The sequence below is a fragment of the Actinoplanes sp. NPDC051405 genome, from assembly GCF_055586185.1.
Window position 1 is genome coordinate 165,935 of the sequence record NZ_JBVJIR010000005.1, and the last position, 43,957, is coordinate 209,891.

Below are 43,957 nucleotides of genomic sequence, written 5' to 3' on the forward strand. Positions count from 1 at the left end.
GGTGCCGGCTCAGGACCGGGCCGGCGTTGGTGCCGCTCAGCACCGGCCCGCGCCACAACTCCAGGGCCGCCCTGAGCTCGGCGGTCGCGCTGAGGGCGTCGCCGCGGGACAGCAGCCGTTGCCCGGAGGTGGTGAGCCGGTCGAACTCGTACAGGTCGAGGACGTCGTCGTCGATCCGGACCACATAGCCGGACTGGCTGGTGCGCAGCCGCGGGCTGTCGTGCGAGCGGCCGCCCAGGGACTTGCGCAGCTGGTAGACGTAGGTCTGCACGATCGTCCGGGCCGAGGCGGGCGCGGTGTCACCCCAGAGCTCGCCGATCAGTGCCTCCGTGGGGATCACCCGGCCCGCTTCGATGAGCAGCAGGGCGAGCAGCTGACCCGGTTTCGGCGCCAGCGGCACCGGATGTCCCTGATCGTCGAGCACCTCGAGCGGGCCGAGCAGGTTGAACCGCACGATGACACCTTCCGTTCGTCGTGGACCTGGCCCGGACGGTTCAGCGGGTGGTCAGTTCCTCCGCGAGGTGGTCACCGCGCGGGACGGTCCCGGCCGGTGCCGCCGCGGCCGGCGGGGCGGGACGGGGCCGGATCAGCAGAGCGCGTTCCAGCCACCGCGGGACCCACCAGGTGTGCCGGCCGGTGATCGAGATCAGCGCCGGCACCAGCAGGGCGCGTAGCAGGGTCGCGTCGAGCAGGATGCCGATGCCCAGGCCGGAAGCCATGATCTTGATGTTCACGTCGGGCAGGATGGCCATCGAGGCGAAGGCCAGGAACAGGATCAGGGCGGCGCTGGTGACCAGCCGGCCGATCCGGCTCAGCCCCTCGACCACGGCCGTGCGCCCGTCGCCGGTCCGGTCGTACTCCTCGCGGATGCGGGTCAGCAGGAAGACTTCGTAGTCCATGGAGAGTCCGAAGAGGAACGCGAAGGTCATCAGCGGTACCCACATGGTGATCGACCCGGTCGCGGGCGAGTCCCAGAGCTGGGAGCCGTAGCCCTCCTGCCAGATGAGCACCAGGGCGCCGTACGCCGCGGCCAGGGACAGCAGGTTCAGCAGGATGGCCTGCAGGGCCAGCAGGACCGACCGGAAGGCGCGGATCAGCACCAGGAAGGTGATCAGGGCGATCACCGCCAGCATGAGCGGGAAGTACCGGTAGAGCGACGAGGTGGCGTCGATCTCCTGGGCGCCGGTGCCGCCGACCTGCGCGGCCGGGAACTCCGCGTCCACCACGCCGCGGACCCGTTCGACGGTCTGCTTGCCGGTGGCCGTACTGGTCTCGGCATCGGGGATGACGGTCACCAGGGCCGAGCCGGGCCGGGTCCAGGCCGGCCCGGTCGGGGCCGTGGCGGTCCGGATGCCGGGCAGGGCGGCGACCCGGTCGGCGATGCGCTGTGCCTCGGCGGGTGAGCCGGTGCGGATCTCGATCGGCGTCAGCGAGCCGTCCGGCAGATCCGCCGACCGCAGCTGGACGAGCCCCTGGTAGGCGGGCCCGGAAGGGGTCAGAGCGTCGGCGGGCGGGCTGCCGATCCGGGTGCCGAAGGCGGCGACGCACAGCGGTACGAGCAGCGCCAGCGCGATGAACGTGGCGAGCCACCGCCGGCGGTAGACGAGCGCGGCCCAGCCGGCCCAGACCCGGCTGCGGGTGTGCCGGGCGGCCCGCCGCGGCCAGTCCAGGCGCTCGCCGACGGTGGCCAGCAGGACCGGCAGCAGCGTCAGGTTGACCAGCGCGCTGACCACCGGGATCAGCAGCCCGCCGTACCCGACGCTGCGCAGGAACGGCACCGGCAGGAAGACGAGCACCAGCAGGCCGAAGCCGACCGCGGTGGCACTGAACAGCACCGCGGAACCGGCGGTCGACATCGCGCGGACGGCGGCCTCCCGGCTGTCCAGGCCGTTGCCGCGTTCCTCCCGCCAGCGGTTCACGATCAGCAGGGCGTAGTCGATCGCCACGCCGAGTCCGATCAGTGCGATCAGGTACTGCACCAGGAAGTTGACCTGGGTGATCCCGGTCAGGCCCCAGACCAGCAGGAATGTGGTGAGGATGGAGACGGCGGCGAGCAGCAGCGGCAGCAGCGCGAGGAAAGAACGGAAGACGAAGATCAGGACCACCAGCGCGCCGATCGCCCCGATCATGGTCTCCACCAGGACGCCGGTGCTGACCTCGGAGTCCGCGGCCTGGGCGCTGAGCGCGTCGATCCCGGTGACCTGCACGGTGGTGCCGGTGGGCAGGCTCGCGGTGAGTGCCCCGGTGACCGTCGGGACCAGGTCCGGCCCCGCGGAACGCTCGCCGTAGAAGGGCTTGAAGACCAGGCCCAGCAGCGTACGGCCGTCCGGGGAGATCAGTCGCCGGTCGTCGGTGACCGGGTACGCCACCGAGCGCAGTTGCCCGCTCGCGTCCAGCTTCGCGTACGCCTGGCGCAGCCCGTCCCGTACGGCGGGAGTGTCGACTGTGGTGCCGGCCGGCAGCGTCACGACGGTCACGAGCGGGCTTCCCGAGCCGCCGTTGCCGTACTCCCGCAGGATCGACACGTTGGCCTCGTAGCCGCGGGCACCGGGGAACGAGAAGTCCCGGGAGAGGCGGTCGGTGGCCTGCCCCGCCGCGAAGATGCCGGCCACCAGCGCGGCCAGCCAGAACAGCAGGACGGGCACCTTGAAGCGCAGCACCCCGTCGGCAAACCTGGACATCACGAACCCCCTCGTCGAGCGGCGCCCGGGCGCTATCGGCAGCTTCACCCGTAACGTGTAAGAAAACTCTGACAGGTGTCAGCAGGGTCTGTCAACGCGTCACGGCCGATGGCCGAAGAGCGACAGATCCGTATAGGACGGCTCTAGTGGTCCTTGAGTGGGCATCGATCGGGCGATGACACGGTCGCTCCGGGTGCCCGCGATTCGCGGCGGGCGCGTGAGCGGGGAGAGAGGGACCATGCACCAGACCCTGATCGTGGCTCGGATGGATCCGGCCGACGCCGACGCGGTGGCCGGGATCTTCGCCGAGTCGGACGCCGGTGAACTGCCCCACCTCATCGGAGTGTCACGCCGCACGCTGTTCCGTTTCCACGGCCTGTACTTCCACCTGGTCGAGGCGGCCGACGACATCGGCGACCGGCTGTACGCGACCCGCGGCCACCCGTTGTACGCCGACGTCAACACCAAGCTGAGCAAGCACATGACGCCCTTCGACCCGGACTGGAAAGAACCGAAGGACGCGATGGCCACGACCTTCTACCAGTGGCAGTCCGGCAGCTGACGTGGCGGTGCTGATCGCGGCGGCGCTGCTGGCCAACGGCCTGGCCGCGGGCGTGCTCATGGGCACCGTGCTCGGTGGGGTGCCACTGCTGCTGAGCCTGCCGCCCGAGCGCTACCTGGAGACACACCGCTTTCTGGCCCACCGGTACGAGCCCTTCCAGCCGCTGTGCATGCTCGCGACCCTGGCGTGCGACGTCGCGCTGGTGGTGGTCGGGCCGGCTGCCGCCCGGCCGCTGTTCGCCGCGTCGGCGCTGCTGATCCTCGCCGTCGTCGCGATCTCGGCCGGGCGCAACGTGCCGATCAAACGATGGGCCATCGCGCTGGACCCGGCGCACCTGCCCGGCGAATGGTCGGACATCGACCCCCGCCGGCGGTGGGCCCGCTGGAACACCATCCGTACCGCCGCCGCCGTGCTGGCGTTCGCGCTCAACGTGCTGGCGGCGACCCTCCTGCGATGAATGAGGTCACCATGCCGGAAGAACCCTTTCGCATTCTCCTGAAAATGCATGTCCGCCCGGGGATGGAAGCCGATTTCGAGAAGGCCTGGCTGGCCGTCGGAAACGTGATAACCGAGCATCCGGCCAACCTCGGCCAATGGCTCATGCGGGCCACCGATGAAAGCTCCGTCTACTACATCATCAGCGACTGGGTGGACGAGCCGCAGTTCCGCCGATTCGAATTGAGTGACGCGCACGTCGCCCACCGCCGGCAGTTGCATCCGTTCCGGTCGGGCGGCTCCATGGCGACCATGCAGGTCCTGCACGGCTTTCCCGGCCGGGCCGGTGCCCGATGAGCACCCGGGTGCGCGCCCTGCTCTTTCTCGCCGCCGGCACCGAGGCCGGCGGCGAGTTGATCACCGACGCGTACCACCGGGTCAGCAGTCAGCTGGCCGGCACCGCCGGCCTGCTGGGTAACGAGCTGCTGCGGTGCCGCGACGAACCGGACCGGCTGGTGGTGCTCAGCGAGTGGGCCAGCCTGGCGGATTTCCAGCGGTGGGAACGCACCGCCGGGCACCGGGCCGCGACAGCGCCGTTGCGGCCATTCCAGGAACACGCGGCGCCGCCGCGGCACGGCTGTTACGAGGTCGTCGCGACACATCACTGATTCGCGTTGCCACGACCGGACCGCCGCTCGATCCGACCATCGCTCGACACAGGGAGAAGAAATGACCAACGTGCAACGGCGCGAGATCCTGCGGGGCGCCTCTCTTTCCTTCGCCGGCCTGGCCGGTGTGCTCGGCGCGGGTGCCGTGGCGGCGACGCCGGCGGCGGCCGCGGACCGCACCCGGGCCGAGCCGGCGCTGTCCCCGCTCGGGGCGTGGAGCGCCGAGGTGACGATCCCCGGTCAGTGGAGCGACGTGTCGCTCTACGCCTTCACGGGCGACGGGATCCTGCTCAACGGCAGCAACGCCGGCGCCGTCGGCATCGGCGCCTGGCGCCGGACCGGCCGGAATCGTTTCCGGTACGGATTCCGCGAATACCTGCTATCGACTAGCGGACAGTTGGAGGGCGAACTCCGGGTCAAACTGGACGCCCGATTTACCGCGGCCGATGCATTTGTGGCCGAGGGCGAGGCCCAGGGATTCGATCTGACCGGGAATCCGACAGTGGTTTTCCATCCGGTCGTCACCGCGCGGCGATACGGTCTGGACTGATCGACGAACCAGCGGCCGTCAATGCCTTCATGAACTCGCGGGTAACCCTGATACTGATCGGTGCGGGTGCACTCTGGTGAGCCGATGACCGGGATCGCCACCGGCTCAGCAATTGTTCAGGTTGGACACCCGTCGCCGAAGTCGGCGGCGGGGTCATGCGAAACCGAAGACGGAAACGGCGGGGGAGAAAGGTTGTGTTTTTCCGGATTTTGGGGCCTATCGAGATCGAATTCGCGAACAGGATAGTCACGCCGAAGGCGCCGAAGCTGCGTCAGGTGGCGGCACTGCTGATCCTGCACGCGAACCGTACCGCCAGCGCCGCACAGCTCATCGAGGAGCTGTGGCAGGAACAACCACCGGCCAGCGCGCTGACCACTCTGCAGACCTACATCTACCAACTGCGCAAGATATTCGGTGCTGTCGTCCCGCCGGCCGACGCCCGGGACCTGCTCATCACCCGGCCGTCCGGATACGCGCTCATGGTCCCACCGAACAATCTGGACCACGCCCAGTTCGAGACCCTGCTCCGGCAGGGGCGCACCGCCCTGGCGGCGGGGGACGCCGACCGGGCCTCCGGTCTGCTGCACGACGCGTTGTTCCTGTGGCGGGGGGCGCCACTGGGAGACGTGCCGATGGGGCCGTCCCTGAGCGCGTACGCGCAGTGGCTCGAGGAGCAGCGGATGGACGCGCTGGAGCTGCGCATCAAGGCGGATCTGGCGGTCGGGATGCATCGGCAGCTCATCGGCGAGCTCAAGTCACTGGTCGCCGCCAACGAACTGCACGAATGGCTGCACGCCGAGCTGATGATCGCCCTGCACCGCTCCGGGCGCCGCGGCGAGGCGATGGGTGTGTACCAGCAGTTGCGCGTCACTCTGCGGGAGAGTCTGGGACTCGAGCCGTCGGCCGGGGTCCGGGACGTCTACCAGCAGGTGCTGACCGACGACTCGGTCTGACCCGTACGTGAGGGTGCGCCCGGCTGTACCGATGGTGCAGCCGGGCGCATCCGTCGTGGTCCGGGATCGTCAGGTGGCGGAGTCGGCGCGCTCGGCGAGGATCTCCGCCACCAGTGCGGTCGTGTGCCGGGCGGCCTGGAAACGCGGATCGCGCAGGACCTGCCGCAGAAAGTTGCCGGTCGTCCGGACGCCCGCGCCGTCCACCCGGAACTCCTCCAGCGCCCGGTCCAGCCGGGCGATCGCCTGCTCCCGGTCCGGCGCCCACACGACCACCTTGGCCAGCAGCGAGTCGTAGTCCGGGGCCACCCGGTAGCCGGGATACGCGTGCGTGTCCACCCGGGTGAACGGGCCGCCGGCCGGGACGAACTCGGTGAGCAGGCCGGCCGTCGGGGCGAAACCACGGTCGGGGTCCTCGGCGTTCAGCCGGGCCTCCAGGGCAACCCCGCGCCGCGGCAGGCTGAGCGCGTCCAGATCCAGTGGGAGTCCCGCGGCCACCCGCAACTGCTCGCGGACGATGTCCAGGCCGGTGATCGCCTCGGTCACCGGGTGCTCGACCTGGATCCGGCAGTTGATCTCCATGAAGGTGAAGCGGCGATCGGCGTCGACCAGGAACTCGAAGGTGCCGGCGCCCCGGAAGCCGGTGGCCCGGGCGCCGCGTACCGCGCTGTCCGCCATCTCCTGCGCCATCCCGTCGGGCAGACCGCCGGCGGGAGCCTCCTCCAGCAGCTTCTGGTGCCGGCGCTGCACCGAGCAGTCCCGGTCGCCCAGGGCCACGGTGTTGCCGTGGTCGTCGCAGAGGACCTGCACCTCGATGTGCCGGGCGCCCTCGATGTAGCGCTCGATGTAGAGGCCGCCGTCACCGAAGATGGCCATCGCCGTGGCCCGGGTGCTCCGGTACGCCGCCAGCAGCTCACCCGGGTGGCGGACCACCGCCATCCCGCGCCCGCCGCCCCCGGCCGATGCCTTGATGATCAGCGGATAGCCCACCTCGTCGGCCAGAGCGCGGACGTCCTGCGCCGTGGGCCGCGAGATCCGGCCGCCGGGCAGGACGGGCAGCCCGGCCTCCTCCATCATCGTGCGGGCCGACGCCTTGTCCGCCATCCGGTGCAGGACCTCCGGTGGCGGACCGATGAACACCAGGCCGTTGCGCCGGCAGATCTCGGCGAAGTCGGCGTCCTCGGAGAGGAACCCGTAGCCCGGGTGGATCGCCTCGGCCCCGGCCTGCAGGGCCGCCTCGATGACGGCCGGCGCGTTCAGGTAGCTGTGCTTGGCCGCCGCTGGTCCGATGTGGATGGCCTGGTCCGCCGCCCGGACCACGGCCGAGTCGCGATCGGCGGTCGAGTAGACGGCGACGGTCTTGATGCCCATCTCCCGGCAGGTCCGGGCGACCCGCAGGGCGATCTCGCCGCGGTTGGCGATGAGTATCTTGCCGAACATCGCTGCGCCTCTCACTCCGGGCCGATCGGGTCGATCAGCACCAGCGGCTGGTCGTACTCGACGCCCTCGCCGTCGCCCGGCAGGATCTCCAGGACCCGGCCGGAGCAGTCCGCCTCGATCGGGTTCATCAGCTTCATCGCCTCCAGGATGCCGACCTGCTGACCGGTCTCCACGAAGTCGCCCACCTCGATGAACGGCTTCGCCCCGGGCTCGCCGGCCCGGAAGAACGTGCCGACCAGGGGCGCCCGCAGCAGGTGCCCGCCGGCTGTCTCGGCGACCGCCGCGACGGGTGTCGCGACCACCGAGGCGGTGGCCGACACGGCCACCGTGCCGGGGCGGGCCCACTGCAGTTCGAGGACCGCTTCGCCGACCTGCGCCCGTACCCGGTCGAGGGGTCCGGGGACGCTCGCGACCAGCCGTTCGACCTGGCGGCACAGCTGGTCCAGGGTCTCGCCGGTGCCGTCTGTCATGCTCCGCCTCCCGAGTTCCGGATCCGGCCGCGTCGCCGGTTCATCCGCTCCGCCGGTGACGCGCCGGTCACCTCGTCGAGCGCCTGGGTCAGGGCCGCGCCCAGCAGCTGGACCGCGGCCACGGGATCGGTGTGCGCCCCGCCCACCGGTTCGGCGACGATGCCGTCGATGACGCCCAGCGCCAGCAGGTCGGGCGCGCGCAGCCGCAGCGCCTCGGCCGCCTGCGGTGTCGCCGCCGGCTCCTTCCAGAGGATCGCCGCGCAGCCCTCCGGGCTGATCACCGAGTACACGGCGTTGGCGCAGGCCAGCACCCGGTCCGCGACGGCCAGCGCCAGGGCCCCGCCGCTGCCGCCCTCACCGGTGATCACCGCGACGGTCGGCACCGGCAGCCGGGCCATCAGCCGGATGTTCTCCGCGATCGACCCGGCCTGGCCGCCCTCCTCGGCGTCCACCCCGGGGTGGGCCCCCGGGGTGTCGATGAAGGTGATCACCGGCAGGCCGAGCTTGGCGGCCAGGCGCAGCAGTCGGGCGGCCTTGCGCTGACCCGACGGGCGCGCCATGCCGAAGTCGCGGGCGACCAGCTCCCGGGTGGTGTGCCCCTTCTGGTGGCCGATGACGACCACGGGGCGGGAGCCGAACACGGCGATCCCGCCCAGGATCGCCGGGCAGTCGGCGCCCGTACGGTCGCCGTGCAGCTCGACGAAGCCGGTGCACAGGTCCTCGATGTAGTCCGAGGTGGTGGGACGGTCCAGGTGGCGGGCCAGCCGGACCACCTCCCAGGCCTGCTCGCTCGCCGGGCGCTCGTCCCCGGCCGGCACCGATGGTGGCTCCACGGGCTCGCCCGGCCGGTCGTTGACCACCAGCAGGTGGCCCAGCACCGACCGCAGGCCGGCCCGCGGCACGATCCGGTCCACCAGGCCGTGCGCGAGCAGGAAGTCCGCCCGCTGGAACCCCGGCGGCAGCTCGGCGCCGATGGTCTGGGCGATGACCCGCGGACCGGCGAACCCCAGCCGGGCCTGCGGCTCGGCCAGAATGACGTCGGCGAGTGACGCGTACGAGGCGGCCACCCCGCCGTAGGTCGGGTCCGCGACCACCGTGACGGTCAGCAGCCCGGCCTCGTCCAGCTCGGCCAGCGCCTGCGCCGTGCGCGCCATCTGCATCAGCGCCAGCACGCCTTCCTGCATGCGCGCGCCGCCCGAGGCGGTGACCATCACGAACGGCACCCGGGCGGCGAGAGCCTCGTCGGCCGCCCGCACGATCGTCGCCCCGACCGCGACGCCCAGGCTGCCGCCCAGGAAACGGAAGTCCATCGCGATCATCACCAGCGGCCGGCCCTCGATGGTGCCGTGGGCGGCGATGACGGCGTCGGTCAGCCCGGTCGCGGCCCGGGCCAGCGCCAGGCGCTGCGGGTACGGCCGGGTGTCGATGAACCCCAGCGGGTCGGGATCCGTCCGTACGGTCGGGATGTCCGCCCGCGAGCCCGGATCGAGCAGCTGCTCCAGCCGTTCGTGGGCGGTGACCGGCCCGTGCCGGCCGCACAGCGGGCAGACGTTGAGGTCCCGGGCGTACCGGGGGCCGTAGACGAGGCCGTGGCAGCCGTCGCAGCGCACCCAGTCGGCGGTCGGGGACGGGGGCGGCGGTGCGGTCCGTGGCACCGCTCTGGTCATCGCGTCAGTCATCGAGAGGCCTCCCGGCGTACCGTTGCGGTCTGATGTCGTCGAGTTGCCGGAAGAGCGCCTGCTCCTGCGGGCTGTAGGCGGCGAAGGCAGTGGCCTGCCCGGGCGCCGGGCCGGCTACCCAGCGGGCGGCCCCCGCGGCAGCCCGGTCGTCGTCCGGCGGCAACCCGCACAGCGCCGTGGCGCGTCCGTAGGCGATCAGGCCGAGCCACAGGGCCCGGCCGGCCGCGCGGCATCCCGCGCGGACCCGACCGGCCATCTCAGATCCCTCCGTCCACGTTGATCGTCTCGCCGGTGACGTAGCTGGACAGGTCGCTGAGCAGGAACGCCGCGACACCGGCGATCTCCTCGGCGTCTCCCAGCCGGCGCAGCGCGGTGATCGACTCGTAGGCCTTGCGCCGTTCCGCCGGCAGCTTCGCCGACTCCTCGGTCTCGATGACGCCCGGGGCGAGCACGTTGACCCGTACGCCGCGTGGGCCCAGTTCCTTGCACAGCGAGCGGGCGAAGCCGACCAGCGCCGCCTTCGAGGCCGTGTAGTGGGTGCGCTGCGCGAGCCCGACCTGGGCGACCTTCGAGCCGATCAGCACCACCGAGGACTTCTCGGTCAGCAGCGGCAGAGCGGCCTGCACCACCAGGAACGCCCCGGTCAGGTTGGTGTCGATGACGCGCTTCCACTCGGCCAGCGGCATCTCGTCGAACGGGATGTGGCTGATCGCCCCCGCGTTGGCGACCACACCCGACAGCGATCCCAGGCGGTCACCGACCTCGCCGAGCAGCCGCCGCACCTGCGCCTCGTCGGCGACGTCCGCCACGATGACGTGGTTGTCGTCGCCGAGCTCCTTGAGCTGCAGCGCGAGGGTGTCGGCGGCCTCGCCCGGGGTGCGGTGGCAGACCGCGACATTCGCGCCGGCCCGGGCCAGGGCCAGCGCGGTGACCCGGCCGATGCCGCGGGTGCCGCCGGTGACGAGCACGTTGTGGCCGGAGAGGGACAGGCCCATCGGGTTCTCCTTGCCGGCCGCGGTCAGCGCGGCCTGTTCGACGAGACCCTTGATCCGGGTCATCTGGACGGCGGTGTTGCGGTTGAGCCGGTCGGTCATCGCGGCGTCGTCGACGGGGGAGTCCGGCCGCATCGTGAAGGACTGGATCCAGCGCATCTCGACACCGCCGGGGACCTCGCGGTACTCCCAGTTGATGTCCATGTGCTCGAACCAGCCGGTCTCGACCCGCCGGGCGGTCACCGTGCGCGTCGAGACGTCCGGGGTGCGTTCCGAGACCCAGCTCCACGTGTTGCCCTGCTCGTCCGGGTGCATGGTGAGCCGGAAGCGGACCGTCCCCGCCTGCTCCTCGAGGATGTCCACGGCGGCGTACTCGCTGAACAGCGACGGCCAGGACCTGAGGTCGTTGGTCATCCGCCAGACCAGGTCCAGCGGCGCCGCGATGACGATCGTGTTGTCAGTGCGTTGCGGCACCGGACACCTCCACCGGCAGCAGGGCGTTGACGTGCCGGAGCAGCTCGACCGGCGTGGTGCCCGGAGCGGGCCAGCCGTCGGGCAGTTTCACCGGATACCGCCGCTGCAGCTGGGACTGCACCTCGAGCAGCGCCAGCGAGTCGTAACCGAGGTCGCCGAACGTGACCTCGTCGATGGCGCCGTGCAGATCGATGTCGTCGTCGTCGCCCGCGCTGGTCAGCAGGATCTGGCGGACGTCGTCCATGGTGAGCTGTGCCATGACCTTCCCCTCGTCGGTGGAGCTGTCAGTCGGTGGTGCTGCCTGGTGCGCGCAGCACCAGAGCGGAGTTGAAGCCGCCGTAGCCGCGGGCCAGCACCAGAGCGGTACGCACGGGTGCGGTCCGGGGCGCGCCGGTCACCAGGTCGAGCCGGTAGTCCGCGGCGATCCGGTGGACCCCGGCGGTCGGCGGGATCACGCCGTCGCGCAGGCAGAGCAGCGCGGTGGCCGCGTCCAGTGAGCCGCCGCCCGCGTACAGCCGGCCGGTGAGCGTCTTCGGGACAGTCACGGGTACGCCGTACGGCCCGAAGACCGCCTCGATCGCCTCGGCCTCGACGCGGTCGAGCTCGGGCACGCCGGCGCCGTCCGCGAACACCACGTCGACGGCCTCGGCCGGGATCGCCGCGTCCCGCAACGCCAGCTCGACGGCCCGGCGCAGAGCCGGCGGGCGTCCCGAGCGTGGTCCCGGATCGAAGGTGGCGGCATGCCCGGCGATCTCGCCGTAGCTCCGGGCGCCCCGGGCCGCCGCGGTGGTGTGTGCCTCGACGATCATGATGGCGCCACCCTCACCGGGCACGTAGCCGGTCGCGTCCCGGTCGAACGGCAGGTACGCCCGGGCCGGGTCGGTGACCGGGCTCAGCCGCCCGCCGGCCTGCTGGGCGACCAGCCCGTACGGGCACAGCGACGCATCCGTGCCGCCGCTGACCACCAACCGTGGCCCGTCGCCGAGCAGCCGCCGGGCGTGCGCCAGCGCGTCCAGCCCACCGGCCTGTTCGGCGGCCAGCACCCCGCAGGGTCCGCGCATGCCGTGCCGGATGGAGATCTGGCCCGTGGTCGCGGCGTAGAACCAGGCGATCGACTGGTACGCGCCGACGTGGTCCGGCCCGTGTGACCACAACGCCTGGATCTCGCGCTGCCCGAACTCCGTGCCACCGGAGGAACTGGCGGTGACCACGGCCATCTCGTACTCGTCGAGCTCGGCCGGGTCGACGCCGGCGTCCGTCAGCGCCAGGTCGGTCGCGTACAGGCCGAAGTGGGTCCAGCGGTCGGTCTGGGGCACGAGCCGGCCCGGCACCGTGCCGCGGGTGGCGAAGCCGGCGATCTCACCGCCCAGCGTGGTCGGGTACGACGACGGGTCGAAGCGGCTCAGCCGGGCGATCCCGCTCTGCCCGCGCAGCGTCGCGGCCCAGTAGTCGGCGCTGCCGAGCCCGTTCGGCGCGACGATCCCGAGGCCGGTGACGACGGCCCGTTCGGGTGCCGTGCCCGCCGTGGTCAGCATGCGTCCCGCCCCGGGGCGCCGAGCACCATCGCCGTTTGGAATCCGCCGAACCCGCTGCCCACGGTGAGCACCACGTCGGTGCGGTGGGCGCGGGCCTCGACCGGTACGTAGTCGAGGTCGCAGTCGGGGTCGCGACGGTGCAGGTTGGCGGTGGGCGGCACGGTGTCGTGTTCGATCGCCAGCGCACTGGCCGCGATCTCGATCGAGCCGATCGCGCCCAGCGAGTGCCCGACCATGGACTTGATCGAGCTGACCGGGACCTGGTACGCCCGCTCGCCCAGGGCCGCCTTGAAAGCGGCGGTCTCGTGCACGTCGTTCTGGCGGGTGCCGGAGCCGTGCGCGTTGATGTAGTCGATGTCGCCCGGCCCGATCGCCGCCTGGCGCATGGCGTGCCGGATGGCCTCGGCCATCTCCCGGCCGTCGGGCTTGAGGCCGGTCATGTGGTACGCGTTGCCACGCCCGGCGAAGCCGAGCACCTCGGCGTACACCTTGGCTCCCCGCCGGGCCGCGTGCTCGCGTTCCTCCAGCACGAACACCGCAGCCCCCTCGCCGAGCACAAAGCCGTCCCGGGTGTCGTCGAAGGGACGGGAGGCGTGCGCGGGGTCGGCGTTGTTCGGCGAGGTCGCCTTGATCGCGTCGAAGCAGGCCACGGTGATGGGCGAGATCGGCGCGTCGGTGGCCCCGGCGATCATCACGTCGGTGCGGCCCTCCTCGATGAGGCGGGCCGCGTACCCGACCGCGTCGAGACCGGACGTGCAGCCGGTGGAGGTCAGCGAGACCGGACCCTCGGCGCCGCTGTCCCGGGCCACCTCGACCGCCAGCGTGCTGGGGACCATGTAGCCGTACAGGTGCGGGACGCCGTAGGAGCTGTCCACCAGCCAGTTCCGGCCGCCGTCGCTGAGAACGACGTACTCCTGTTCCAGGCCCATCGTGCAGCCGACCGCGCTGCCGATGCTGACCCCGGTGCGGTCGGCCCGGTCCGGGTCCGGCTCCAGGCCGCTGTCGCGGATCGCCTGCCGGGCGCAGACGACGGCGAACTGGGCGGCCCGGTCCATCCGCCGGATCTCCTGCGGTGACAGCCCTTCGGCGGCCGGGTCGAAGTCGCATTCGGCGGCGATCCGGGAGCGGAACCCGGTCGCGTCGAACAGCGTGATGTCCCGGGTGGCGGTCCGGCCCGCGGTGAGCAGTTGCCAGAACGCCTTGACGTCGGTGCCGCCGGGGGCCATGACGCCGATTCCGGTGATGACGGCCCGTCGGGTACCCGGCTCCACCGCGCTCATCCGACGGTCGGTGCGGGCTCGGCGGCGCCGGGCAGCGGCTCGGTGTCGACGTGCCCGAGTTCGGGGCGGGGCGCCAGCGGGCTGAGGTGGAAGACCAGGAAGGCGGTGGTGTCGCCGGTGTTCTCCAGACGGTGCCGCACGCCGATCGCCACCATCGTGCCCTCGCCGGCGCTCAGCGGCAGGGGTTGACCGTCGAGCCTCAGGACGAGGTCACCGGACACCACGTAGAGGAACTCCTCCGAGTGCGGGTGGTAGTGCTCGGCGACGAACTCACCCGGTTGCAGCGTGACGGTCCCCATGAACCCGGAGGTGGCGCCGACCGTCCGGGGACTCAGGACCACCCGGATGTCGCCTCCGCGCCGGCGATTCGCCGGCACGGCGTCGGCGGTGACCTTTTCGGCCCGCACGTTCTGCACGGCTGTCTCCCTTCGATGCGGTTACCCACCGGACGGTGTCATCGGCTCCTAGAGACGGGATCGAGGCGCGGTGAAGGCTCGGTGGGAAGTGCTCCCGGCCTGGAGGCGGCGCTTCAGCGGGCGGGCGAACGCGAGCAGGGCGGCGGCGGCCAGGAACGCCGGCAGGCCGAGCGCCAGGAAGAAGCCGGGATCCGGGGAGTCGCCACCGGAGAGGTCGACGGCGTGCCCGCCCACGCCCGCGCCCAGCGCGGCGGAGAGCCAGAACAACGCGACCATCTGGCTCATGAAGGCGGGCGGCGCGGCGCCGGTGGTCATGCTGATCCCGACGGGGGCGAAGGTCACCTCGCCGACGGCGTGCACGGCCAGCGCCGCCACCAGCCACAGCGGCGACACCCGGACCCCGCCCGCCGCCGCGGCGGCGGCCGCGGCCATGACGATCATGCTGAGCCCGACGCAGGCCAGGCCCAGTGACAACTTCACCGGCCCGCTCGCCCGGTCGCCGGCGCGCAACCAGAACCGGGCGGCCACCGGCGCGAACACCAGGACGAAGAACGGGACGACGGACTGGAACCAGCTCGCGGGCACGGTGAACCCGGCGACGCCCCGGTCGGTCGAGACGTCGGCGAAGCCGGCCAGCACGGTGCCGGTCTGGACGTACAGCATCCAGAACACCGCGGACGACAGGAACACCCAGACGTAGGCGCCGACCCGGACCCGGTCGACGGTACGGATGGCCCGGTGCCGCAACAGCAGGGTGAAGGCGATGATCGGGGCGACGACGGACAGCAGCCCGGTGACCGCCAGGACGTGCCCGATGCGGAAGGTGCCGGCCAGCGCGTCCGCACCGAAGCCCAACAGCAGCACGGTGCCGCCGGTCCCGCCGATCATCAGCACGCGGCGCAGCTCGGCGGGAGTGGCCGGGCGCTCGGGACGCAGTCCGACGTCGCCGAAGTGCACCGCGCCGCGCACGTACTGCAGAATCCCGAAGAACATCCCGACCGCCGCGGCGGCGAAACCGAGGTGCCAGTCGATCTTCTCGCCGAGCAGGCCGGTGACCAGCGGCCCGGCGATCGCGCTCACCTGGATGCTCATGTAGAACAGCGCGAACGCGGCGTCGCGCGGGGCCCGGGCGGACCGCGGGTACATCCCGCCGAGCAGCGCCGCGAGGTTGGGCTTCAGCAGCCCGGTGCCGGCCGCGATGAGGGCCATGCCGGCGAAGACGGGCCAGCGGGCCGGCAGCGCCATCGTGGTGTGGCCGAGCATGATCAGCACGGCCCCGTACAGGGTGGCGCGCCGGGTGCCGAGCACCCGGTCACCCAGCCAGCCACCCGGGACCGAGGCCAGGAAGACCACCGAGAGGTACGCCCCGACCACCGCGGTCGCCGTGGCCGGGGACTGGGCCAGCCCGCCGGTGTCCCGGGGCGCGACGGCGAACAGGTAGAGGATGCCCATCATCCCGTAGAAGCTGAAGCGCTCCCACAGGTCGGTCAGGAACAACGTGGTGAACCAGCGGGGGCGGTGCCACAGCGGCCCGGATCCCAGATCGGGCTCGGCAGCTTGCTCGTGGACGGTCGGCGGCAGCACGGTGGCCTCCTCGGCGCGCGGCAGGCGTACCGCCCGCGGCGGACGCCGTGCGCAGCGTGGCCAGCCCCGCTCGACGGCGGCTCAAGCTCCGCTGGAGCCGGACGCCCGGCACCGCCCCCGCCGGGTCAGCCGTGGCTCTCGTGAGCCAGCAGCCAGGTCTTCACGTCCAGCCCCCAGCGGTACCCGCGCAGCGTCCCGTCCGTACCGACCACCCGGTGGCAGGGCACGAACAACGCGGCGGCGTTGCGCGCACAAGCCGCGGCAGCCGCCCGGATCGCGGCGGGCCGCCCGGCCAGCTCGGCGTAGCCCCGGTAGGTCAGCGGCGAGCCCGGCTTGATCTCCCGCATCACCTGCCAGGCGTGGGTCATGAACGGCCCGCCGGTCCGCTGCTCCACCGGTACGGCGTCCAGCGCCCCGAGGTCACCGTCCAGATAGGATCGGACCACCGTGCCGATCCTGCCGGCGTCGGCGACCGGTCGCACCTCTTCCAGCAGCGCCGGATGGACGAGAGCGAGCAGCGCCTGCAGGTCTACGGTGAAACCGCTCGCGCGTACCGCCCCGGCGGAGCTGACGACGTAGGTGAACGGTCCGGCCGGGGTGTCGAGGGTCGAGTACTGCATCATGCTGATCTCCAGAGTCTCATCAGGGCGTAGGAGCGCCAGGGCCGCCAGCGTTCGGCGTGCGCGGCCAGCGCCTTGGGGGAGTCGGGCAGGCCGAGCGCTCGCGCGCCGCGCCGGACCGCCACGTCGGTGGGCAGGAGGACGTCGGGGTCGCCGATGGCCCGCATGGCCACGTAACCGGCGGTCCAGGCGCCGACGCCGGGCAGCTCGAGCAGCCGGGCGACGGACTCCTCGCGGTCGGCGCCGGGCTCCAGATCGAGCTTGCCGTCGGCGACCGCCTGGGCGAGCGCGCGGATGGTCTGCCGGCGGGCGGCGGGCATCCGGAACGCGGTGTCGTCCAGCTCGGCCACGGTCGCCGCGTCCGGGAAGCCGCGCAGCTCACCGGCGGCGGTCGGGGGCAGCATGCGGCTCAGCGTCAGGCGGGCACCGGCGACCGAGACCTGCTGGCCCACGATCGCGCGTACCGCCAGCTCGAAGCCGTCGACCGCGCGCGGGACCCGTACCCCCGGCTCGGCCCGCACCGCCGCGGCCAGCGCGGGATCGGCACCCAGCATGCCGTCGACGGCGACCGGATCCGCGTCCAGGTCGAACAGCCGCCGGCAGCGGGCGACCGCGGGCGCGAGGTCGCGGACGTCCGCGAGCCGCAGCGTCGCGGAGACCCACCGTTCGCCCGGCGTGAGCGCGACGGTCGCGCTGCCGTGCGGCAGATTCAACCCCCGCCGGTACGTCGTGACGTCGCACTCCTCGATGCCCGGCAGGGCCCGGGTGGCCAGGAAGCCGAGCAACGCGCCCGCGTGCAGGGGTGCCCGGAACGCCAGCCGCAGGCTGATCGTGCCCGCCTCCGGCTGCCGGGCGGTCCGGCGTTCCCGCAGCGCGCTCGGCGACCGCGCGTACACCTCGAGGATGGTGTCGTTGAACTGCCGCACGCTGCCGAAGCCCGCGGCGAACGCGATGTCGGCCAGGCCCAGATCGGTGGTCTCGATCAGGATGCGCGCGGTCTGCGCCCGCTGGGCCCGGGCCAGGGCCAGCGGCCCGGCGCCGAGCTCGGCGGTGAGCAGCCGGTTGAGGTGCCGCTCGGTGTAGCCGAGTCGGCTCGCCAGGCCGGGCACGCCCTCGCGGTCGACGACCCCGTCGGCGATGAGCCGCATGGCCCGCCCGACCAGGTCGGCCCGCTGGTCCCACTCGGGGGAGCCGGGGGCGGCGTCGGGCCGGCACCGGCGGCAGGCCCGGAAGCCGCCCCGCTGCGCCGCCGCGGCGCTGGGATAGAAGGTGACGTTCTCGCGTTTGGGTGTGACCGCCGGACAGGACGGCCGGCAGTAGATCCCGGTGGTCCGGACCGCGGTGTAGAACCAGCCGTCGAACCGCTGGTCACGGCTGTCGACGGCCCGGTAACACCGTTCGAAGTCCAACTCCATGGACCTGAGTCTGCTCCCCGTACCGGGCGCTCGGCTGGCGGGATTCGGACATGACCGTGCGGCCCGTATGCTTCGGGCCGTGATCACTGAGCGACTGCGGCTGTCGATCGGCTCCCCACCGGCGCACAAGGCCTTCGGCGTCGCGTTCGGCCTGATCTTCGCGGCGGCCGGTGCGGCGTTCGCCCTGCTGCCGTTCGTGGTGGACGGCTGGCTGGGCCGCGCGTTCGGCGCCGACGACTCCTGCCCGAGCGCGTCGGAGGTCTCGGGCATCCCGCCGGAGTTGTTGCCCCCGTCGGTCCGCGAGTGCATCTCGGACGGCAGCTGGTTCAACGGCGGCGACGGCTTCGGCCCGCTGCGGCTGGTCGGTCTGCTCGGCATCCCGTTCACGCTGGTCGGGCTCTACCTGGCGCTCAGCGCCCTGCGCACGGCGGCCTGGCTGGAGGGCACCCGGGTGACCATGCGTACGGCGCTGCGCAGCCGCACGGTCGACCTGGCGACGGCGGCGATCACCGGGGGCGCGACCGCTTACCGCCGTAGTCGGGGCACGAGCCGCGAGTCGGTGATGCAGGCGCCGACGCTGATCGCTGCGGACCGGGCGGGTGGGCCCAGCGTCACGATCCCGCTGCACGGGGTGGGTATGGCGCAGCTGCCCGCTCCGCAGCTGCGGGCCCTGGCCGAGGCGCTGACCGGCAACCCGGACGGCGACGCCCGGACCATGGTGACCCAGCTCCGCACGATGGCCGACAACCCGCTGGGGCTGACCAGCCGGTAGCCGGACTTCAGCTCACGCTGAAGCATGATTGCGGCTTCCAGGGGTAATCGCCGCCCGTAGCACCCACCGCGGTGCGCACGTTCAGTGGAAAACTGAAGTGGGGCTGAAGGGCCGGCGATGATGGACGGCGGGAAGCGGCGCCTCGGCGACCGCCTGCGTGGCCTGCGTGAGGCGGGCTTCAACGGCGAACCGGTCACCCAGGGAGTGGTCGCCCGGGCCTTCCACAAGAGCGTCCCGTTGATCTCATCCTGGGAGAAGGGCAAAGCGGTCCCGTCCGAGGACTGGCTGTCCGCCTATGCCCGGTTGTTCGCCGGTGCCCGCCCGCGTACCGAAGGGCGGCTGCCGGACCTGGAGGAGCTCCACGGCGAGGAGCTGGACCGCTTCGAGCAACTCCGCCGTGAGCTGCTGGAGCTGCGCTCGGCCGCCACCTCGGCCGCACCGGGGGCCCAGCCGGGCAGCGACGAGCTGACGACCCGGTCGCCGTGGGAAGGCCTGTGGCACTTCGCCGACCGGTCACCGATCACGCTGGTCTGCGCCCGGCTGCGGGCGCACATCTCGCCGGAAAGCCCCGATTACGTCGAGCTGTACGCCTACTCCGACCTCGACGCCCTGATGGAGCTCTACGGTCACGTCTGCGCCGCCAACCCCGGCGTGCCGGTGCACCGCAAGCTCGCCGATGAACTGGACCAGAGTGACGTCACCAATCACCTCGTGCTGCTGGGCGGCATCGAGGGGCCGATGACCCGCCGGGTGATGCAGGCCCTGAACCTCCCGGTCATCCCGGACCGGGACGCCGCCGGGTTCCGGGTGGTCGACGAGGACGGGCGCTCGGCGACGTTCGGCTCGAAGCTGGAAGGCGTGGCACCGGACCAGCGGCTCATCGAGGACGTCGCGCACTTCTGCCGGGCCCCGAACCCGTTCAACCGCATGCGGTCGGTCACCATCTGCAACGGCGGCTACGGCCGGGGCACGTACGCCGCCGTCCGCACGCTGACCGACCCGCGCTTCCGCGACCGCAACCGCAGCCATCTCCAGCGGCGGTACGGGCCCGGGGACACGTACAGCATCCTGGCCCGGGTCACCGTCGTCGCCGGCGAGGTCATCACCCCCGACTGGACCCAGGACGGGACTGTCCTGCACGAATGGCGCGCCCCGTAGACTGGCCTGTCGTGAGCCTTACCATCGGGATCGTCGGCCTGCCCAACGTCGGCAAGAGCACTCTGTTCAACGCCCTGACCAAGAACGACGTGCTCGCCGCGAACTACCCGTTCGCGACGATCGAGCCCAACGTCGGCGTGGTCGGGCTGCCCGACGAGCGGCTGGGCAAGCTCGCCGAGATCTTCAGCTCGGAGAAGATCCTGCCCGCGCCGGTCTCGTTCGTCGACATCGCCGGCCTGGTCCGGGGCGCTTCCAAGGGCCAGGGCCGGGGCAACGCCTTCCTGGCCAACATCCGCGACGCCTCGGCGATCTGCCAGGTGGTCCGCGCGTTCTCCGACCCGAACGTGCTGCACGTCGACGGCAAGGTGGCGCCGGCCGACGACATCGAGACGATCAACACCGAGCTGATCCTGGCCGACCTGCAGACGGTCGAGAAGGCCCTGCCCCGCTTGCAGAAGGAAGCCAAGCTCAAGAAGGACCGGCTGCCCACCGTCGCGGCCGCCGAGGCGGCGTTCAAGCTGCTCGACGAGGGCACGACCCTGTACACGGGGGCCAAGGCCGCGGGCATCGAGCTGGAGCTGCTCGCCGAGCTGCACCTGCTGACCACCAAGCCCTTCCTGTACGTCTTCAACGTCGACGAGGCCGAGCTGGGCAACGCGGCGTTCCTGGACGAGATGCGTGCTCTGGTGGCCCCGGCCGAGGCGGTCTTCATGGACGCGAAGATCGAGTCGGAGCTCATCGACCTGCCCGAGGACGAGGCGATGGAGCTGCTCGAGTCGACCGGCCAGACCGAGCCGGGGCTCAACCAGCTCATCCGGGTCGGCTTCAACACCCTGGGCCTGCAGACGTACCTGACGGCCGGCCCGAAGGAGGCCCGCGCCTGGGTGATCCCGGTCGGCGCTACGGCCCCGGAGGCAGCGGGCGTGATTCACTCCGACTTCCAGCGCGGCTTCATCAAGGCCGAGATCGTCAGCTACGACGACCTGATGGCGGCGGGCTCGATGGCCGCGGCCAAGGCAGCGGGCAAGGTCCGCATGGAAGGCAAGGACTACATCATGAAGGACGGCGACGTCGTCGAGTTCCGCTTCAACGTCTAGTGATGGTCCGGTTCACCTCTGCTGGAGTCGGTGCCCGATCAGCTCTTGCGGCCGGGCACCAACCCGTCCAGATCGAGCTTGATCGGGAACGGCGTCGTCGTCCGCAACTCGTGCCGGTGGATCCCGGTCGGTACATACGACCGGGTGGGCGCATCGAGTTCGTAGGCGTGGACCACCGGTGATCCGTCCTCGTCCTCGATGCGCCAGTAGTTCGCGATGCCGGCCTCCGCGTACTTACGCAACTTGACGTTGCGGTCGCGGTGCGCCGACTCGGGTGAGACCACCTCCACGACCAGAACAGTCCCGGTCCACCTCGATACCTGCCGGCGCCTGACTCGTCAGGGAGTTCACCAGTGCAGTGACCACTCGGGCGTGCCACACCCGCTGGGGGGACATCATGAAGACGAGCGCGCCATCGATCAGTTCGGTGTGGCGTGGTGCTTCGGCGAGCCGGTCGAGGTCCTCGGCGTACCAACCCTCGGGACGGGGCGGCCGCATCCACTCGGGCACCGCAGTCATGCCGTCACCGTAGCACTCCGTAACGATGGATCCGGCGCGCTGCTTCGGGTTGTCCCCACGGTTCGGGGCGCTTGCGCTTCGTCGAGGATCTAAACTGCGGTATTTCCGCTTCAACGTCTGAGGTAGCCACCATGGCCGACGCTGTCACGTACCTCGTCATCGATGGCGAGAACATCGATTCGACGCTGGGGCAGCAGATCCTCGAGCGCCGGCCCAACTCTGAGGAGCGGCCGCGGTGGGAGCGGCTGCGGCAGTTCGCCGAGGATCAGTGGGGTCAGCCGGTCACTGCCCTCTTCTTCCTGAACGCGTCGTCCGGGGTGTTGCCGACCCCGTTCATCCGGGCTTTGCAGTCGATGGGTTACCGGCCCGTGCCGCTGTCGGGTGCGCCGCATCAGAAGGTCGTGGACATCGGCATCCAGCGCACCCTGGACGCGATCGGCCGGCGGCAGGGCGATGTGCTGCTGGCCAGTCACGACGGTGACTTCCTGCCGCACATCAGCCGCCTGCTGGGCGACGACGACCGCCGGGTCGGGGTGGTCGGGTTTCCCGAGTTCTTCAACGGCGGCTTCGCCGGTCTGGCCGACAGTGGCCTGACCCTGTTCGACCTTGAGTTCGACGCCGGCTGCTTCACCAGCGTGCTGCCTCGGGTGCGCATCATCGAACTGGACGCCTTCGACCCCGAGGCGTTCCTGTAGCCGAACAGGACTGTGTGGCCGATAAGGGGACCCCGGGCGGCGGGCCGTGGCTCTAATGTGGCCCGATGGTGAGAATCTTGCGCACCGCCGCGGCCGCCCTGGTGGTCGCCCTGGGTCTGACTCTGGCACCGCCGGCCGCGAGCGCGGCGGCGACGTATCAGGTGAAGTTCGCCATCACCGCGAGCACTGCCGTCTCCGGCAAGTTCATGTACGTCTGGGACCGCAGCACCTGGCAGTACCACGTCGTGCAGGGTGACGGTGACAGCCCGAACGGCACCGCCCAGCTGCCCCCGGGCGACTATTTCGCCGTCGCGCGGTACGGCTACTTCCGCCAGCGCAACTACCTGCTCGTCCGCACGTTCACGGTCACCAACGCCGCGCTCTCGGTCTCGTTCGCCGAGTCCGGCGCCAAGGAGACCGGCTTCCTCACCGACGACGCCACGGCCACGCGGTCCACGGCGGCGTTCTGGCTGGAGGTCGGCCCCCGGGACAGAGTGGGCTTCACCAGCGGCGGTCCGGCCAAGACCTATGTGACGCCGTACGCCGTGACCGGGGTGACCCTGCGCCTGCACGAGCTCCAGACCAAGGCCGGTTCATCGGCCGCCGTGCCCAGCCCGTACCGGTATGACCTGCAGCGGTCCTGGCCCAGTGTGCCCGCCGCGCCGATCGCCAAGGTGACCACCGCCCAGCTCGCGAAGACCGTCACCACGCTGCGCGCGCAGGGTGTCAACACGAACGCCGCGCTGGGGTCAGCGCTCAAGGACAAGTGGAGCGGGTCCTATCTGGAGTCGCCGGTGCAGCTGCCGGGCACGGTCACCGAGTACGTCACGCCCGGCCCGACGTTGCACCGCAAGCTCACCCTCGGCGCCGGGGACAGCACCCTGGTGCTGCCCGACCGCGCGCTGCCCGCCGGGAGCTCGGCCGGCACGACCGTGGGGGCCGGGCCCTTCCTGCCGCGTGGACCCGGTTCCTCGGTCCGCGACGGCGGCGAGCTGCGCATGAACGAGCCGGCCTCGTACGCCGACGCGGCCGGCAGTCCCGGCTCGGACGCCCGGGCCACGGTCACCGCCAAGCTGACCGCCGACGGTGCCGTCCACCACTACGACCAGACCATCACCCGGCGGGTCGCGTGGTCGCAGCTCTCCACGAAGATCCGAAGCGAGTGGGACTTCCGGGCGTCCGACGACGGTCCGCTGCCGCTGATCGACCTCGGCGTCGACGTCTCCGGCCTGGACGCGCGCAACCGCGCGGCCGGCGCCGTGGAGGTCACCACCTCGGCGTCCGCTCGGGGCGGCGGCGCGGCCGCGGTGGACAAGGTGGAGTATTCGACGAACGACGGCGCCGAGTGGACCGAGCTCGACGGCGCCTCGCTGACCGTGCCGGCCACGGCGGCCTTCGTGTCGCTGCGGGTCACCGCGACCGGCGACCAGGACGGCCGGCTGCGGCGTACGGTGATCCGCGCCTTCGCCGGTCCGGCCGCACCGGCCGACGAGACCACCGGAGCCACGAAGATCACGAACGTCGTGGTCAACGACGGTGCCGACCTGACCTTCGGCGTGTCCGGGACCAGGGTCTTCACCGTCGCCTTCACCGCGACGGACCCGGCCGGCATCGCCGCCGGTGACGCCTACCTCTACCACGGTGGCTACTCCACGCCGGACGGTGTGGTGCTCGCGTCCGGCCCGGCGGACTGCGACAAGATCAGCGACACCTCGTCGGTCTGCACGGCCCGGTTCACCATGGACGTCAAGGTCGACGCGGCCCGGAACGCGCTGTCCGGCGCCTGGACCGTCGCCGCGTGGGCCCGCGCGTCGGGCGGGGACGGCTTCACCGACCGGCACGCCGCCGGCACTGTCGGGGTGAAACGGGTCAGCAAGCTGGTGATCGACGCGACGCCGGAGCCGGTCACCAAGGGCCGGACCATCACCGTCACGGGCACGCTGACCCGCGCCGGCTGGGAGAGCTGGACCTACCAGGGGTACGGCTCCCGCACGGTCACCCTGCAGTACTCGAAGAAGGGCACGACCACCTGGACGGCGGTCAAGACCGTCAAGACCGACACCAGCGGCAAGCTCAAGACCACGGTGAAGGCGACGGCGGACGGCTCGTTCCGCTGGACGTACCCGGGCGACGCGGCCTCCACCGCGACGACCGGCGGGAGCGACTACGTCGACGTGCGGTGACCGGCGCCACCTGACCCGGACTTTGACCTCAACCCGGGGTGAGGTTCTAGGTTCGTGCGGTGAGCGTCGACAGCGAGATCACCCGGGCCGGCATCCTGCGGCGGCCGTACGCCCTGACCACGGTCGGGGCGTGGAGCCTGGTCTTCCTGGCCGCGTTCGAGTCCCTGGCGGTCACCACGATCATGCCGATCGTCACCACCGACCTGCAGGGGCGCGGCCTGTACGCCCTCGCCTTCTCGTCGACGCTGGCTGCCGGCGTGGTGGGCATGGTCGCGATCGGCTCCTGGGCCGACCGGCGCGGGCCGGCGGTCCCGCTGTTCACCGCGATCGCCGTCTTCGCGGCCGGGCTGGCAGTCGCGGGCACGGCCACGTCGATGCCGGTGTTCGTGGCGGCGCGTTTCCTGCAGGGCCTCGGAGCGGGCGGGATGACCGTGGCGCTGTACGTCCTCGTCGCGCTTGTCTATCCCACCCCGCTGCACATCAAGATCTTCGGTGCCTTCGCCTCCGCCTGGGTGCTGCCGTCGATGGTCGGGCCGTTCGTCGCCGGCTTCGTTGCCGACACCCTGAGCTGGCACTGGGTGTTCCTCGGGGTGGTGGCGCTGGTCGCCGTGGCGGGTGGGCTGATGCTGCCCGCCGTACGCGGCCGGGACCGCGCGCCGGCCGACCGGGTGCCGGCCTCGGCGGCGGACGCGCGCCGGGTTGTCGAGGCCGCTGTCGTCGCGGTCGGCGTGGTGGCGCTCAGTTCGCTGGGTGAGCTGGACCGGGCGACGGCCTGGCTGCTGGCCCCGATCGCCGTGGTGGTGATCGGCTTCGCGCTGCGCCACCTGGTGCCGCCGGGCACGTTCCGGATCCGCGCCGGTCTGCCGGCGACGGTGGTGCTCTGCGGCGTCGCCGGCGGGGTCTTCTTCGGCACGGAGGTCTATCTGCCGCTGCTGCTGCACGACCGCTACGGCCTGCCGGCCTGGCTGTCCGGCATCACGCTGACCGCGGGCGCGATCGCGTGGGCGCTGGCGTCGGCGGTGCAGGGCCGGCTGGCCGATCGGCTCGACCCGGGTACGGCGATCCGCGCCGGCGCCACGCTGCTGGCCGGAGGGGCGGCCCTGGAACTCGTCACCGTGGTGCTGACCCTGCACCCCGCGGTGGCGGCGATCGGCTGGTTCGCGGCGGGCGCGGGCATGGGCACGCTGTATCCCCGGATCAGCACGCTGGTGCTGGCGTTGTCGGCACCGGGCGAGGAGGGCTTCAACACGGCGGCGAAGAGCATCACGGACGCGGTGGGTGGCAGCATGGCGCTGGCCTTCTCCGGCCTGCTCTTCGCGCTGGCCCCGTTCACCGGGCCGTTCGTCTTCACCACGCTGCTCGGCGGCGTGACCGTCCTGATCGGGGTCCGGGTCGCGGCGAGCCGGTGACCGTGCTGTCGGGGTCCGGGCGCGGCGAGCACGACGACCGTGCTGTCGGGGTCCGGTTGCGGCGAGCCGGTGACCGTCAGCGCAGGGCCGGGAAGACCGTGCCGGCGATCACGGCCCCGACCAGGGCGCCGGCGATCACCTGGGCACCGGTGTGGGCGGAGAGGCGCACCCGCGCCCAGCCGGCCAGCAGCACCAGCGGCACGCTGAGCAGCGCGAGCGGGCCGTAGACCACCGTCAGCGTCGTCGCCGTGCCCGCCGCCACGCCCGCGTGGATCGACATCTTCCACCAGTGGGTCACCACCGTGAACACGACCAGGCCCACGCCGCCCGCCGCCAGCAGGGCCAGCACCTCGCGCGGGGCACCGAGCAGCACCAGCACCAGCAGGCCGGCGGCCACCGAGGCGATGCCGAACAGCAGCGGGACCCGGCGGTGCTCCCGTTCCGGGATGTGGTGGCTGCTCAGCCGGCCCTGCCGTACGCCGCGCAGCACGTAGGCCAGCGGGATGCCGGCCGCGAACAGGGCGCCCGGCAGGCCCCACCAGCGGGAGACGCCGGGCTGGTCACCGGCGTGCCAGCCGACCACGAGCAGCAGGCCCGCGACCAGGACGGCGGGGGCGAGGACCTCGGAGGCGATCCGGGCGGTCCGGTCGGCGGTGGAGACGGTCACCGGTCAGGCGGCCGGGGCGAGGACGTCGAGCAGGAAGTCGTACTGGCTCAGCCACTCCTGGATCGGCTTGAGGGGCTCCGGGTTCAGCCGGTAGAGCCGTCGGCGGCCCTGGTCGCGGACGTGCACCAGGTCCACCTCGCGCAGCACCCGCAGGTGCTTGGAGACCTGCGGCTGGGCCAGGCCGAGCAGTCCGACCAGATCGTTGACCCCGAGCTCACCGTCGGCCAGCAGGTCGAGGATCTCCCGCCGCCGGGGCTCGGCCACCGCGTTGAACGCGTCCGTCGTCGTCGCCGCTCGTGCCATCGGCCGATCGTATACCCATAACGGCATGCGTCACGGGGTGACGGCGTCCCACCAGGACGGCAGGGTGGCCGGCGTCCACTGCGGCGGGGGCGTGAAGCCGAGCCAGGTGCCGTCGAACGGGAACGTCGCGGTCTCGGCCAGCTTGCCCAGCCGCTCGCCCTCCGCGCGGACAGCCGTCGCCTCCGCGGGGTCCAGTGAGCTCAGGTCTTCCTCGTCCTTGAAGATCCACGAGTGGTCGGCGCTGACCAGGACGTCCAGCGTCTGATCGTGCGAGTCGACGCCGCCGGCCCAGCGGCGCGCCGGGGTCTCGAGGTTGGCGTACCAGCCCGCGAAGGTGCCGTCGGCCAGCCAGCTCCACGAGACGGAGTGCGGCGCGCCGGGCGGCAGGAGCAGCAGTGACCGGAAGGTCTCGCGGCGTACGGGCGACAGCATGGTCGGCATCGCCAGCTCGTCGGCCACGGGTAGGTGCCGGGTCGGCGCGCCGGTCAGATCCGTCCGCCGCATCGACTCGGCGCCGATGTCGACGAACAGCAGCAGCCCGCGGTCGTCGTCGCTGACCACCCGGGCGGCCTGGACGGCGGCGATGCGCCGGTCGGAGTGCAGGAAGCGCCGGACGACGGTGTCACCGGGGTGGTACGTCATGCCGGGAACTTTGACACGGCGTCCCGGCACCGCCCGCCATCGCCTCGAGGGCCGTCGCGAGCCGGCACAGATCCAACCCTTCCAGGTGATCCACGATGTGGCGCCGGACACTGCGCAGGTGGGTGGGCCACGCCTCGCGGAGCCGGGCCAGGCCGTCGTCGGTGAGCACCGCGTTCAGCCCGCGGGCGTCGTTCTCGGAGCGGATCCGGCGCAGGTGACCCTGGGCTTCCAGCTTGGCGGCCAGCCGGGTCATCCCGCTCATCGACATGTCGCAGGCGGCGGCGAGCTCGTTCATCCGCATCCGGCCGTGCTCGGTCTCCGAGAGGTGCCGCAGGACCGCGTATTCGCTCAGCGACATGCGCTGCTCCTGCTGGAGGTCCGCGTCCAGCTCGCGGGGCATGACCAGGATGAGCCGGCCCAGCGCCCGGATCACCGCCTCCTCCGCAGGGCTCAGCGGCACCACCGCGGCGGGCCCGGCGGGAGGAGTGGCGGACATGACAAAGATCCTACGACCTTGACACCACGCCGCCCAGACCTATTTGCTTGACGAAGCAAACAACAGATTCGAGCAACGGAGCACTGGTCATGACCAAGATCGGAATCATTCTCGGCAGCACCCGCCCCGGCCGTAACGGTGAGGCTGTCGCCAAGTGGGTCCTCGACCTGGCGTCGCAGCGCACCGATGCGGAGTTCGAGCTGGTCGATCTGCTCGACTACAAGCTCCCGCACCTCGACGAGCCGGTACCGCCCTCGATGGCGCAGTACAGCCAGGCGCACACCCTCGAGTGGGCGGCCAAGATCGCGTCCTTCGACGGCTTCGTGATCGTCACCCCGGAGTACAACCACGCCACCTCCGGCGTGCTCAAGAACGCCATCGACTTCCTCTTCGCCGAGTGGAACAACAAGGCCGTCGGCTTCGTCGGCTACGGCTCGGTCGGCGGCGCCCGCGCCGTGGAGTCGCTGCGCCTCATCGCCGGCGAGCTGATGATGGCGGACGTCCGGGCGGCGGTCACCCTGTCGCTGGCCACCGACTTCGTCAACTACAGCCAGTTCACCCCGGGCGCCCACCAGGCCGGCGCGCTGACCACCGTGCTGGACCAGGTCGTGGCCTGGAGCACCGCCCTCGCGCCGCTGCGTCAGGCCGCTGTCGCCGCCTGACCGATCCGGCAGCACGGATACGGCGGGCCGCCGGGGTGAGCAGAGCACCCCGGCGGCCCGCTCTCGCGTGGCGCGAGGATCAGCAGGCGACCCAGGTGCGGTTCGCCTTGGACTTCCAGGAGCAGGTGTCGAGCGACTTGCCCGAGGCGTTGCGCAGGGTCGCGGTGTCGCCGGTGTTGTTCCAGACGTAGTTGCCGCTGCCCCAGAAGACGTTGCGGCCCGAGTTGGTCCCCTTGCCGGTCTTCACCCAGATCCGGCCTCCCTTGGCGGCGATCGTCGTGCTGCCGAACGTGTACGTGTGCCGCGACGCGTCGCGGATGGTGTAGCCCTTGAGGTTGACCGCCTTGCTGCCGGTGTTGACCAGCGAGATCCACTCGGCGTTGAGGCTGGCGTTGCTGCGGGTGTCCTTGCCCGGCGAGTCGTACTGGGCGCCGTGGAAGCGCAGGCTGGGCGTGGCCGCCGACGCCGGGCCGCCGATCGTGAACGTGCCGGCGAGTGCCACCGCTGCCGCTGCCAGGATGCTGACCGTTCTGCGCACCGTACCTCCAGGGTTTCTTGGGCGGGTCGGGAGCATTGTCGGCCGGTTGCGCGGCGGCGCGGTGCACACCGAGTGCGGCGCGGCGGACCGAAACCGATCACCTCCCGGCGGTGTCGGATAGCCGTCGGGCGCTTCGGCGTCATCCTTTCGGGTGCGGCTGTGATGCTGGTCCGGCGGCGCCGCGGCAGCACAATGCTTTGGTGCTAAACCAGACATCTAGTGATTCCTGGCAGCATCTACTCGAAATGCCGCGTAAGTCCCTCTGGGCGCGGCTGCCATTCGGGGTACGGATGGCCACTGCCGGACTCGGGGTGCTCGCCCTCGTGGCCGGCACCGCAGGCGGGATCGCCGCCTTGACCAGCGAAGACACGCGTGTCGTGACGGCCGTGGGGCGGGATTCCCCGGTCGTCGACCTGCCCGCGGCCGAGGTGCCGCTCCCGTCCCAGGCGGGCGCGACCGGCCTCGGCGACGGCGTACTCGGCCATGCCCAGGCCGAACGGGAGGCCGACGAGACCCGGTCGGCACCGGGTGAGGCGGACCGCACGGCGACCCGCTCGCCACGCCGTGCCGCCTCGGCCGACCGTGCCCGTACGGGGGGCGGTGCCGCCGCTCCCGCGGCCGGCGCCGCGGCGGCTGCGCCTGCTGCCCCGGGAGCACCCGCCGCGCCGGAGGTCCGCACCGAGGTGGTCTCCGAGACGGAGGCCATCCCGTTCCGGACCACGCTGGTCCGGGACCCGTCGCTGCCACCCGGCACCCGGGAGATCGAGACGCCCGGGGTGCCCGGCGAGCGGCTGCTGCGCTACGAGGTCACCTACACCGGGGACCGGGAGACGAGCCGGCGCCTTCTCGACTCCACGGTGACCCGCGAGCCGCAGGACCGGGTGGTGGCCTTCGGCAACCGGGGACGCGGCGGTGGCGGCCAGCACAGCGGCGGGCGCGGCCGGCACGACCGCGGCCAGGGCCACCGGGAATGCCGTCTGCTGGGCTCGTGCGTACGGATGGGCCGCGGGGCGATCTGCACACACGGCGACAAGTCCGACGCCCGGCAGGAGAGCATCATCGACGGCGACCTGAGCCTGCTCGATCCCTCGGACATCGACGAGCTGGAGCTCACGCTGCCCTGCCCGGACGAGGACGGCAAGACCGGGAAGGTTGGCAAGACCGAGGTCGAGCAGAAGTAATTCGTTGGCCGGGGGCGGGCGCGGCGACGGACACTGCCCGATGCGTGCGACTTTCGAGGAGCTGATCGCCGAGGCGGCGGCCGTACCGGTGGAGGGCTGGGACTTCTCCTGGTTCGACGGGCGGGCCACCGAGCAGCGCCCGTCGTGGGGCTACGCCCGGCTGGTGGCCGACCGGATGGCGCGCGCGGAGGCGGCGCTGGACGTGCAGACCGGTGGCGGGGAGGTCCTCGCCACCGTGCCGAAGCCGCCCGCCCTGCTGGTGGCGACCGACTCCTGGCGTCCGAACCTGCCGGTCGCCGCCCGCAATCTGCGGCCCCTCGGCGCGCTGGTGGTGGAAGCCGCCGACGCGCCTACTCTGCCGTTCCGCGACGCCGTGTTCGACCTGGTGGTGAGCCGGCACCCGGTCGGGACGCTGTGGGACGAGGTCGCCCGGGTGCTGCGGCCCGGCGGCACCTTCCTGTCCCAGCAGATCGGCGCGGGCACCAACCGGGAGCTGTCCGAGGCCATGCTCGGCCCGCTGTCGCCGCCCGATCCGCGGCACCCGGAGAGACTGGCGGCGGCTGCCCGGGCCGCGGGCCTGACCGTGCTCGACGTACGAGCGGAGAGCCTGCGGGCGGAGTACCTCGACGTGGCCGCGGTGACCTACTTCCTGCGCAAGGTCGTCTGGACGGTGCCCGGCTTCAGCGTCGAGAAGTACCTGCCCCAGCTGCGCGCCGTGCACGATCGGATCCAGGCTGACGGCCCGTTCGTCTCGTACGCCCGGCGGGTCCTGATCGAGGCGCGCAAACCGGGCTGAGGTAGGCGAGGATGAGCGGCGTGGCGTTGAGTGACGAGCGGCTCGGTGAACTGGCGGCCCGGCTGACCGAGGTGCCGGGCGTGACCGCGGTGCTGCTGGGCGGGAGCCGGGCCCGCGGCACCCACACCCCGGACTCCGACACCGACCTGGGCGTCTACTACCACCGGCCGCTCGACGTGGCGGTGCTCGGCGACCTGGCCCGGACCTTCGGCGGGCCGGGCGCACAGGTCACGCCGGTCGGCGGCTGGGGGCCGTGGGTGGACGGTGGCGGGTGGCTCACCGTGGACGGCGCGGCCGTCGACTGGATCTACCGGGACCTCGACCGGGTCACCGCCGCCTGGGCGGACGCCGAGCAGGGCCGATACGCGTTCCACACCCAGGCGGGCCATCCGCTGGGCGTGCCCGACTTCGCGTACGCGGGGGAGGTCGCCCTCGGTGTGGTCCTGGCCGACCCGAAGGGTGAGCTGACCGCCCTGCGCGCCCGGATGTCGACCTACCCGCCGGCGTTGCGTGACGCGCTGGTGGCCGGGCTCTGGGAGGCCGATTTCCTGGTCGGGCTGGGCCGCAAGGCGGTCACCCGCGGTGACGCCGCCTACGTGGCCGGCTGCCTGTTCCGGCTGGTCGGCGTCTGCACACACGCTCTGCACGGCGCCGCCGGCCGCTGGCTCGTCAACGAGAAGGGCGCCGTCGCCGCGGCGGCCGCCCTGCCCGGCGCCCCCCTCAGGTTCCGCGAGCAGGTCGACGCCGTGTTCACCGCCGTGGACGGCGACCCTGTGCATCTGACCGCGGCCCTAGACGCGGCCGCCGACCTCGTTCTGGAGACGGCCGACGCGTGCGCCATGATGACGCGATGACCGCCGATCAACCCACCATCCTCGCCACGAGCGCCGGGTTCGCCCGCGGCCGGTACGGCACCTTCGACATGTCTCCCGGCCCCGTCCACCGCTTCGCCGCCGACCTGGCCGACGCGGGGGACACCGCCAAGTTCTGCTTCCTGCACCAGGCCGTCGGCGATCCCGACAACTGGATCGGGGCCACCTACGCCGCCTTCGCCAAGACCCGCTACCGGGCCTCGCACCTGCAGCTCTTCCCCATGCCCAACCACGACGACATCCGCGCCCACCTGCTCGACCAGGACGTGATCTGGGTGAACGGCGGCAGCGTGGCCAACCTCGTGGCGGTGTGGCGGGTGCACGGGCTCGAGGAGATCCTGCACGAGGCGTGGCAGGCCGGGGTGGTGCTCGGCGGCGTCTCGGCCGGCTCGATCTGCTGGCATCAGGGCGGCAGCACCGACAGTTTCGGGCCCGAGCTGCGGGCGTTCACCGACGGGCTGGGCTGGCTGCCGTACAGCAACGGGGTGCACTACGACGCCGAGGAGCAGCGCCGGCCGATGATGCACAAGCTCATCGGCGACGGCACCCTGGGCGACGGCTACGCGACCGACGACGGGGCCGGGCTGGTCTATCGCGGCACCCGCCTGGCGGAGGTCGTGGCCGACAAACAGGGACCCCGGGGGTACGAACTCAAGCGGGCAGCGGACGGCTCGGTGACCGAGACGCCGCTGCCCACTCGCGTGCTGGACTACTGAACTACTGAGGCAACGTCCACTTCTGGTTCGCCGCACCCAGGCAGTCCCAGATGTGGATCTGCTGGCCGTTGGCGGAGCTGTTCTGGCTCACGTCCAGGCACCGGCCCGACTGCGGGTTGCGCAGAGTCTGATCGGGCTGCGCCGACCAGACCTGCGCGCCCGAGCCGTTGCAGGTCCAGAGCTGGGCCTTGGTGCCGTTGGCCGTGGCACCACCGGCCACGTCGAGGCACTTGCCCAGCGCCTTGACCGGCCCGTTCGCGGTCACGGTCCACTTCTGCGCGTTGCTGTTGTTGCAGGTGTAGAGCTGGATCTTGGTGCCGTCGGCGGTGCCGGCGCCGGCCACGTCCAGGCACTTGCCGGCGAGCCCGACGATCGGACCGGTGCCGGCGGGCGGCGGCTGGGTGCCGCCGAGCTCCTTGATCCGGACGTTGCGGAAGGCGGCGTCGTCACCGTCACCGTGGTTCTGCAGTCCGATGTGCCCGGCCAGCGAGCGCACCGGGTCGGTGTTGGTGAAGTCGTTGATCCTCGTGCCGTTCAGGAAGACCTGCAGCCGCTCGCCCTCGACCAGCAGCTCGTAGGTGTTCCACTCGCCAGGCGGGTTGAGCGCGGCGTCGCGGGCCGCCAGATCCGCCGACTTGAACGTGTAGACGGCGCCGGTGGTGCGGTCGGCGGCGTCGGTCGCGTCGATCTGCACCTCGTAGCCGTTGTTCACCGCTGACCATGGGTCGGTCGACGGCGGGAAGCCGATGAAGACGCCCGTGTTGTCGTCGCCGGCCAGCTTCCAGTCCAGCTTCAGTGAGTAGTTGGTGAACTGCTTCTGGCTGTACCAGAACAGGCCCATGCCACCGGTCGAGGTGAGGGTCGCGTCGCTGTTGGTGAAGGCGCCCGGGCCGGCCTGCGACCAGCCGGCGGTGGAGCCGTTGTAGAGCGGCGTGTAACCCGTCTCCGGGCGGCAGTCGGCGTTGCTGGCCTCGGCCGCGTACCGGATGCCGCCGAGCAGGTGGGCCCGGAAGGCCGGGTCCGCGTACGACTCGATGGTGTGGCCGCCGCCGGTGTAGAAGGACCGGCCGCCCTCGTAGGTCTTGCACCACACGTGCGGGTGGTCGGCGCCCATCCCGCCGCCCGAGTACGAGCTCTCGTCCAGAGTGGCCAGCACGTGGGCCGTGGAGCGGGCGTTGGTGCGGTAGTTGTACCACTCGTCGGTGCGGTTCCAGCGCTGCGGCAGGTGCGCGGTCGCCGCGTGGGCGCGGTCCTCGACCACCACGGTGGCCGGCTGGATCGCCGGGTGCGAGGCGAAGTACGCGCCGACCAGCTGACCGTAGAAGGGCCAGTCGTACTCGGTGTCGGCCGCGGCGTGCACGCCGACGTAACCGCCACCGCCGCGGATGTAGCCCTCGAAGGCGGTCTGCTGGGTGGCGTTGAGCACGTCACCCGTGGTGTTTAGGAAGACGACGGCCTCGTAGCTGGCCAGCCCGGCCGTGGTGAACGCCGCCGCGTCCTCGGTCGCGGTGACCGAGAAACCGTTGGCCGCGCCCAGGGTCCGGATGGCCTGGATGCCGGCCGGGATGGCGTCGTGCCGGAAGCCGGCGGTCTTGGAGAACACCAGCACGTCGTAGGGGTCGTCCGCGGCGGCGGCCGGGGAGGCGATCGCGACCGAGGCCGGGATCAACAGCAGGGCGGTTAGCACTTTGCCGATCATGGCAACACCCACTTCTGGTTGGCGGCGCCCAGGCAGTCCCAGATGTGGATCTGCTGCCCGTCGGCCGAGCTGTTCTGACTGACGTCGAGGCATCGGCCCGACTGCGGGTTGCGCAGGCTGCCGTCGGCGTTCGCGGCCCAGGTCTGCGCGGCGCTGCCGTTGCAGGTGTAGAGCTGCGCCTTGGTGCCGTTGACGGTGGCGCCCCCGGCCACGTCGAGGCACTTGCCCAGAGCCTTGACCGTGCTGCCGGCAGCGACGGTCCAGGTCTGCGCCGCGCTGCCGTTGCAGGTGTAGAGCTGGATCTTCGTACCGTCGGCGGTGGCGCCGCCGGCCACGTCGAGGCACTTGCCGGCCAGCCCGACGATCGGGCCGGCGCGGGCCGCGGACCCGTTCAGCGTGAACGCGTCCAGGTCGAACAGAGCGCCCGTGCCGCCCGCGAAGGTCAGGTACAGCGGGCCGGTGGTGTTCGGCGCGCCGGAGACCGTACCGGTGACGTCGACGAACGTCTCCCAGCCGCCGGTCACCGGCACCGGGGCCGAGCCGACGATCGGGCCGGTGGCCGAGCCGGTCCGCAGTTGCAATGTGCCGCCCACCCCGCCGGAGGAGGCCCGAGCGGTGAAGGAGGTGACTCCGCTGAGCCGGTACGGCTCGAACGCGATCCAGTCCCCGTTGTTGATGTTGCCGACGGTCTGCCCGCCCTCGGCCGGCGTCTTGGTGAACTTGTCCACCCCGGACGAGGTCTTGAAGTGCTCGGCCTGCCGGTGCCGCGGCTGCAGCGTGTGCTGGGTGTGCGTGGTCAGGCCGCCGGCATCGGTGTACTCGGCGTCGAAGACCGCGAAGATGTTCGCCGCCGAGTCGTGCTCACCGTCGACCGGGATGGTGATGGTGCCGGTGCAGCCGTTCTGCGAGGTGATCTGGTGACCGTGGCTGTCGTGGCCCAGCACGTAGGTCAGCTTGACGTTCGCGCAGTTGATCGAGCTGTCCTCCGGGTCGGTCACGGTGATGGAGAACGGGATGCTGTCGCCGTAGGAGAAAAGCGTGCCGTTGGGCGGGTTGTTGATCGTCACCGTGGGGGCGGTGTTGCCGACCCCGATGGTCACGTCGGCCGTGCCGGTCAGCCCCTCGGGGTCCCGCACGGTGAGCGTCACCTGGTACGTCCCGTTGGCCGTGTACGTCTTGGTCGGGTTGGCCGCGGTGGACGAGGTGCCGTCACCGAAGTTCCACAAGTACGTCAGCGCGCCACCCTCCGGATCGGACGATCCGGCCGAGGAGAACGTCACGGCCAGCGGTGCCTGCCCGGAGGTCCGGTTCGCGCCGGCCACCGCGGTCGGTGCCCGGTTGGAGCCGGCCAGGTAGTCGAAGCGGTACAGCGCCGAGTTGACATCGCCGTTGAAGTAGCCGGTGCCGTAGTCCAGGACGTACAGCGAGCCCTCGGGGCCGAACGCCATGTCCATCACCTGCTTGCCGACCCAGGGGAAGGACGAGATCTCGCCCACCGAGCCGTCCGTGCCCACGTGGATCGGCTTGATCCAGCCGCGGCCGAGCTCACCGGCGAAGAAGTGGCCGTCCAGCGAGGCGGGGAACTTGGTGGGGGAGTTCAGGTTCGCGTTGTAGCGGTAGACCGGGCCGGCCATCGGGGACTCGGAGCCGCCGCCGAACTCGGGCGGGGTGCCGGCGTCGCCCGCGTACCGGATCCAGGCCGCCCGGGCCGGCGGCAGCTTGCTCTGGCCGGTGTTGCGGAACGAGTTGTTCGTCGGCCCGCCGGCGCAGTCGTACTTGGCGCCGGTGGTGCCGTTGGCGAAGTTCCACTCGTTGTAGGTCTCGGCGCTGGTGTTGTTGCCGGTGCAGTACGGCCAGCCGTAGTTGCCCGGGCTGGTGATCCGGTTGAACTCGACCTGGCCGCTGGGCCCGCGGTTGGCGGCGGAGGAGCCGGCGTCCGGGCCGTAGTCACCGAGGTAGACGACGCCGGTGGCCTTGTCCACACTCATCCGGAACGGGTTGCGGAAACCCATCGCGTAGATCTCGGGACGGGTGTTCGCCGTGCCCGGTGCGAACAGGTTGCCCGCCGGGACGCTGTACGTCCCGTTCGCGTTCACCTTGATCCGCAGCACCTTGCCGCGCAGGTCGTTGGTGTTGCCGGCGCTGCGCTGCGCGTCGTATCCGGGGTTGCGGTCGGTGCGCTCGTCCAGCGGCGAGTAGCCGGCGGACTCGAACGGGTTGGTGTCGTCCCCCGTGGACAGATAGAGATTGCCGGCCGCGTCGAAGTCGATGTCCCCGCCGACGTGGCAGCACAGGCCACGGCTCGCCGGCACGTCGAGCACGTCGACCTTGCTGGCGGTGTTGAGGGTGAAGTCGGCGTTGAGCGTGTAGCGGGAGAGCCGGTTGACACCGTTCCAGGCGGAGAAGTCCGAGCCGCTGGCCGGGGCGTCCCCGGCGGGGGTGCTCAGCGGCGGCGCGTAGTACAGGTAGATCTGCCGGTTGGTGGCGAAGCCCGGGTCGACCCCGACGCCCTGCAGTCCTTCCTCGTCGTGGCCGTAGACCGCGAGGGTGCCGACCACAGTGGTGGTGCCGTTCTTGTCGGTACGCCGCAGCGTGCCGTTGCGGGCGGTGTGCAGCACCGAGGAGTCGGGCAGCACCGCGATGGCCATCGGCTCACCCACCTCGGCGACGCCCTTGGCCAGCGTGACCTGCTGGAAGTCGGCGGGGTTGATGTCGTGGGCCGCGGCCGGCGCGGCGGTGGCGACCAGGCTCGCGGCGACGAGCAGGGCCGCGCCGGCGGCGTATCGAAGTCTGGGCATGCGTCGATGTCTTGGGGACATGGGGTGACCGTCCCTTTCCTGACGTAGGGGAATTGCCAGGTTGTGGCGCGGCCCGGGGAATGACCACGTCGCGTGTTACCAACATGTAACAGTGAGCAAACGTTAGTAACTTCTCGCGCGACTGTCCATACTTTTGACACAACGGCATGGACTTTCGTCGACTACAACAAAAAGATGCGCCGCCCGACGTGGGCGACGCATCGCGATGACGAAAGAACGCGTCAGGACGCGTAGTGCAGGATCACGTTGTGCACGTGCTGGGTCTTCTCCGAACCGCGGAACTCGACCTCGTAGGTGTGCGTGCCCACGCTGATCGCGATGGTGCCGGTCGAGAAGAACTGCCCGGCCCAGCTCTTGTTGCTCACCACGCTCACGCTGCTGACCTTGGAGTACGGGATGCTGGTGATCGCGAAGCGCTTCCCGACGAAGGACTTGTCCTGGATGATCACGCGACGGGTGGTGAGCCCGATGAAGCCGGTGCCGGCGCCGACCGCGTCGTACACCGCGATGATCTGTTCACCCTCGAGCAGGCCGCTCTCGATCTGCTGAAGCTGGCCCTTGCTGTCGTAAATCGGCGCCGTCATGATCCCGAGGTTACTGAGGCCCCACCACTGTGCGGTACGCGTCCTCGATCCGGGCCGCGAGGGTGACCTCACCGTCGGTGATGGTCTCGCCGTCGGACGCGCCGAGCAGGATCTGGGTGTGACCGTCCATGCGCCGGATGCTGGGCCGAAGGCGCAACGTGTCGGCGGCGACCTTGATCCGCTCCGTCAGAGCGGCATGCTGGCTGTCGTCACAGGCGAGGATGCGCTTGAGCTGGACCCCGTCCTGGGTCCACCCGCCCAGCACCGCGAGCGCGTCACTCAAGTAGTCGGAGCGGGTACCCCGTAGTTTCCTGCCCCGCATGGCCGCACCTCCCTGGCGTCGTTGCCGGCTTGTGGCCAAACTGTCGCCGTGTCGTCATGGTCGGTGCTCACAGTCTTGTCTTCCCCGTCAACTATGTCCACGCCCACATATCCGTGTTCTCGTGACGATCGGGACGCATCGTTCAACCTGATCGGTCAAGTTTTGTGGCACGCTCTTGGCTCATGTCCCATGAACGCCACGTCAACGGCCGTCCGTCACCGAGGGTGATTGTTGCGGCAGTGATCGTGCAGGACGGCCGGGTGCTCGCCTGTGAGCGCTCCGCGCCGCCGGAGGTCGCCGGGCGCTGGGAGTTCCCGGGCGGCAAGGTCGAGGCCGGGGAGACCGACGCTCAGGCGCTGGCCCGCGAATGCGCGGAGGAACTGGGCGTACGGGTGGCCGTCGGGGCCCGGGTGGGGCCGGACGTGCCGCTGGCGCACGGCCGCGCCGTCCTGCGCGTCTTCACGGTGACGCTGCTGAACGGCGACGAGCCGCGCGCCCTCGAACACACGGCGATGCGCTGGCTGGCCGCCGACGAGCTGGACAGTGTGCCCTGGCTGCCGGCGGACAGGCCGATCGTCGCGGAACTGCCGGTGCTACTGGCCGAAGGTGCGGCGTAGCTCGCGCTTGAGCACCTTGAAACTGGGACCCATCGGCAGCGCCTCCACGAAGCGGATCTGCCGCGGGTACTTGTGCTTGCCGAGCTTCTCCCGGGACCAGTCGATCAGCTCCTGCTCGGTGATGCCGCCCGGATCGGGCACCACGACCGCGCAGATCTCCTCGCCGTGCACCGGGTCCGGCACGCCGATGACCGCGACCTGCACGACGGCCGGGTGGCGGGCCAGCGCCTCCTCGACCTCGCGGGGATAGACGTTGAAGCCGCCCCGGATCACCAGGTCCTTCTTGCGGTCGACGATCGTGATGAACCCGTCGGCGTCCTTGGTGCCCAGGTCACCGCTGCGGAACCAGCCGTCGACGACCGCCTCGGCGGTGGCCTCGGGCCGGTTCAGGTAGCCGGCGAAGACGTTGTGACCGCGGATCACGATCTCGCCGAGCTCGCCGGTGGGCAACAGCTCGATGCGCTCGTCGACTTCCGCACGGGCGATCTCCACCTCGACGCCCCAGATCGGGTGGCCGATGGTGCCGGCCCGGGTGCCGAACGCCGGCTGGTTCGTGGTCGCGGTGGGTGAGGTCTCGGACAGCCCGTAGCCCTCGAACACCGTCGAGTGGAAGGTCTCGCTGAAGCGCTCCAGCACCGCCACCGGCAGCGACGCCCCGCCCGACACGCAGACCCGCAGCTCCGGCAACTTGTCGGCCTTCGCCGCCGCCTCCAGCAGGCCGATGTACATCGTCGGCACGCCGTGGAAGATGGTCACCCCCTCCCGGACCATCAGGTCGATCGCGGCCTCGCCGGTGAAGCGGGCCAGCAGCACCAGCGTCCCGCCGAGCCGGAAGGTGCCGTTCATGCCGACGGTCTGGCCGAAGGTGTGGAACAGCGGCAGGCAGCCCAGGACCACGTCGCCGGCGCGTACCTCGTTGGCGTCGAAGACGTTGACGGTCGCGTTCATGACCAGGTTGAGGTGGGTGAGCAGGGCGCCCTTGGGCTCCCCGGTGGTGCCGCTGGTGTAGAACACCACCGCGACGTCCTCGGCCTCGCGGCTCACGTACGTCGGCAGCGGCGGGACGGCGGCCGACACCTCCTCCAGCCGCGGCGGAGCGTCGGGCACGCCCGGCGGCATCGGGCCGACACTGGCCACTCGCGTGCCGGAGATGCTCGCGGCGGCCATTGCCGTCTTCAGCTGGCTGGAGTGCGACACGAGCAGGTCGGCCCGGCTGTCGCGCAGGACGTACGCCATCTCGTCCGGGGTGAGCAGCAGGTGGACCGGGACGATCCGGGCGCCCACCGCCAGCGCGCCGTAGTACGCCCGGGGGAAGTCGGCCACGTTGGGCACCAGCACGGCGACGGTGTCACCCGGCCCGATGCCCAGCTCCCGCAGCCCGGCCGCATACGCCAGGGACTGCTGCCAGAGGTCGCGGTAGCTGATCCGCTCGGCGTGGTCCACGACGGCGACCTTCTCCGGATACCGCCGGGCGGCCTCCGCCAGCACAGCGGCCAGCGACAACATCGTCATGCGAGGTGCCCTCCGATCTTGGTGTAGCCGCGCAGCAGGTCGCGGGAGATGATCAGGCGCTGCATCTCGTCGGTGCCCTCGTAGATGCGCATCAGCCGGACCTGGCGGTACCAGCGCTCGATCGGCAGCTCGCGGGTGTAGCCCATGCCGCCGTGGATCTGCATGACCCGGTCGACCACGTTGTTGACCATGTTGGCGCCGTACAGCTTGGCCATCGAGGACGCGTGCCGCGGGTCCCAGCCCTGGTCCACCGTCCAGGCGGCCTTGAGGATCAGCCAGCGGGCCGCCTCCAGCTCCACCTCGGAGTCGGCGATCATCCACTGGATGGCCTGGTTGGAGCCGATCGTGCGGCCGAAGGTCTCGCGGGTGTTGGCGTACTCGATCGCCATGCCCAGGGCCCGCTCGGCGATGCCCACCGCGTTCGACGGGATCAGGTAGCGGCCCTTGCCGATCCACTTCATGCCCAGCTCGAAGCCCTGGCCGATCTCGCCGAGGATGTTGCGCGACGGCACCCGGACGTTGTCGAAGATCAGCGCGGCCGGGCCGCCCTCCCCCATGGTCTGGATGAACTCCGAGCGCCAGCCCATGTCCCGGTCGACCAGGAAGGCGGTCGTGCCACCGCCGCGCACGCCCTTCTCCTTGTCGGTGACCGCCACGACGATGACGAAGTCCGCGTCGTTGCCGTTGGTGATGAACGTCTTCTCGCCGTTGAGAATCCAGTCGTCACCGTCCTGGCGGGCGCTGAGCTTGATGTTGGCCGCGTCCGAGCCGGCGCCCGGCTCGGTGATCGCGAAGCAGGAGATCCGGTCGCCCTCGATGGTCGGCACCAGGTACTCGGCTTTTTGCGCGTCGTTGGCGTAATACAGGATGTTGTCGGCCTCGCCGCCGAACTTGAACTGCACGAACGTGCGGCCGACCTCGGTCCAGATCAGCGACTGCAGGACCGCGGGGAGGTCCATGCCGCCGTACTCCTCCGGGGTCGACAGGCCCCAGAAGCCGAACTTCTTCGCCTTGAGCTGCAACTCGCGCAGCTCGCTGCGCTCCAGCCCGAGCTGGTGGTTGCGCTCGCGCCGCAGAGCTTCCTGCTCCAGCGGCATGACATCGCGGGTGATGAATTGACGGGCGGTGTCGCGAACGGCCCGCTCCTCGTCGCTGAGTTGAAAGTCCACGTGATAAAACTAGCGGTGTAAGTTTTGTGCCGTCCAGAGTTTCAGGAGCGTTAAATGGCCCGGCCCCGGCACACCCTGCTCAGCCGAGAGCGGATCGTCGAGGTGGCGGGCCAGCTGGTCGACGCCGAAGGCCTCGAGGCCGTCTCCGTGCGCCGGCTCGCCACCGAGCTCGGCGTGGCCGGCCCGTCGCTCTACAACCACTTCCCGACCAAGGCCGAGATCCTGGACGCGGTCGCCGACGCGGTGGTGGCCCGGGTGGACGTCTCCTTCTTCGCCGGCCGCGACTGGCGCGAGGCGTTGCGGCTCTGGGCGTACTCGTATCACGCGGAGCTCTCCGCCCACCCCAACATCGTGCCCGTCCTGGCCCACGGCCCCGGCCGCCGGCCGGCCGCGCTGGCCATGGCCGACACCGTCTACGGCGGCCTCATAGCCGCCGGCTGGCCGCCGGCCCGGGCCACCCACATCGGCGCCGTGATGCGTTATCTGGTCACCGGTGCGGCCCTCGGCTCGTTCGCCCTAGGCTTCGACGAGGACCCCCAGCTGTACGCCGAGCGCTACCCGCACCTGCGCGATGCCCACCTGCTGGCCGAACACCGGCGCAGCGTCGACGAAGGCGCGTTCGCCCTCGGCCTGGAAACCGTCCTCACCGGCCTGGACGCGCTCAAGGCGCGCCTGGATACGTTGAAAGGGAGCCTGACATGACCCTCTCCCGCGACAGGATCTACCTCGACGGGGCCTGGACGGCTTCCGCGGGCACCCAGACCATCCCGGTGGAGAATCCGGCGACCGAGGAGATCCTCGGCCACGTGCCCGCCGGCACCGCCGAGGACGTGGACCGGGCCGTCGCGGCCGCCCGGGCCGCCTTCCCCGGCTGGGCCGAGACGCCGATGGCCGAACGCGGCGCCGTGCTGGGCAAGCTGCACGAGGCGCTCGCCGCCCGCGCGGGCGACATCGCCCGCACCGTCGGGCTCGAGCTGGGCACGCCGCTCAAGGTCGCGAAGGCGGTCCAGGCGGGACTGCCGCTCACGGTCCTCCGGGGGTACGCCGACCTGGCCGCCCAGCCGGTGCCGGAGGAGACCATCGGCAACTCCCTGATCGTGCACGAGCCGGTCGGCGTGGTCGGGGCGATCACCCCGTGGAACTACCCGTTGCACCAGGTCGTCGCCAAGGTGGCGGCTGCGCTGGCCGCCGGCTGCGCGGTGGTGCTCAAGCCCAGTGAGCTGACGCCGCTGGTGGCGTACCTGCTGATCGACGCGGCCGACGAGGCCGGGCTGCCGCCGGGGGTGCTCAACCTGGTGCCCGGCACCGGACCGGTGGTGGGCGCGGCGATCGCCGGGCACCCGGACGTGGACATGGTGTCGTTCACCGGGTCGACCGCGACCGGGCGGGCTATCACCCACGCCACCGCCGACCGGATCGCCCGGGTGGCCCTGGAGCTCGGCGGCAAGTCGGCCAACGTCATCCTTGAGGACGCCGACCTCACCAAGGCGGTCAAGGTGGGCGTGGGCAACGCCTTCCTCAACTCCGGCCAGACCTGCACGGCGTGGACCCGGATGCTGGTGCACCGCAACCACTATGACTCCGCGGTCGAGCTCGCCGCGGCCGCCGCCTCGGCGTACACCACCGGTGACCCGTTCGACGAGGGCACCCGGCTCGGGCCGCTGGTGTCCGCGGCGCAGCGCGAGCGGGTCCGGGGCTTTATCGCCCGCGCCGGCGCGCGGCAGGTGGCCGGTGACGCCCCGGTCCCGGACAAGGGCTACTTCGTCGCGCCGACCGTCTTCGCGGACGTCGACCCGGCGAGCGAGCTGGCCCAGGAGGAGGTCTTCGGCCCGGTGCTGTCGATCATCCCGTTCGACGACGACGACCACGCGGTGGAGATCGCCAACAACTCGAAGTACGGTCTGGCCGGTGGCGTGTGGGGCTCACCGGACCGGGCGCTGGCCGTGGCCCGCCGGATGCGTACGGGCGCCGTCGACGTGAACGGCGGCTCGTTCAACCCGGTGGCCCCGTTCGGCGGCTACAAGCAGTCCGGCCTCGGTCGCGAGCTCGGCGCGTACGGCCTCAGCGAATTCCAGCAGACGAAAGCGATTCAGCGGTGACCTCTTACATCAAGGCCCTGGTCGTCCGGGAGGCCGGCACGGCCCCCGCGGTCGAGGAGCTGCGCCTGCCCGAGATCGGCCCCGGCCAGGTCCGCATCCGCATCCGCGCGGCCGGCGTCTGCCACTCCGACCTGTCCATGGTCAACGGCACGCTGAGCCCGCCGCACCCGCTGGTCCTCGGGCACGAGGCGGCGGGCGAGGTGGTGGAGGCCGGCGCCGGGGTGACCCGGGTACGCGCGGGCAGCCACGTGGCGCTGAACTGGTCACCGCCCTGCCGCGAATGCTGGTTCTGCACGCACGGCGAGCCGTGGCTGTGCTCGACGGCGAACGTGGCGGCGCTGGAGAACGGCAGCACCCTGGACGGCGCGCCGGTGCACGTGACGCTGGGGCTGGGCGCCTTCGCCGAGCAGGTCGTGGTGCCGGAGAGGGCCGTCATCCCCGTACCGGATGAACTGGCCTGGGAAAGCGCGGCCCTGCTGGGCTGCGCGGTGCTGACCGGCACCGGAGCGGTGCGCAACACCGCGCGGGTCGCCGAGGGTGACTCGGTCGTGGTGATCGGCCTCGGCGGGGTAGGTCTGTCGGTGGTCGCGGGGGGGGGGGGGGGGGGGGGGGGGGAGGGGGGGGGGGGGGGGGGGGGGGGGGGGGGGAAGGAGGGGGGGGGGGGGGGGGGGGGGAAGAG

Annotated in this window: 47 protein-coding genes (1 of these 47 only partly in view); 21 read left to right on the plus strand and 26 right to left on the minus strand. The window is 71.5% G+C overall.

Going from position 1 to position 43,957, the window contains the following annotated elements; genetic code table 11:
* Together ACZ6S4_RS13430 and ACZ6S4_RS13435 are read right to left on the minus strand one after the other, a co-directional pair.
* On the minus strand, positions 1-454 hold the 5' portion of the coding sequence (locus ACZ6S4_RS13430) for an AfsR/SARP family transcriptional regulator (RefSeq protein WP_465475196.1). The gene continues 329 nt to the left of window position 1, outside the view; 454 of the gene's 783 nt are visible here — the first part of the coding sequence; the start codon lies at positions 452-454; its stop codon lies off the left edge, out of view.
* 40 nt (positions 455-494) lie between these two features.
* Positions 495-2,681 carry an MMPL family transporter gene (locus tag ACZ6S4_RS13435; RefSeq protein WP_465475197.1) on the minus strand — a complete coding sequence of 729 codons (2,187 nt, stop codon included), beginning with the start codon at positions 2,679-2,681 and terminating at the stop codon, positions 495-497.
* 238 nt (positions 2,682-2,919) lie between these two features.
* Between ACZ6S4_RS13435 and ACZ6S4_RS13440 the strand changes: the two genes are divergently transcribed.
* The 6 genes from ACZ6S4_RS13440 (at position 2,920) to ACZ6S4_RS13465 (ending at position 5,849) form a co-directional block, all read left to right on the plus strand.
* Entirely contained in the window at positions 2,920-3,243 is a 324-nt protein-coding gene (locus ACZ6S4_RS13440) for a TcmI family type II polyketide cyclase (protein ID WP_465475198.1), read from the plus strand.
* Position 3,244: 1 nt separating this feature from the next.
* The gene (locus ACZ6S4_RS13445; RefSeq protein ID WP_465475199.1) at positions 3,245-3,700 is read left to right on the plus strand and encodes an anthrone oxygenase family protein; all 456 of its coding nucleotides are present in this window, start codon (positions 3,245-3,247) and stop codon (positions 3,698-3,700) included.
* Complete coding sequence (locus tag ACZ6S4_RS13450) at positions 3,697-4,035, plus strand: antibiotic biosynthesis monooxygenase family protein (protein ID WP_465475200.1); 339 nt, start codon at positions 3,697-3,699, stop codon at positions 4,033-4,035. The genes ACZ6S4_RS13445 and ACZ6S4_RS13450 overlap by 4 nt, the downstream gene beginning before the upstream one ends.
* A complete protein-coding gene (locus ACZ6S4_RS13455) occupies positions 4,032-4,346 on the plus strand; it encodes an antibiotic biosynthesis monooxygenase family protein (RefSeq protein ID WP_465475201.1) in 315 nt (104 codons plus the stop codon). Before ACZ6S4_RS13450 ends, ACZ6S4_RS13455 begins: the two co-directional genes overlap by 4 nt.
* 61 nt (positions 4,347-4,407) lie before the next feature.
* Positions 4,408-4,896 carry a hypothetical protein gene (locus tag ACZ6S4_RS13460; RefSeq protein WP_465475202.1) on the plus strand — a complete coding sequence of 163 codons (489 nt, stop codon included), beginning with the start codon at positions 4,408-4,410 and terminating at the stop codon, positions 4,894-4,896.
* 155 nt (positions 4,897-5,051) lie between these two features.
* Positions 5,052-5,849, plus strand: coding sequence for an AfsR/SARP family transcriptional regulator (locus ACZ6S4_RS13465; RefSeq protein WP_465475203.1), 798 nt, complete (start codon positions 5,052-5,054; stop codon positions 5,847-5,849).
* 69 nt (positions 5,850-5,918) lie between these two features.
* Here the strand turns inward: ACZ6S4_RS13465 and ACZ6S4_RS13470 are convergent, their stop codons facing one another.
* From ACZ6S4_RS13470 to ACZ6S4_RS13525, 12 genes are all read right to left on the minus strand, one after another.
* Positions 5,919-7,286 (minus strand): acetyl-CoA carboxylase biotin carboxylase subunit, encoded by a 1,368-nt coding sequence (locus tag ACZ6S4_RS13470; RefSeq protein ID WP_465475204.1) that lies wholly within the window; start codon positions 7,284-7,286, stop codon positions 5,919-5,921.
* Between the two features lie 11 nt (positions 7,287-7,297).
* Positions 7,298-7,756, minus strand: a complete 459-nt coding sequence (locus ACZ6S4_RS13475; RefSeq protein ID WP_465475205.1) for an acetyl-CoA carboxylase biotin carboxyl carrier protein — start codon at positions 7,754-7,756, stop codon at positions 7,298-7,300.
* The gene (gene accA, locus ACZ6S4_RS13480) at positions 7,753-9,435 is read right to left on the minus strand and encodes an acetyl-CoA carboxylase carboxyl transferase subunit alpha (protein WP_465475206.1); all 1,683 of its coding nucleotides are present in this window, start codon (positions 9,433-9,435) and stop codon (positions 7,753-7,755) included. The genes ACZ6S4_RS13475 and accA overlap by 4 nt, the downstream gene beginning before the upstream one ends.
* Positions 9,428-9,691: a hypothetical protein gene (locus ACZ6S4_RS13485; RefSeq protein WP_360825612.1), complete on the minus strand. Its 264-nt coding sequence runs from the start codon at positions 9,689-9,691 to the stop codon at positions 9,428-9,430. Before ACZ6S4_RS13485 ends, accA begins: the two co-directional genes overlap by 8 nt.
* Before the next feature lies 1 nt (position 9,692).
* Positions 9,693-10,901, minus strand: a complete 1,209-nt coding sequence (locus tag ACZ6S4_RS13490; RefSeq protein ID WP_465475207.1) for an SDR family oxidoreductase — start codon at positions 10,899-10,901, stop codon at positions 9,693-9,695.
* Positions 10,885-11,160 (minus strand): acyl carrier protein, encoded by a 276-nt coding sequence (locus ACZ6S4_RS13495; protein ID WP_465475208.1) that lies wholly within the window; start codon positions 11,158-11,160, stop codon positions 10,885-10,887. Before ACZ6S4_RS13495 ends, ACZ6S4_RS13490 begins: the two co-directional genes overlap by 17 nt.
* Before the next feature lie 25 nt (positions 11,161-11,185).
* Complete coding sequence (locus ACZ6S4_RS13500; protein WP_465475209.1) at positions 11,186-12,436, minus strand: ketosynthase chain-length factor; 1,251 nt, start codon at positions 12,434-12,436, stop codon at positions 11,186-11,188.
* Positions 12,430-13,716, minus strand: coding sequence for a beta-ketoacyl-[acyl-carrier-protein] synthase family protein (locus ACZ6S4_RS13505; protein ID WP_465475210.1), 1,287 nt, complete (start codon positions 13,714-13,716; stop codon positions 12,430-12,432). The genes ACZ6S4_RS13500 and ACZ6S4_RS13505 overlap by 7 nt, the downstream gene beginning before the upstream one ends.
* The gene (locus ACZ6S4_RS13510) at positions 13,713-14,132 is read right to left on the minus strand and encodes a cupin domain-containing protein (RefSeq protein ID WP_433722064.1); all 420 of its coding nucleotides are present in this window, start codon (positions 14,130-14,132) and stop codon (positions 13,713-13,715) included. The genes ACZ6S4_RS13505 and ACZ6S4_RS13510 overlap by 4 nt, the downstream gene beginning before the upstream one ends.
* 48 nt (positions 14,133-14,180) lie before the next feature.
* The gene (locus ACZ6S4_RS13515) at positions 14,181-15,716 is read right to left on the minus strand and encodes a peptide MFS transporter (RefSeq protein ID WP_465475211.1); all 1,536 of its coding nucleotides are present in this window, start codon (positions 15,714-15,716) and stop codon (positions 14,181-14,183) included.
* Positions 15,717-15,841: 125 nt separating this feature from the next.
* Positions 15,842-16,345, minus strand: a complete 504-nt coding sequence (locus ACZ6S4_RS13520; protein WP_465475399.1) for a methylated-DNA--[protein]-cysteine S-methyltransferase — start codon at positions 16,343-16,345, stop codon at positions 15,842-15,844.
* Complete coding sequence (locus tag ACZ6S4_RS13525) at positions 16,336-17,751, minus strand: DNA-3-methyladenine glycosylase 2 family protein (RefSeq protein ID WP_465475212.1); 1,416 nt, start codon at positions 17,749-17,751, stop codon at positions 16,336-16,338. Before ACZ6S4_RS13525 ends, ACZ6S4_RS13520 begins: the two co-directional genes overlap by 10 nt.
* A 79-nt stretch (positions 17,752-17,830) precedes the next feature.
* Here ACZ6S4_RS13525 and ACZ6S4_RS13530 point away from each other — a divergent pair, with 79 nt between their 5' ends.
* The 3 genes from ACZ6S4_RS13530 (at position 17,831) to ychF (ending at position 20,778) form a co-directional block, all read left to right on the plus strand.
* Complete coding sequence (locus ACZ6S4_RS13530; protein WP_465475213.1) at positions 17,831-18,523, plus strand: hypothetical protein; 693 nt, start codon at positions 17,831-17,833, stop codon at positions 18,521-18,523.
* Between the two features lie 117 nt (positions 18,524-18,640).
* Positions 18,641-19,681, plus strand: a complete 1,041-nt coding sequence (locus ACZ6S4_RS13535) for a helix-turn-helix domain-containing protein (protein WP_465475214.1) — start codon at positions 18,641-18,643, stop codon at positions 19,679-19,681.
* Between the two features lie 11 nt (positions 19,682-19,692).
* On the plus strand, positions 19,693-20,778 hold the full coding sequence (ychF, locus tag ACZ6S4_RS13540) for a redox-regulated ATPase YchF (RefSeq protein ID WP_360545272.1): 1,086 nt from the start codon (positions 19,693-19,695) through the stop codon (positions 20,776-20,778).
* 38 nt (positions 20,779-20,816) lie between these two features.
* On the opposite strand, the gene ACZ6S4_RS13545 is transcribed toward ychF, so the two are convergent.
* On the minus strand, positions 20,817-21,068 hold the full coding sequence (locus tag ACZ6S4_RS13545; RefSeq protein ID WP_465475215.1) for a Uma2 family endonuclease: 252 nt from the start codon (positions 21,066-21,068) through the stop codon (positions 20,817-20,819).
* 360 nt (positions 21,069-21,428) lie between these two features.
* Here ACZ6S4_RS13545 and ACZ6S4_RS13550 point away from each other — a divergent pair, with 360 nt between their 5' ends.
* The 3 genes from ACZ6S4_RS13550 (at position 21,429) to ACZ6S4_RS13560 (ending at position 25,584) form a co-directional block, all read left to right on the plus strand.
* A complete protein-coding gene (locus ACZ6S4_RS13550; RefSeq protein WP_465475216.1) occupies positions 21,429-21,992 on the plus strand; it encodes an NYN domain-containing protein in 564 nt (187 codons plus the stop codon).
* Positions 21,993-22,057: 65 nt separating this feature from the next.
* Complete coding sequence (locus ACZ6S4_RS13555; RefSeq protein ID WP_465475217.1) at positions 22,058-24,175, plus strand: hypothetical protein; 2,118 nt, start codon at positions 22,058-22,060, stop codon at positions 24,173-24,175.
* A 59-nt stretch (positions 24,176-24,234) separates the two neighbouring features.
* Positions 24,235-25,584, plus strand: coding sequence for an MFS transporter (locus ACZ6S4_RS13560; protein WP_465475218.1), 1,350 nt, complete (start codon positions 24,235-24,237; stop codon positions 25,582-25,584).
* Between the two features lie 76 nt (positions 25,585-25,660).
* On the opposite strand, the gene ACZ6S4_RS13565 is transcribed toward ACZ6S4_RS13560, so the two are convergent.
* The 4 genes from ACZ6S4_RS13565 to ACZ6S4_RS13580 are packed head-to-tail and all read right to left on the minus strand — an operon-like array spanning position 25,661 to position 27,692.
* Entirely contained in the window at positions 25,661-26,251 is a 591-nt protein-coding gene (locus tag ACZ6S4_RS13565) for a phosphoesterase PA-phosphatase (protein WP_465475219.1), read from the minus strand.
* Between the two features lie 3 nt (positions 26,252-26,254).
* On the minus strand, positions 26,255-26,554 hold the full coding sequence (locus tag ACZ6S4_RS13570; protein ID WP_465475220.1) for an ArsR/SmtB family transcription factor: 300 nt from the start codon (positions 26,552-26,554) through the stop codon (positions 26,255-26,257).
* Positions 26,555-26,584: 30 nt separating this feature from the next.
* Positions 26,585-27,196, minus strand: coding sequence for a ribonuclease FAU-1 family protein (locus tag ACZ6S4_RS13575; protein ID WP_465475221.1), 612 nt, complete (start codon positions 27,194-27,196; stop codon positions 26,585-26,587).
* Positions 27,177-27,692 carry a MarR family winged helix-turn-helix transcriptional regulator gene (locus tag ACZ6S4_RS13580; RefSeq protein WP_465475222.1) on the minus strand — a complete coding sequence of 172 codons (516 nt, stop codon included), beginning with the start codon at positions 27,690-27,692 and terminating at the stop codon, positions 27,177-27,179. Before ACZ6S4_RS13580 ends, ACZ6S4_RS13575 begins: the two co-directional genes overlap by 20 nt.
* An 89-nt stretch (positions 27,693-27,781) precedes the next feature.
* Between ACZ6S4_RS13580 and ACZ6S4_RS13585 the strand changes: the two genes are divergently transcribed.
* Complete coding sequence (locus tag ACZ6S4_RS13585) at positions 27,782-28,354, plus strand: NADPH-dependent FMN reductase (RefSeq protein WP_433722037.1); 573 nt, start codon at positions 27,782-27,784, stop codon at positions 28,352-28,354.
* Positions 28,355-28,433: 79 nt separating this feature from the next.
* Here the strand turns inward: ACZ6S4_RS13585 and ACZ6S4_RS13590 are convergent, their stop codons facing one another.
* Entirely contained in the window at positions 28,434-28,892 is a 459-nt protein-coding gene (locus ACZ6S4_RS13590) for a lamin tail domain-containing protein (RefSeq protein WP_465475223.1), read from the minus strand.
* A 245-nt stretch (positions 28,893-29,137) separates the two neighbouring features.
* Here ACZ6S4_RS13590 and ACZ6S4_RS13595 point away from each other — a divergent pair, with 245 nt between their 5' ends.
* Genes ACZ6S4_RS13595 through ACZ6S4_RS13610 form a run of 4 tightly spaced genes read left to right on the plus strand, consistent with a single transcriptional unit; the run spans position 29,138 to position 32,457 of the window.
* Complete coding sequence (locus tag ACZ6S4_RS13595; RefSeq protein ID WP_465475224.1) at positions 29,138-30,073, plus strand: G5 domain-containing protein; 936 nt, start codon at positions 29,138-29,140, stop codon at positions 30,071-30,073.
* A 40-nt stretch (positions 30,074-30,113) separates the two neighbouring features.
* Complete coding sequence (locus tag ACZ6S4_RS13600) at positions 30,114-30,869, plus strand: class I SAM-dependent methyltransferase (RefSeq protein ID WP_465475225.1); 756 nt, start codon at positions 30,114-30,116, stop codon at positions 30,867-30,869.
* A gap of 11 nt (positions 30,870-30,880) precedes the next feature.
* On the plus strand, positions 30,881-31,723 hold the full coding sequence (locus tag ACZ6S4_RS13605) for a nucleotidyltransferase domain-containing protein (RefSeq protein WP_465475226.1): 843 nt from the start codon (positions 30,881-30,883) through the stop codon (positions 31,721-31,723).
* Positions 31,720-32,457, plus strand: a complete 738-nt coding sequence (locus ACZ6S4_RS13610; RefSeq protein ID WP_465475227.1) for a Type 1 glutamine amidotransferase-like domain-containing protein — start codon at positions 31,720-31,722, stop codon at positions 32,455-32,457. The genes ACZ6S4_RS13605 and ACZ6S4_RS13610 overlap by 4 nt, the downstream gene beginning before the upstream one ends.
* Position 32,458: 1 nt before the next feature.
* Here the strand turns inward: ACZ6S4_RS13610 and ACZ6S4_RS13615 are convergent, their stop codons facing one another.
* The 4 genes from ACZ6S4_RS13615 to ACZ6S4_RS13630 form a co-directional block, all read right to left on the minus strand.
* Positions 32,459-34,156, minus strand: coding sequence for a ThuA domain-containing protein (locus ACZ6S4_RS13615; RefSeq protein WP_465475228.1), 1,698 nt, complete (start codon positions 34,154-34,156; stop codon positions 32,459-32,461).
* The gene (locus tag ACZ6S4_RS13620; protein ID WP_465475229.1) at positions 34,153-36,954 is read right to left on the minus strand and encodes a PQQ-dependent sugar dehydrogenase; all 2,802 of its coding nucleotides are present in this window, start codon (positions 36,952-36,954) and stop codon (positions 34,153-34,155) included. The genes ACZ6S4_RS13615 and ACZ6S4_RS13620 overlap by 4 nt, the downstream gene beginning before the upstream one ends.
* 242 nt (positions 36,955-37,196) lie before the next feature.
* Complete coding sequence (locus ACZ6S4_RS13625) at positions 37,197-37,559, minus strand: PH domain-containing protein (protein WP_125812592.1); 363 nt, start codon at positions 37,557-37,559, stop codon at positions 37,197-37,199.
* Positions 37,560-37,569: 10 nt separating this feature from the next.
* Entirely contained in the window at positions 37,570-37,881 is a 312-nt protein-coding gene (locus tag ACZ6S4_RS13630; RefSeq protein ID WP_360545238.1) for a pterin dehydratase, read from the minus strand.
* A gap of 182 nt (positions 37,882-38,063) precedes the next feature.
* On the opposite strand from ACZ6S4_RS13630, the gene ACZ6S4_RS13635 reads away from it, so the two are divergent.
* The gene (locus tag ACZ6S4_RS13635) at positions 38,064-38,498 is read left to right on the plus strand and encodes a (deoxy)nucleoside triphosphate pyrophosphohydrolase (RefSeq protein WP_451909919.1); all 435 of its coding nucleotides are present in this window, start codon (positions 38,064-38,066) and stop codon (positions 38,496-38,498) included.
* Here ACZ6S4_RS13635 and ACZ6S4_RS13640 read toward each other — a convergent pair.
* Complete coding sequence (locus tag ACZ6S4_RS13640) at positions 38,475-40,010, minus strand: long-chain-fatty-acid--CoA ligase (RefSeq protein ID WP_465475230.1); 1,536 nt, start codon at positions 40,008-40,010, stop codon at positions 38,475-38,477. The two genes, ACZ6S4_RS13635 and ACZ6S4_RS13640, sit on opposite strands and share 24 nt — an antisense overlap.
* A complete protein-coding gene (locus ACZ6S4_RS13645) occupies positions 40,007-41,179 on the minus strand; it encodes an acyl-CoA dehydrogenase family protein (protein WP_465475231.1) in 1,173 nt (390 codons plus the stop codon). The genes ACZ6S4_RS13640 and ACZ6S4_RS13645 overlap by 4 nt, the downstream gene beginning before the upstream one ends.
* A 54-nt stretch (positions 41,180-41,233) precedes the next feature.
* Between ACZ6S4_RS13645 and ACZ6S4_RS13650 the strand changes: the two genes are divergently transcribed.
* From ACZ6S4_RS13650 to ACZ6S4_RS13660, 3 genes are all read left to right on the plus strand, one after another.
* On the plus strand, positions 41,234-41,881 hold the full coding sequence (locus ACZ6S4_RS13650) for a TetR/AcrR family transcriptional regulator (RefSeq protein ID WP_465475232.1): 648 nt from the start codon (positions 41,234-41,236) through the stop codon (positions 41,879-41,881).
* Positions 41,878-43,278: an aldehyde dehydrogenase family protein gene (locus ACZ6S4_RS13655; protein ID WP_465475233.1), complete on the plus strand. Its 1,401-nt coding sequence runs from the start codon at positions 41,878-41,880 to the stop codon at positions 43,276-43,278. The genes ACZ6S4_RS13650 and ACZ6S4_RS13655 overlap by 4 nt, the downstream gene beginning before the upstream one ends.
* Positions 43,275-43,957 (plus strand): alcohol dehydrogenase catalytic domain-containing protein (locus ACZ6S4_RS13660; protein ID WP_465475234.1); only part of this gene is annotated, 683 nt, incomplete at its 3' end. The genes ACZ6S4_RS13655 and ACZ6S4_RS13660, both read left to right, overlap by 4 nt.

Bases quoted from the DNA above. Each gene is read 5' to 3' on its own strand.
- ACZ6S4_RS13620 (WP_465475229.1), bottom strand. From the start codon at position 36,954: ATGCCCAGACTTCGATACGCCGCCGGCGCGGCCCTGCTCGTCGCCGCG.
- ACZ6S4_RS13575 (WP_465475221.1), bottom strand. From the start codon at position 27,196: ATGACGTACCACCCCGGTGACACCGTCGTCCGGCGCTTCCTGCACTCC.
- ACZ6S4_RS13595 (WP_465475224.1), top strand. From the start codon at position 29,138: ATGCCGCGTAAGTCCCTCTGGGCGCGGCTGCCATTCGGGGTACGGATG.
- ACZ6S4_RS13555 (WP_465475217.1), top strand. From the start codon at position 22,058: ATGGTGAGAATCTTGCGCACCGCCGCGGCCGCCCTGGTGGTCGCCCTG.
- ACZ6S4_RS13640 (WP_465475230.1), bottom strand. From the start codon at position 40,010: ATGACGATGTTGTCGCTGGCCGCTGTGCTGGCGGAGGCCGCCCGGCGG.
- ACZ6S4_RS13435 (WP_465475197.1), bottom strand. From the start codon at position 2,681: ATGTCCAGGTTTGCCGACGGGGTGCTGCGCTTCAAGGTGCCCGTCCTG.
- ACZ6S4_RS13460 (WP_465475202.1), top strand. From the start codon at position 4,408: ATGACCAACGTGCAACGGCGCGAGATCCTGCGGGGCGCCTCTCTTTCC.
- ACZ6S4_RS13625 (WP_125812592.1), bottom strand. From the start codon at position 37,559: ATGACGGCGCCGATTTACGACAGCAAGGGCCAGCTTCAGCAGATCGAG.
- ACZ6S4_RS13450 (WP_465475200.1), top strand. From the start codon at position 3,697: ATGAATGAGGTCACCATGCCGGAAGAACCCTTTCGCATTCTCCTGAAA.
- ACZ6S4_RS13535 (WP_465475214.1), top strand. From the start codon at position 18,641: ATGATGGACGGCGGGAAGCGGCGCCTCGGCGACCGCCTGCGTGGCCTG.
- ACZ6S4_RS13525 (WP_465475212.1), bottom strand. From the start codon at position 17,751: ATGGAGTTGGACTTCGAACGGTGTTACCGGGCCGTCGACAGCCGTGAC.
- ACZ6S4_RS13505 (WP_465475210.1), bottom strand. From the start codon at position 13,716: ATGAGCGCGGTGGAGCCGGGTACCCGACGGGCCGTCATCACCGGAATC.
- ACZ6S4_RS13500 (WP_465475209.1), bottom strand. From the start codon at position 12,436: ATGCTGACCACGGCGGGCACGGCACCCGAACGGGCCGTCGTCACCGGC.
- ACZ6S4_RS13580 (WP_465475222.1), bottom strand. From the start codon at position 27,692: ATGTCCGCCACTCCTCCCGCCGGGCCCGCCGCGGTGGTGCCGCTGAGC.
- ACZ6S4_RS13550 (WP_465475216.1), top strand. From the start codon at position 21,429: ATGGCCGACGCTGTCACGTACCTCGTCATCGATGGCGAGAACATCGAT.
- ACZ6S4_RS13570 (WP_465475220.1), bottom strand. From the start codon at position 26,554: ATGGCACGAGCGGCGACGACGACGGACGCGTTCAACGCGGTGGCCGAG.
- ACZ6S4_RS13605 (WP_465475226.1), top strand. From the start codon at position 30,881: ATGAGCGGCGTGGCGTTGAGTGACGAGCGGCTCGGTGAACTGGCGGCC.
- ACZ6S4_RS13615 (WP_465475228.1), bottom strand. From the start codon at position 34,156: ATGATCGGCAAAGTGCTAACCGCCCTGCTGTTGATCCCGGCCTCGGTC.
- ACZ6S4_RS13650 (WP_465475232.1), top strand. From the start codon at position 41,234: ATGGCCCGGCCCCGGCACACCCTGCTCAGCCGAGAGCGGATCGTCGAG.
- ACZ6S4_RS13630 (WP_360545238.1), bottom strand. From the start codon at position 37,881: ATGCGGGGCAGGAAACTACGGGGTACCCGCTCCGACTACTTGAGTGAC.
- ACZ6S4_RS13585 (WP_433722037.1), top strand. From the start codon at position 27,782: ATGACCAAGATCGGAATCATTCTCGGCAGCACCCGCCCCGGCCGTAAC.
- ACZ6S4_RS13495 (WP_465475208.1), bottom strand. From the start codon at position 11,160: ATGGCACAGCTCACCATGGACGACGTCCGCCAGATCCTGCTGACCAGC.
- accA (WP_465475206.1), bottom strand. From the start codon at position 9,435: ATGACTGACGCGATGACCAGAGCGGTGCCACGGACCGCACCGCCGCCC.
- ACZ6S4_RS13635 (WP_451909919.1), top strand. From the start codon at position 38,064: ATGTCCCATGAACGCCACGTCAACGGCCGTCCGTCACCGAGGGTGATT.
- ACZ6S4_RS13470 (WP_465475204.1), bottom strand. From the start codon at position 7,286: ATGTTCGGCAAGATACTCATCGCCAACCGCGGCGAGATCGCCCTGCGG.
- ACZ6S4_RS13465 (WP_465475203.1), top strand. From the start codon at position 5,052: ATGCGAAACCGAAGACGGAAACGGCGGGGGAGAAAGGTTGTGTTTTTC.
- ACZ6S4_RS13610 (WP_465475227.1), top strand. From the start codon at position 31,720: ATGACCGCCGATCAACCCACCATCCTCGCCACGAGCGCCGGGTTCGCC.
- ACZ6S4_RS13475 (WP_465475205.1), bottom strand. From the start codon at position 7,756: ATGACAGACGGCACCGGCGAGACCCTGGACCAGCTGTGCCGCCAGGTC.
- ACZ6S4_RS13440 (WP_465475198.1), top strand. From the start codon at position 2,920: ATGCACCAGACCCTGATCGTGGCTCGGATGGATCCGGCCGACGCCGAC.
- ACZ6S4_RS13600 (WP_465475225.1), top strand. From the start codon at position 30,114: ATGCGTGCGACTTTCGAGGAGCTGATCGCCGAGGCGGCGGCCGTACCG.
- ACZ6S4_RS13655 (WP_465475233.1), top strand. From the start codon at position 41,878: ATGACCCTCTCCCGCGACAGGATCTACCTCGACGGGGCCTGGACGGCT.
- ACZ6S4_RS13485 (WP_360825612.1), bottom strand. From the start codon at position 9,691: ATGGCCGGTCGGGTCCGCGCGGGATGCCGCGCGGCCGGCCGGGCCCTG.
- ACZ6S4_RS13455 (WP_465475201.1), top strand. From the start codon at position 4,032: ATGAGCACCCGGGTGCGCGCCCTGCTCTTTCTCGCCGCCGGCACCGAG.